The following is a 57,671-nucleotide window of genomic DNA, read 5'->3' as shown; positions in this document are numbered from 1 at the left end:
CGAAATTGAGCGGTGTGAGTATCGTGGCCGCCAGGCTGGACACCGCGGTCATGCTCACCGACACCGCCACATTGGCCCGCGCCAGCCAGGTCATGATGTTGGAAAAGGTGCCCCCCGGACAGGACGCCACCAGAATCATTCCCAACGCCAGCCCCGGTTCCACATCCAGCATCCAGGTAACCACGCAGGTCAAGGCCGGCAACAAAAGGAACTGCGCCAGCAGCCCAGCCGCTGGCGCCTGGGGCATGCGCAGCACACGGCGAAAATCCTCCACGCGCAGGGAAAGAGACACACCGAACATCATCAACGCGAGAATCACGTTGAGCACGATCAGATTGCCGGTGCTGAAATCAATCGGGGAATCAGGGCCCATGAAACGGTCTCCCGGTTATTGCAGCGCCTGGCGCCGTTTGGCCAGCTCGGCCCGATAACTGTCCTTGTGCACGTAATACGCCATGCGCGACAGCTTCAGATAGTGATAACCGCCATCCAGGCTCTGTCCGGCCTGTTCAAGCTTCAGCCGGGCCAGCTCCCGCGCCGCCGGATGGCCCTCCGCACGACGTTTCAAATACAGCGCCACCAGTTCCGCCTGCTCGTTACGTCCTTCCCAACCCAGGCCGGCGGCCTCGATCATGCCCATCATGAACAGGTTGTCGTAGTGCGGATGGAACAGGTTCAGATACAGGCTCGGCGCATCACCACGCCAGTTGAGGAGCGCACGGTCAATGAACGGGTAATCCAGCTTGTAACCGGTGGCCAGCAAAATCAGATCGTATTCAGCCCGGGCTCCGTCGCTGAAAATGACCGTGCGTCCCCGCATGTCGGCGATGTCGGAACGGGGCGAGATATCGCCATGGCCCAGGTGATGCAGTACCAGGGAATTGACCACCGGATGGGACTCGTACATGAGGTAATCCGGATCCGGCAGCCCATAGTCGCTGGGGCGTCCAATGATCATGCGGATCAACCAGGCATCCAGTCGCTGTTTGAGCCGGCGCGGCAACTTGAACTTGCCGCCAATGGCATCGGAGGGACGACCGCCAATGAACTTGGGCAGGAAGTAATAGCCCCGGCGCACCGACAGGTCCACGCTTTTCGCCTGATGCACCGCGTCCACCGCCATGTCACAGGCGGAATTACCGCAACCGACGATCAGCACCCGTTTATCCTTGAACAATACCGGGTCGCGATAATCGCAAGCGTGCAGCAATTCCCCTGCGAACCGCCCGGGCAGCGTGGGCCGGTTAGGCGTATGCAGGGTGCCACTGGCGATCAGGACGCCGTCGAAACAGCGGCTGGTCTGACCGCCGTCTTTCTCCACCGTCACCCGCCAGCGCTCGCCTTCCGGCGTCACGGACACCACCCGTGTATCAAACTGGTAGTGCTGGTAGAGGCCGAAGTGACGGGCATAATCCTGAAAGTAGCGCTTCAATTCGGCATGATGGGGATAGGTGGCCACCCCCTCATCCATGGGGAACTCATGGAATTCGGTCATCCGCTTGGATGAGATCAGATGCGCGGTCATGTACATGGTGCTGTGGGGATTCTCGATATCCCACAAACCGCCCACATCGCTATTCAGTTCATAGCCGACAAAGGGCAAGCCCTGCTTGCCGAGGTTCCTGGCCGTGGCCAGGCCCATCGGTCCGGCACCGATCACTGCGTACATGAATCGTTTTCCTTGTTTTTATCGCGGCGGCTCTCTGGAGCGCCGGCAAAGCGGCGTTGAAAATCATCCCAGACGGTTTGTGGTCACCTTGTTATTGTCTTAAGTTAATTCGGCGGCGACGGTCGGGCATGGCTGATTCGCGACCCGGATCCGGTTAATTCAGGACTTCACTCATGAACCACAGCCCCACGGTGACGGTGCACTTCTCCCAGGCCATCATGCAGGCGGCACAACGCCTGGGCCTGAGCTTGCCCGAAGCGCTGGTGACGGAGATGAGCGCCCGGGATCGGGTGGATCTGGAAAGCCAGAACCGGCTCTGGGAGGCATTTTGCCAGGCCGCCGACGACCCACTGGTGGGCGTGGACCTGGGGCTGGCGCTACAGGTGGGGCACCTGGATACCGCCGGAATGATCCTGATGAGCTGCGAAACCCTGGGCGAGGCGGTGGAGTCGCTGCTCGACTACCACCCCATTGTCGGAGAGGGCGGAACTTTTGACTTCCGGACGATCACCGCCGGCCGCTGCGAGCTCCGCTATCAGCCGCTTTACCATACCTGCCTGACCACCCGGGTGGAGGCGGTGATGGCGAGCATGCTGAGCCTCACTCGCTGGAGCACCGGCGAGGCCTTTCGCCCGAGCCATCTGACGGTATGCCACGCTCCCCGGAGCGACCTCTCACGCTACCAGGACAGGCTGGGAGTGCCGATACGGTTCAATGCCGACCATAATGCTCTGGTATTCGCCCCAGAGCAGCTGAGGTTACCGTTGATTCACGCCAATCCCGCCCTGTGCCGCCATCTGCGTGGACTGGCCGATGACCTGCTGGCCGGCCTGGAGAACCCGTCCCTGGGAGGGCAGGTCAGCACCCTGATCCGTGGCCACCCGCACTGGGGCAAGGAGCGCATCGCCGAGCAATTGGGCATGAGCGGGCGCCATCTGATCCGCAAGCTGGCCGATGAAGGCACCGGCTTCAAGCTGTTGCGTGACACCCTGTTGCGGGAACGGGCGGAACGGGCGCTGGCCGACGGCGAACGCGCCGGCCGGATCGCCGAGGAATTGGGATTCTCCGACGAAAGCGCCTTCGTCAAGGCGTTCAAGCGCTGGACCGGCAGCACGCCGGCCCGATTCCGCGCGGAACGCGGTGACTAAACGGCGTCCAGGGCCTGCTCGATATCGGCGAGAATATCGTCCACGTGCTCGATACCAATGGACAGGCGCACCAGATCGGCGCTCACGCCGGCGGTCTTCAGTTCGTCGTCATTAAGCTGCCGGTGGGTGGTGGTGGCGGGGTGGCAGGCCAGGCTTTTGGCGTCACCGATATTCACCAGACGCTTGATCATTTGCAGCGCATCGATGAAGCGCGCGCCGGCTTCGCGGCCGCCTTTGATACCAAAACTGAGAATCGCCGACGGCAAACCGCCGTCCATGTAACGTTTGGCCAGCTCCGCGTCACGGTCACCTTCCAGCCCGGCATAGTTGACCCACTCCACTTTGTCGTGGGCTTTCAGGCAACGGGCCACCTTGATGGCATTCTCGCAATGACGCTCCATGCGCAGATTCAGCGTCTCGATACCCTGCAGAATCAGGAAGGCGTTCATCGGCGACAGCGCCGCGCCCATGTTACGCAACGGCACCACCCGGGCACGGGCGATGAACGCCGCCGGGCCCATGGCCTCGGTGTAAATCACGCCATGGTAGCTGGGATCCGGCTCATTGAACTGCGGGAAGCGGGCATTGCCCTGCCAGGGGAATTTACCGGAATCGACGATGATGCCGCCGACGGTGGTGCCGTGACCGCCCATGTATTTGGTCAGGGAGTGCACCACGATGTCGGCGCCATGTTCGAACGGCCGGCACAGGGCCGGAGACGCCACCGTGTTGTCGACGATCAGAGGCACGCCGGCATCGTGAGCAACCTTGGCCAACCCGGCCAGGTCAACGATATTACCGGCGGGATTGCCAATCGACTCGCAGAACACGGCCTTGGTGTTGTCATCAATGGCGGCGGCCATGGCCTCCAGATCGCGACCATCCGCCAGACGGACGTCGATACCCATGGTCGGCAGAGTGTGGGCGAACAGATTATAGGTGCCGCCGTACAACTGGCTGACGGAGACGATATTGTCACCGGCACGGGCCAGAGTCTGTACCGCCGCGGTAATGGCGGCCATGCCGGAGGCCATGGCCAGAGCGCCAATACCGCCTTCCAATTGCGCCACGCGCTCTTCGAGAACGCCGTTGGTGGGGTTCATGATGCGCGAGTAAATATTCCCAGGCACTTTCAGGTCGAACAGATCAGCGCCGTGCTGGGTGTTGTCGAAATAATAGCTGGTGGTCTGATAAATCGGCACCGCCACGGAATGGGTTTCCGGGTCGCCGGCGAAGCCACCGTGAATCGCTATGGTTTCTCGTTTCATTGTTCTTGTCCCTAGTCCTTTAAACGGTTGAAAAAGGTAAGCGTCTTCGCGCTTACCGCAAAGGCGGTTCCGGCCAGAAATCGAACTGGGTTGGAACCGAATTCAGGTCGGTGTCGAATACCGGATCGCGTTTTTCCAGGAAGGCCTTGAAACCGTCCTTGCCATCCCAGTATTCACTGGAGCGATAAATCAGCCGCGACTCCACCGCGTGGGCCTGCATCGGGTGCTCGAACACCGGATTGCGCCACAACATCTGCTTGGCCAGCGCCACCGCCACCGGCGAACTCTTCGCGGTGAGCTTGCGGGCCAGCGCCTGGGCCGCCTCCAACACCTGGTCACGGGGGTGAGCGCCGCGGAACAGGCCGGCCTCCACGCCTTCCTCCGCGAGGAAGATATCTCCGCTGTAGACCCATTCGAAGGCCTGCTGCATGCCCACCAGACGAGGCAGGAACCACGAGGAACAGGCTTCCGGGGTGATGCCTCGCTGAGTGAAGACAAAGCCGATCTTGGCACCTTCCGCCACCACCCGGAAGTCCATCGGCAGTGTCATGGTGATGCCGACGCCAACGGCGGCGCCATTAATGGCGGCGATGACCGGCTTGCGGCACTCGAAAATGGCCAGTGACACCTCACCACCGGAATCACGAATGACTTCCAGTGGCGGCTCTTCACTGTCGGCACGGTCATAGCCGAACAGGTTGCCACCGTCCTCCGGCTCCATCTCCATACCCGCGCAGAATACGCGGCCGGCACCCGTGACCACCACCGCGCGCACCCGATTATCCTGGCTGGCGTCGCCAAAGGCGTGCACCAACTCATCCTTCATCCGCAGAGTGAAGGCATTGAGACGGTCGGGACGGTTCAGGGTGACGGTGAGAATGCCGTCGTCCGCCAACGCGGTCTGGATGTGTTGGTACTCCATAAGCTGCTCCTTGTTATTGGGCCGGCGCCAACAGATCGCCGGGACGGCCGAACAAAAGGGGCCGTCAGAAAGAATCCAGGTGCACCACCTGGACCGGAAAGGCCCTAGCATAACGGGAAGGCAGCGCGTCGAACATGGCGCGGAGGGTACGATTGAGGTGGGGTTGATCGTAGAAGCCGGCGGCACCGGCCAATTCAGCGAAGCTCATGCCATCGCGCCATAGCCTCAGCGCGCGCTGGCATTTGAGATGCAGTTGGAAGCGTTTCAGAGACACACCGACCTGCTCCCGGAACAGATGCCGGAAACGGGATTCGGATAGCCCGGCCGCCGATGCCAGACAGGCGCTGTCCAGGTCTTCCCGGCGCAGGGCCCGGCAGGCCGCGGCGACGCGCGGATCCAGCGGCGGCGCGGCGGCCCGCAGGCGCTCACGCAGACCCCGTACCGCCCCGATGTCAGGCCGTGTTGCGAGACCGGCCAATGCCTCCCGAAAACCCGGCAGACGCGACTCCGGCAGAGCGCCGCCCGGCCCCTGTACCGGCAGGCCGCGCCAGGCGCCGTCGTCGGGATCCAGATGCAGTACCGCCACCGGGCCGGGGCTTTCCAGGGCCTGCTCCACATCCGGCGCCACCCAGACCATCGCCGAGCGCACCCAGTGCCCGGCAATCTGCACGCGCAACGGCTCTTCCAACCCCACCAGCAGGGAGGCGGCCACATGGCGATGGGGGCGGTTGCGCAAAGCGGAGGCCAGTATCAGCCAGCCTCCTTGCCAGATGAACAGCGGCGACAGTGGCGTCACGGCACTCGCGCGGCCCGGTCAGGACGGGCGACCATGCCCCGGGGTGCGGCTCAGACCGAGTTTGTGCATCAGTTCCAGGCTGACAAAAATCGGCCCCACCAGCAGAAAGATCAGATCGTCGAAGAACGACGGCTTCTTGCCTTCCACTTTATGCCCCCAGGCCTGACCGGCCCAGGCCAGTACCCACACCAGCAGCGCGGTCCAACCCAATGACAGACCACTGCGATCGATGCCGGTGACCACCGCGATCGACACCGCCAGCCAGCCCAGCATCAGTAGCGACACGCCCATGGACAGGCGCAGGTAGAACGGCATGCACAACACCGCCAGTATCGAACCGCCGTTGACCCAGTAGGCGGCGGCGCCCTCCAGGCCCAGCCAGCGGCCCACCGGGATCAGCCAAAACAGGCCGAGGGTGGAGATAAAAATCAGCGGCACACAGACGATGTGCACCCACTGGTTCACCGGATTACGGTGGCTCTCACCGTAGTCACTCAAAAACGTACTTAAATCACGCATGACTTCCGCCTCCCTGTTGTTGTTATGCCATGGCGATTGTGGCGCCATGGCCAGCACGACTTTATCGATGACAGATTAGCCCGTGCCCGCCTCCGGGAATTGTATGGAATGGCTGCTTAGAGCCTGTTCACGATCTCTACACCACCGCGCCGGAGTTCCCTTCTCTCCTGGTGGAAAGTGTTGTCAGGCCGTGATTCCGATTGTGCGGTGTAGTTAGTCTACATAAACAAGCGTAATCGCGGCCTGGCGACAAAAGGGGCCCGACCCTCCGGGTTGCACTGGAAAAGCCGCCAGACGACGCCCCGGCCTTTGCCTTTGGCGCCACCAGAGCCTGCGGTCCGCGACGCCGTCTGGCGGCTTTTTCAGCGGCAACGCGGTGGTGTAGAGATCATGAACAGGCTCTTAACCGCCGCGACGGCTGTCGCGCAGGGCCCGCAGTACGTGACCACGGGTCAGCAACCCGATCAGCCGGCGTTTCTCATCCACCACCGGGTAGATTTTCGGTTTCTGCTTGAGCATCAGCTCCGCCAGATCCACCAGCGATTCCTCCACGTCCACGGTGAGCGGATCACCGTGCATCACCTGCTCGACACGCACCGCGCCTTCACTGTGATAGCTGGAGACCAGCAGTTGTCGCAGGCAGTCCTGCTCCGACACGAACCCGATAACCCGGTTTTCGTTATCCACCACCGGCAGGCCGGTGATGCGATATTGCAGCAGCGTGTCGACCACCAGGGTGAGGTCCATATCGGCCGGGACGGACATGGGATGCTTGATCATCACGTCTTTCACCAACAGACCCGCCATAACGCTTCTCCCTACATCACGATACTGACTACACCAGATACTGAAAAAGCCTTCACAGGGCCCTTTCCAACGCTTTTCATGATCAAAGAAAGCCGCCCTTGCTTCGACTATAGCACCCCGGTCAGCCGGGGGAAGCGTAAGAGCCTGTTCAGGATTTTACGCCGCCACCACGGCACAAAACCCTGAACAGGCGCTACGGATGACGCCCCTGCCCCAGCTCCCTACAATGGGTCATCGAGGGACAGGGCGGACAGGCAAAGGAGACACTATGGGGCTTCGCTGGTTTATGTCGATGGCCGGCCTGCTACTGGCTTTCGCCAGCCAGGTCAACGCGGCCACCGAGACCACCTGCGCCCGGGAGCAGCGACAGCTGGAGCAATGGGAACAGCAAACCGTCGACATGGATCGGCAGGTGGAGCCCCTGCAGCGTTTGCTTGACGGGACACCGATTGCTCCGAACACCTTGGATCAGGCGCTTGGCGCACCGGCGGACGCCGTCAACCGCCCCCCACCCGGCCCCATCACGCCGCCTTCGCTGAGTTGCGAACAGCTCGAGGAGCGCCTCAATCAGGCGGTCACCGAACGCCGTGGCGTCCGCGCTCTGCTTGATGATCAACGAGACCAATGGTTCTCGCTGTCCCGTCCGGAACGCGCCGCCCTGCTGGGGTTGCTTGAGGAATATCAGTCCCTGACCACTCTGGAAGCCGATCCGCTGGTCACCCCGGGGCCCTTGCGTGACCATCTGAGCGCCCTTATCGCCCTGCTCCCGCCGTTACGCAATCAGCCAGCCAACGCGGCCCGCCAGCTGGATGTTCTGTGGCCGCCACCGGCGCCGGTAATCCAGGCCGATATCCCCGCCCAGCAACGCCTGACGCTCTGGCGTCATCATTATGAAACCCGGCGACTGCAGCTGGCGCTGCGCTCCGGGCTGTGGCAACGCCAGGGAGTATTGCGCTCGTGGTTCAGCTATCGACCCACGGAATGGCTCCCATTGCTCGGCCTTGAGGCGCGCATGACCCTCGATCGTCTCCACCAGGGGCTGATCCAAACGTATCGGGAGTGGACCCTGAACCGGGAGATCCGCCACTACACCCCACTGGTCAGCAACGCCCTGGCGGTGATACTTGGCCTCGCCATCCTGGCTCTGGTGATGAAACTGGGCCGGCGCGGTCGCCGGGGCCTGCTGCGCCTGCATGAGCGCCTGGTCTCCCGGGCCGGCCAGAAACGCTGGCTGTGGAACGCCAGCCGGCTGCTCAGCGGCGTCGCGCCCCTGGTACCCTGGCTGCTTCTGTGGCTGGTGATCCATCTGCTGGCACCGCTGCTCGACTCTCCGTCCACCCAGGTGGTGCGCTGGCTGTTGCCGCTGGCACGCCTGTATGTGCTGTTCGGCCTGCTGTGGCTGTTCGGGGAGTGGCTGATGTTCCGCGTCTGCCAGAGCGCCCACAGCTATCTCAACGATAACCAGATTACCGAGGCCAGCGCTCTGGCCCGCCGCCTGGCGCTGTGGATGATGGTGCCCTGGGCCCTGTGGTTCGCGGTGGATCGGCTGCTTGGCCACTCACTCGCCGGCTTGTTGTGCACGGTGCTGGTGGGGCTGTGTCTTTATATCGCCATCGGCCGGCTGCTGGCGTTCCGCCGGGACGATTATCTGCTGTGTTTGCAGAACGTTTTGCCGTCCTCCCTGGACCCTCTGGCGGAACGCCTGCTCAAGGGCCTGCGTTTTGGCTGGACCGCGCCGGGACTGTTACCGGTGGCGCTGGTGAACTTCCTGTTTCATTACCTGGATACGCTGCTCGGTGAGCTGGACTGGTACCTGCGCCTCAAGGCACGCTGGTTCCGGTTGCGCACCAAGGGGGTCGGCGAGGATGAGGAGCCGGTCCGGGAAGACACCAGCGAGGCCAGCAAGCAATATCAGAAATGGTTCGCCAATCAGTTGCCGGACGACCAGGAAACCCCGTTTATCGACACCGGTCTGCTCAACGCGATGATCAAGGCGGTGGAGCAATGGCATTCCGAAAGCGTGGAAGAAAACGCTCTGCTGGTGACCGGCGAGAAAGGCAGCGGCAAAAGCATGGCGATGCGCAAGCTGGTCCGCAAAATGGAACAGGAACAACCGGATCTGCGTTTGGTGACAGTATCAGTGCCGCCACGCACGGTCACACCGGAAGCGGTGACCTCGATGATCGCCAAGGCGCTAGGCGAATCCCTGGATGAGGGCCCCGCCAGCCTGGTGAAGAACGATGAGCAGCGCCCGCCTACGCTGTTGATCCTGGACGAAACACAGAATTGTTTCCTCGCCCGCATTGGCGGACTGGACGGCTGGCAGGCTCTGCTGACGCTGACCAACGCCCGTCTGGACAATCTGTTCTGGCTGGTCCTGATCAATAACCAGAGCTGGTCCTATCTCTCCAATGTGTTCGGCCGCGACTATCAGTTCCGCCGGGTGATCAAGGTGAAACGCTGGGACCAAAGCGAGATCCGCTCGCTGATCCTGTCGCGTCATCACCTCAGCAAACAGAAGCTGCGCTACGATGACTTGCTGCTGTCCTCCCGTGGGCCGGAAGCCGGCAATATGCGCAATGCGGAACAGCGTTATTTCAGCCTGCTCTGGGACGCTTGTGGCGGCAACCCGATGGTCGCGCTGAAACTGTGGCTGACATCGATCAAGGTTACCCCCCGGCAGGTGCTGGTGGGACTGCCAGCGCAACCGTCGTCATCACTGGCCGCCGGCCAGTCCGGCGATTCGCTGATGTTTGTCTACGCCGCCATCGTCAGCCACGAGAATCTGTCCAGCGACGAAATCGTCGCCGTCACCGATCTCTCCGAGAATGTGGTGCGCTCCGCACTCAAGGCGGGCCAGGACGCCGGGTTCATCTACAAAGGGGAAGACAGCCGCTACCGCGTGGTGCCGATGTGGTATCGCACGGTGATCAATCAACTGAACAGGAAGAATCTGCTCCATGAGTGAGAATGGCGACATTGTCAGCGATCTGGCGGTGGTGATCGACCTGTTCAACGCCTACGCCATACTGCTGCTGATTCTGGGCGGTCTGTGCCTGTGGGCCCTCAACTGGGGGCTGAACCGGCTGGGCCACTCCCTGATGGAACGGTTGCCCAGCCGTCGTTTCCTGATCCTTCAATTCATCACGCTGATCAGTTTTCTGATCTATACACTGGGCACCGGCGCCCTCATCCTTGGTGTTCTGAACCCGCCCAGGGAGTTCATCCTGGCCGCCGCCGGCTCCCTGGCGGTGGCGCTGGGCTTCGCCCTCAAGGACGTGGTGGCCTCCCTGGTGGCGGGCCTGTTGCTGTTATTCGACCGGCCATTCCAGGTCGGCGACCGGGTGCAGTTTGGCGACACTTACGGCGAGATCGTCGCCATTGGCTTGCGCGCGGTGCGGCTGCAAACTCTGGACGATAACCTGGTCACCATCCCCAACTCCCTGTTCATTACCGACGCCGTCGCCTCCGGCAATGCCGGCGCCCTGGACATGATGGTGGTGTCGGACTTTCATGTCGCCCTGGACGCGGATCTGGAGCGGATCGAGGCGCTGATTCGCGAAGTGGTGGTCACCAGCCGCTACGCTTACCTGAAAAAACCGGTGTCCTTCGCCATCGAGGAGGTGCAGGTGGGCAATACCCTGGCGATCCGTTTCCGCACCAAGGCCTATGTGCTGGACGTGCGCTACGAAACCGCCTTCCGCAGCGATGTGGTGACACGGGTCACCACCCTGTTCAGGGAACGCGGGGTTCCCCGTCCGCGGCTCCTGTGTGACTGACGGAGGCGGTTGACGTGAATTGCACTTGCCGCTCACCGGGACACACCGACAATGGAAGCCAGTCTGTTCCCGGAACCCTCCCGACCATGCTCATTGATGCCACCATGTCCCGCCAGAACTTCCATCACGTCGTGGCGGCCCTGGATGCACGTGTGCCCGGCGGGAGACTGGATCAGGCACTCAACGAGTACCATCTGGAACGCAGCACCGAAGCGGAGCGAATCAATCATTGGCGTTGCGCCGACCTGACCGCCCGGCTGGCCGACCAACAGGGCGATCCGGCGCTACTGGCGCGGGGATTCCAGACTCTGGAGCAACAGCGCCAGCTGTTTCCGGGCCTGTCGCCGGTACCCGGCGACATTCTGGACCGGATCAATCAGTACCCGCGCTACCTGTGTCTGCATTCCGAGCTGGGTGACTACCGTCTGCGGATCGGCGCCGAGGAAAGTAGCCTGCAACTGTTCCGGCGCCCCGCTTTCGAGGGGTACAACGGCCAGGCCCTGGCCTTGCTGTACTCCACCTGCCGACTGCTGGAACGCGGCAGCCGCCTGCGCATCCGGCGGGTGACTCTGCGGGTCCGTCAGGGCGAACGCGAGCGACGGGACCTGGAGGCGCTGTTGGGAGTACCGGTGAGCTGCGGGGAAGAACAGGATGGCCTGGTGTTCGATAACACCCACCTGTTGCAACCCTCCGCCACCACCGGGAGCCTCGACACCCTGGGCCAGCGAGAACGGTATCTGCGGCGCATGCGGCCCGGCCTCGGCTGGAGCGACTCGGTACGCGGTCTGCTGCCAACCGTGGTCGGGCTGCCGGGCAAGCCACTGGCTCTGTGTGCCTCCTTACTGGCGGTGAGCGAACGCACCCTGCAACGCCGGGTGGAAGCGGAGGGGCAGGATTTCCGCTCCCTGCTCAGCGACAGCCGCCGGCAACTGGCGTTGACGTTGATGCCCTGGCGTGACCTGACCACCGAGCAACTGGCGGCGCGGCTCGGTTACAGCCAGACGGCGCAGTTTTATCGCGCCTTCCGCGACTGGTTCGGTGAATCGCCGGGCCGCAAGCGCGTGGCCATGTACGGTTGAGTGATCCTGTTATCCCGGGAACCCAATTACAACAACCATCGGGAGCACACCATGCTACAAAGCCTGCGCTACGGCCTGGCGGCCACGGCCCTGTTGATCGCCACCCAGGGCCATACCGAGACTCCGCAACTGCCACCACCGGAGAGCACCACCCTGCCCAAACTGGGGCTGATGCAGGGCTTTCCGCCACCACCGGACAAGCTGGTCACCCGGGCTAATTTCAACCGTTTTCCCAATGGCCGCTGGGCACTGCACCACATGCGCGAACTGCAACCCTCACGCGGCATCGCCCGCGATCCGTTGGCTGATGTGGCGAAGCTGAAAAACAAGGACCGTGACCTGGGCAGCCTCCGTTTCGATGACGGCAGCGGCCAGACCACCACGGTTTCAAAGTGGCTTCTCGATACCTATACCGATGCCTTCATCGTGCTGCACAAAGGCCGGGTGGTCCACGAAACCTACACCGACGGCATGGACGACCAGGACCAGCACATCTTGTGGTCCGTCACCAAGTCGGTTACCGGCCTGCTGGCCGCCGACATGATTCAGCGCGGCGAGCTGGACCCGGACGCCACCGTGGGCCATTACGTGCCGGAACTGAAAGGCAGCGCCTGGGGTGACGCCACCGTGCAGCAGGTGCTGGATATGACCGCCGCGGTGCGTTATCGCGAGGACTACAAGGACTTCACTTCCGACGTTTACCGCTACGCGTTTTCTTCCGGCATTCTGCCGAAGCCGAAAAACTATCAGGGCCCGGCCTCTCTCTATGAGTTCCTCGCCAGCCTGACCGAAAAGAGCGGCGAGCACGGCGAACAGTTCACCTACCAGACGGTGCAATCGGAAGTCGTGGCCTGGATCATCAGCAAGGCTTCCGGGCGGGACTACACCGACCTGCTCTCCGAACGCATCTGGAGCAAGCTGGGCGCCGAGCGGGACGCCTACATTCTGGTTGACGACCACGGCACGCCGTTGGCCGGCGGTGGCATGAACACCACTTTGCGCGACCTCGCCCGCTTCGCCGAAATGGTACGCCGCAACGGACATTACAACGGTGAGCAGATCGTTAGCAAAGCCGCCATAGAGGACCTTTTCAAAGGTGGCGAGCGCTCCAAATTCGAGGGGGGCGGTCTGGATTTCCGTCAGGGGCAGTCCTACCACAATCAGTGGTACCAGACTCACAATGCCCACGGCGCTCTGCAAGCCGCCGGCATCCACGGCCAGATGATTCATATCGACCCGCAAGCGGAACTGGTGGTGGTGAAATTCTCTTCCCACCCGGTGGCCAGCTCCAGCTTCACCTATACCTCCACCACGGCGGCCCTCGACGCCATCACCGAAGCCCTGCAATAACGGCAACGGCCGGCGGGATCAAACCCAGCCGGCCGTGTCGATTCCGTACAGCCTCACCATTCGCGGGCACGGTACGCTTACACGCAACACGCCGGCACGCCAACACTCCCATCGCGGCTGGTGAGCCGCTCCCACTACGGCTCCAGATACCTCTTGGTGTTTTAACCGGCCCCCCGCAGCTCTGGACGATCAAGCATCAACGCCAGTTTTTTCAATGCCTGTTCGCGTAGCGCGCGGCTGTCTTTCTTCTCCGGGTGGAAAGACGGCTTGTAGTACGCCACATAGGATCGCCCGAGGCGCCGGAGCCAGCCCGGCCGGCCGAACAACCAGTTGAGGCCGTTACCCACGGAACGCAGATCCCGCTTGTCATCCATGCCCTGGCGCAACTGGATATAGTGGAAAATGGTGAAGCCAATGAACTCCACCGTGGTCAGCACCATCTCCGACGATCGAATCCAGTAGCTGCCGACCTGGTCCGCGTACACGTCGTAGGCCACCGCTTTGTGTTCGCTTTCCTCCACCGCGTGCCACAGCCACAGCGGTAGCATGCGTTCGTCCATGCCCTCGAGAAACTCCGGATTCTCCAGAATCAGTTCCGCCAGCATGGCGGTGAAGTGCTCCAGAGCGCAGGTTTTGGCCAGCTGCCGCTCAGGAGACAGATTCTGGGCGATCCACTTCATGCCGTTATGCACAAAGTCATGGACCTTGCGGGTCGGCACCCCCTTTTCTTCCATGAAATCGTTGAAGGCCTCGTGCTCCTTGCCGTGGTGCGCCTCCTGGCCGATGAACCCCTTCACCCGCTCACGCAGATCAGGATCCTCGATGCGTTTCTGATAATGGCGCACTGAACGCACGAAAAAGCGCTCGCCCTCTGGAAAAGTACAGGACAAGGCCGTCAGCAGCATGGTTTTGAATTGATCGTCAGCGAACCAGTAGCGCGACATGGACGGATCAAACTCAAAATCCATACGGCGCGGCTGGATGTCGCTGGCATTGGTCCGCATGGCGGTCACTTTGGCGTTCATGCCCGGTCTCCCGATGAACTTCATCAATGACTTTTACTATGCGGCCGTGGCGAGTTGGCACACTAGTGCCGCTCGTGCCATTTTACCCTGCCCCGAATGCCAAAAACGGCCTGGTGAACGCCGGGCGCCAGCCGATCAGGGTCCGTGGGCGGTGGTCATAAAAAAGGTTCCTCGCGGTTTAGCGGGAAGGGTCGCTCTGGCGGGGGCTCCCGTATTCCTCGGTTACCTCGAAGACCTCCATTCAGAGGGGGCTACAGCGCCGCTGCGGGAAGAGGCCCGGGCGGCGCTCCGCTTGGCCGCGAAAGCCCTGGGCCGTTGGCGATTCGCTTGCCAGCAAGCTTCCCACAGCGGCTTCGTGGCGGATCCGTGGGAGACCCGCTTGCTGGCGAATTCCGGCCCTCCGGTGTTGGGATATTCGCTTGCCAGCAAGCTTCCCACAGCGGCTTCGTAGCGGATCCGTGGGAGACCCGCTTGCTGGCGAATTCCGGCCCTCCGGTGTTGGGATATTCGCTTGCCAGCAAGCTTCCCACGGCGGCTTCGTGGCGGATCCGTGGGAGACCCGCTTGCTGGCGAATTCCGGCCCTCCGGTGTTGGTATATTCGCTTGCCAGCAAGCTTCCCGCAGCGGCTTCGTGGCGGATCTGTGGGAGACCTGCTTGCTGGCGAATAGAGCGGTTTGGTAGTCCCTTCCGTTACAGACCCGTGCCCATGATTGAAGCGCCATGGCCCTCCAAACCGCGATGAACCCAAAAAAAGGCCGGCGAGGAGCCGGCCAAGGAAGGGGAAGTTACTTGGGGGAAAACAGTGGGCGCGCGTCCCTGTGCGCCGCTACCCGGTGAGCGCGGGTAAGAGTCAGGAAACAGCGGACGCCAACCACTTTTCCAATTCGTCGGCACCACCAATGCGTTCGCCTTCAATGTAGACCTGCGGGGTAGTGCCAGCGCCGGTGACCGCCGCCAGAGTGCTGTAGCTGAGACCGCGGCTGCTCAGTTCGATCTCCTCGAAGCTGTAACCTGCCTCGCGCAGAGCACTTTTGGCGCGGCCACAGTGCGGGCAGCCGGGCTTGGTGAAGACCGTGACCCGCTTCGGCAAAGCGGCTTCGCCATTGATGTAGCTGAGCATGGTGTCGGCGTCGGACACTTCGAACGGGTCGCCCGGCTTATCCGGTTCGATAAACATTTTGTCGATGACACCATCCTTCACCAGCATCGAGTAACGCCAGCTGCGCGATCCGAAACCGAGCTCCTGCTTGCCCACCAGCATGCCCATCTTCTCGGTGAACTCGGCGTTGCCATCGGGAATGAAGCGAATGTTCTCCGCCGCCTGATCACCCGCCCAGGCATCCATGACAAAGGCATCATTGACGGACAGGCACAGAATGTCGTCCACGCCATTGCTTTTGAACACCGGCGCCAACTCGTTGTAGCGCGGCAGGTGAGTGGATGAGCAGGTCGGAGTGAAAGCACCTGGCAATGCGAATACCACCACCGTTTTGCCCTGGAACAGGTCCGCGGTGGTCAGGTCCCGCCAGTCATTGCCCGCGCGGGTACGGAAGGTGACTTCCGGAACAGGCTGGCCTTCCCGATTGCTCAACATAGACACTCTCCTTATTGGTTCATCCACGGCTCGTTGACAGCGAAAAGAGTAAGCGACCGTCCGAAATTAATAAAAGCAACTAGGCCTATTTCAACCATAGCGCTTTGCTATGGTCCGGCCCGTCGGATTCACGCCAACGCCGCAGGTGGCTGGCAATGGCCGTGGCGATCAAGCCGCCGATAACCGAGACGTGCTCAAGGGCGAAAAACAGGGCCAGCTTGGCGCTCTCCCCTTCGAGGCCCCAGAATCTATGCACGATAACGATGGTGAGAATCAGAAAGACGGACAAAGCGCCGGCGCCCAGCCACACCGCCCGGTCCAAAAGAATCAGCAAGGACGCCGCTAGCAGAGTCATCGCCGTGGCAATATTGAACAGCCAAGCCGGCTCCAGGCCAGCCTGCCGCATGTCCGTCAGGCCACCCTCGAAATCGATCAGCTTCGCCAGGCCGGAGGACACGAACACCACCGCCAGACACACCCTGGCCAGCAACCAGAGCCAGCCACTATCCAACACCGCATCAATGATCCGCTGCATAACCTCGTTTCCTTCTTTTCGCCCGGGTCATCCCCACGTCCCCGACCAACGGCACGGAAACGCGGGAGCCACACCGGCCGGATCACCAGGATCCCAACCGGCGTGGCGGACTATAGAAGTTCAAGTTAACTTAAGGTCAAGCAGAGAATGCGCTGCGATTATTCTCCGGGCTCGGGGCGGGCCATACGTTGAATCACCGGGTCATCCAGGTCCCAGCCGCCACCAATGGCGGCGGCCAGTTCCGCCGCCGCCTGTAATTGCTGGCTAGTGATATCCAGGCGCGAGCGGCGTGCTTCCAGAGTCAGGTTCTGCGCCGTGGCCACCTCCAGGAAAGACACCATGCCGGCGCGGTAGCGGTTGGCGATGACGCTTTCGTTCTGTTCCGCCAAGGCCAGCAGCTCATCCTGTTGTTCCGCTTTCTCGCGGAGAACCTGCATCGTGGCCAGGGCATCTTCCACATCGCGCAGGCTGTCCAGGATAGTCTGTCTGTAATTGGCCACCTGCTCATCGTACTGGGCCACCGCGATGTCGCGAGTGGCGCGGCGGCGGCCGCCATCGAACAGTGTTAGCGCCAGAGAAGGCCCCACCGACCAGATCCGTTGCGGCGCGTCGAACAGGCCGGAGAAGGTGTCGTCCTGCAAAGCGCCATAGGCGCTCAAAGTAAGATCCGGCAACCAGGCGGTCTGGGCCACGCCGATCAGCGCATTGGCCTGCGCCACACCCCGTTCCGCCACCACCACATCCGGGCGGCGCGCGATCAATACCGATGGCAGGGCGGCCGGCAAGGCCGGTAACAGCGGCAGGGCGTTGGTGGCGGCAATGCTGAACGACACCGGCGCCACACCCAGCAAGGCCGCCAGCGCATTTTCTTCCTGGGCGCGTTGTTGTTGCAGATCATAGAGCTGCGTGCGCAGGGATTGGCGCTGGGTTTCCGCCTGGATCACATCGGACCGGGACACAATGCCGGCGTTGTACTGGTTGCGGGTCAATTCCGCCGAGCGATCATATGCCGCCATGGTCAGTTCGAGAATCGCGCGCTGGCGATCCAGCGCGCGGATCCGTACATAGCCTTGAACCACCGCTACCTGGAGGGTCAGCCGGGCGGCGGCGATATCGGCGGCGCTGGCGGCCAGACCGGCACGTTCCGCTTCCACCTGGCGCCGCACCCGGCCCCACAGATCCGGCGCCCAGCTGATATCCAGGCGGCCGCTGAACAGATTGCCGGGATCGGTATCGCTGCCGCCGCTGCGAGTACCGCTAACCGAGGCGTCCAATTGCGGGCTGTATTCCCCCCGGGCCAGACGCCATTGCGCCTCGGCAGCACGAAAACGGGCTTCCGCCTGGGCCAGAGTCTGGCTGGCCTGATCGGCCTGCTCGATCAGGTCGGTCAGCACCGGATCGTCAAAGGCCTCCCACCAGGTGCCCTGGGCCACCCAAGGCTGTTCGGGCATGGTCCGCCAGCCGTCCTGGTATTGAAATCGGGCCGGAATGGCGCTGTCCGGCGTGCGATAGTCCGGTCCCAAGGTACAGCCGGCAAGGGCCAGCGCACACAACAGGCAAGCAGCGGACAAACTCTTCATTACGGGCCTCTTCTCTTTATGCCGATCGCGGTACGGACCTTCATACCGACGCCATGGGATCGCCGCCTGCCCGGCGGCGCAGCGTGCGCTGACGCCATGTTTCCAGGTACAGGTAAATCACCGGCGTGGTGTACAGCGTCAACAACTGGCTGACCGCCAAACCGCCGATGATGGTGATGCCAAGCGGCTGACGCAGCTCGGAACCTTCGCCGAGCCCCAACACCAGCGGCACCGCGCCCAGCAGACCGGCCAGATTGGTCATCAAAATCGGACGCAACCGCAGCAGCGCCGCCCGGCGGATCGCCGCCAGCGGGCTCAGTCCGTCATGGCGCTGCGCGTCCAAGGCGAAGTCGATCATCAGGATCGCATTCTTCATCACGATGCCGATCAGCAGGAACAATCCCAACAGCGCGATCAAGCTGAATGGCGTGTCACTGATACGCAAGGCCAGCAATGCGCCGATGCCGGCGGAGGGCAACGTGGAAAGAATGGTGAGCGGATGCAGGGTGCTCTCATAGAGCATGCCCAACACCATGTACACCGCCAGCAACACGGCAAGAATCAGCAACGGCTGACTGAGATTACCTTCGAAATTGACCCGATCGGAACCGGGCCCCGCATATACACTCGGCGGCAACATAATGTCGTTGAGCGCCGCCTGAATCGCCGCTTCCGCTTCCAGTGGCGTCACCCCCGGCGCCAGCGCATAGCCCACCCCCACCGAAGCGAACTGGGCATCGTGACGGATACGGTCATTGGTCAGGCCATAGGTCCAGGTAGCAAACGTGGACAAAGGCACCCGGGCACCCTCATCAGTCAGCACTTCCAATTGCTGTAGTACCGAGGGCTGTTCGGTATAGCGGGGCAACAGTTCCATCACCACCCGGTATTGGTTCAGTTCATCATAGAGCGTCGCCACCTGCCGCTGAGAGAATGAGTTGTTCAACACCGAAGCGACGGTGGCCATATCGACACCGTGCAGCCGCGCCGCTTCGCGATCGATATCCAGCACCACCTGCTGCGCTTCTTCATCGCCGGCGGAATCCACATCCACCAGTTCCGGCAGTCTCTGCATTGCCTCCGATACTTTACGGGACCAGATATCAAGTAACTCCAGGGAATCAGAGCGCAGCACCAGCTCGTAGTCACTGCGGCTGAACGGCGACGACAGGCGAATGTCCTGATCGACGATCAGAAACAACATACCACCAGGCACGTGCGGCGCCTTGGCACGCAGCCGGTCCACTACCTGTTGCGCGGAGACGCCGCGTTCCGCCAACGGTTTCAGATTAATGGTGAGCTGGGCATTGGTGATGCCACCGTCTCCGCCACTGGTTCCGGTGACGTCCCGAACCGCTGGATCATCCATAATCAACCGCCGGAACACTTCGATTTTCGGCTGCATCAACTGGAACGAAAAACCGTCGTCACCGCGCACGAAACCGCGAATCTGGCCGGTATCCTGGGGTGGCAAGGTGGTTTTCGGAATCGCCACGTACAGCCAGACGTTCACCGCCACCACCGCCAACAAGGTCAGCAGCGTGAACAACCGGTGCCGCAGCGCCCAGTCGAGGCTACCAGCGTAAGCGCTCCGCAACGACTCAAATACCGCCTCGCTGCGGCGGGCCAGTGCCGAGGGTGCCGCGGCGACTTTACGCCGTAACCACAACGCGCACAGGCTGGGGGTCAACGTCAGCGAGACCAGCAGGGAGATCAGCATCGCCGCCGCCAGCGTGATGGAGAACTCGCGGAACAGGCGCTCGATGACGCCCCCCATGAACAGAATCGACACGAACACCACCACCAGCGCCAGATTCATCGCCAGCAACGTGAAACCGACTTCACCGGCCCCCTTGAGCGCGGCCTGGAACGGCGGCAGGCCCTCCTCGATGTGCCTCTCGATGTTCTCCAGCACCACGATGGCGTCGTCCACCACCAGGCCGGCGGCGATGATTAACGCCATCAACGACAGGTTGTTCACCGAGAAACCATAGAAGTACATGACGATGAAACTGCCGATTAGCGATACCGGGATCGCCACCGTCGGGATCAACGCGGTGCGGGCACTGCCGAGAAAGACCCAGACCACCAGCACCACCAGTGCCACCGCGATCAGCAAGGTGGTCTGCGCTTCGCGCAGCGTGGCGCGAATCCCCGGCGAGCGGTCCATGATCACCGCCAGATCGGCGTCGGCGGGCATCAGCGCGCGCAGGCCCGGCAGTTGTTCGCGAATCGCATCGATGGTTTCGACGATATTGGCGCCGGGCTGACGGCTGATCTCCACGATCACCGCCGGATGGTCATTGTGAAAACCGCTGCTGTAGCGGTTTTCCACCGAGTCGGAAACTTCCGCCACGTCACCGAGGCGCACCACCGCGCCCTCCTCATGGCGAATCACCAGATCACGGTATTGACGCGCCTTGCGCAGCGGATCGCTGGTGCGTACCTCCCAGCGGTGTTGCTGGTTTTCCACCAGCCCCAGCGGTTGCAGCGCATTGGCTTCACTGATCGCGTTGCGCACATCATCCAGAGCGATGCCGTATTGCAACAAGGCGCCGGGGTCCAGCTGCACCCGCACCGCCGGCAGCGACGCGCCACTGACGCTGACCTCGCCGACACCACTGATCTGCGACAGTTTCTGCGCCAGAATCGAGGCGGCGGCATCGTACAGTTCGCTGGGTGCCAACGTGGGCGACGACAGCGCCAGCCCCATGACTGGCGCCTGGGACGGATTCACTTTGCGGTATTCCGGATTGCCGGGCATGCCAGAAGGCAATTGACTGCGCGCCGCGTTGATCGCCGCCTGCACGTCCCGGGCCGCCTCATTGAGGTCACGGCCAAGCTCGAATTGCAGCACGATCTGCGTGGCGCCCTGATTGCTCGACGAAGTGATCGAGGTAACCCCGGCAATGCTGCCGAGCGCCCGCTCAAGCGGTGTCGCCACCGTCGCCGCCATACTCTCGGGGCTAGCACCGGGCAGGCTCGCCGACACCGTGATGATCGGAAAATCCACCTGCGGCAACGGTGCCACCGGCAGCAGGCGCCAGGCCAGCAAACCGGACAGCACCACCGCCACCGCCATCAGCATGGCGGCGATTGGCCGCTGGATAAAGGCCCGGGACGGGTTCACGGGCGCGCTCCGCCATCATCGGCCAGCGGCGCCGGGCGCCGGGTCAGGCGATCGAAGAACAAATACACCACCGGCGTGGTGAACAGCGTCAGTACCTGGCTGACCAGCAAGCCGCCCACCATCACCAGGCCCAGCGGCTGGCGCAACTCCGCGCCGGAACCGCTGGCCAGCATCAACGGCACGGCACCGAACAGCGCCGCCAGCGTGGTCATCAGAATCGGCCGGAACCTCAGCATGGCGGCACGATGGATGGCCTGACGCGGCGGCATGCCCTGGTTGCGCTGCGCGTCCAGCGCGAAATCCACCATCATGATGCCGTTCTTCTTCACCAGCCCGATCAGCAGCACCACCCCGATCACCGCGATCAGATCCAGCGCCCGGCCGGTCAGCAGCAGTGCCAGCAACGCCCCCACCGTGGCGGACGGCAGCGTGGACAGAATGGTGATCGGATGAATGGTGCTCTCGTAAAGAATGCCGAGCACGATGTACATGGTCAGGATGGCGGCAAGAATCAGCCACAACGTGTTCGACAACGAGGCGCGGAACGCTTCCGCCGCACCCTGGAAACGGCTCTCGATTTCCGCCGGCAGGCCGGCTTCCCGCTGCACCCGTTCGATCACTTTTACCGCATCCCCCAGGGAGGCATCCGGCCCCAGGTTGAAGGAGATGGTGGCCGCCGGGAACTGCCCCTGGTGGTTGATCAGCAGCGCCGCCGGCCGCTGGGTGACGCGCGCCACGCTGGACAGCGGCACCGGCGTGCCATCGGCGGTGGGCACATAGGTGGTCTGCAGCGCCGCCAGGCCGCGGGCATGCTCCGGATCCACCTCCAGGATCACCCGATACTGGTTGGCCTGGGTGAACAGCGTGGCAATCTGACGCTGGGCAAACGCGTTCTGCAGCGCGGTGGCAATGTCGGACACGTTCAGACCGAGCCGGGAGGCGGCGTCCCGATCGATGTCCACATAGGCCTGCCGGCCATCGTACTGCAGATCCGAGGCCACATCGGCCAGTTCCGGTTGCCGCTGCAAGGCGTCCACCAGTATCGGCACCCATTCATTGAGCGTGGCGCTTTCCGGTGTGGTCAGCGTGAACTGATACTGGGTGCGGCTGACCCGGTCCTCGATACTCAACTCCTGCACCGGTTGGAACCAGGCCGTAATACCGTCCACTCCGGCCGCCCGTTCCCGCAGCCTGTCCATCACTTCGAAGGCGGAGCCGTGCCGCTCGCCGTGGGGCGGCAAATTGATCAACATACGGCCGCTGTTGATGGTGGTGTTGGTGCCATCGACGCCAATGAACGACGACAGGCTGGCGACCCCCGGGTCTTCCAATAGTGCCGCCGCCAGCGCCTGCTGACGCTGCGCCATATGCTCGAAAGAGCTGGTCTGCGGGCTCTCCGTCACCACCTGGATGACACCGCTGTCCTGCACCGGGAAGAAATCCTTTTTCACCATCAGGTACAACACCGCGGTGAGAGCAATGGTCGCCAGCATCACCAGCATCGCCAGGGCCTGCCGCTCCAACACCCAGTCCAGCGCCTCGCCATAACGGCGAATCACCCGGTTCATCAGGCCCGGCGCGCTGTCATCATGGCCCGGCGGCCGCTCCAGCATGCGCGCGCTCATCATCGGTGTCAGCGTCAGCGACACCACCAGCGAAATGATGATGGCCACCGCCAGGGTCACCGCGAATTCATGAAACAGGCGTCCGACCACGTCCCCCATGAACAGCAACGGGATCAATACCGCCACCAGCGAGAGCGTCAACGACACCAGGGTAAAACCGATTTCACCGGCACCCTTGAGCGCCGCGTCCAGCTTCGAGGCGCCTTGCTCACGATGGCGGGCGATGTTCTCCAGCATCACGATGGCGTCATCGACGACGAAACCGGTGGCGATGGTCAACGCCATCAGCGACAGGTTATTGATCGAGAAACCGGCCAGGTACATGAATGAGAACGTGCCGACCAGTGACAACGGCACCGCCACACTGGGAATGATGGTGGCGGGAATATTGCGCAGAAACACGAAGGTCACCAGCACCACCAGGGTAATGGCGAACACCAGTTCCTTCTGCACATCGCGCACCGAGGCGCGAATACTCTGGGTCCGGTCGGTCAGCACCGCCACATCCACCGTCGCCGGCAGAGTATTGACCAGTTGCGGCAACAGCTCACGCACGCTGTCCGCGACGTCGATAACATTGGCGCCGGGTTGCCGCTGAATGTTCAGCAACACCGCCGGCTGGGTATCGGCCCAGGCGGCGAGGAAGCGGTCCTCGGCGCCATCGACGATGGTGGCCACGTCACCGAGCCGCAGCGGCGCGCCACCGATCCAGGTGAGAATCAGTTGGCGATAATCCTCCACCGAGCGGATCTGATCGTTGGCGTCAAGCATGGTGGAGCGCTGCGGGCCGTCGAAGCTGCCTTTCGGCTGATTGGTGTTGGTGGCGGCGATGGCGCTGCGCACGTCTTCCAGGTCGAGGCCGTAGGCGGCCAACGCCATCGGGTTGACCTGTACCCGCAACGCCGGCCGTTGCCCGCCGGCCAGGCTGACCATGCCGACCCCGCCCAGTTGCGCCAGCTTCTGCGCCATGCGCGTATCCACCAGATCGTACACATCCGGCAACGGCAGGGTGTCCGAGGTGATCGCCAGGGTCAGAATCGGCGCGTCGGCGGGGTTTACCTTGCGATATATCGGTGGCGTCGGCAGATCATTGGGCAACAGATTGTCGGCGGTGTTCAGGGCCGCTTGCACTTCCTGTTCGGCCACCCCCAGATCCACTTCGAGGGAAAATTGCAGCGTGATCACCGACGCCCCACCGGAGCTGGTGGAGGACATCTGCTTAAGTCCCGGGATCTGCCCGAGACTGCGCTCCAGCGGCGCGGTGATAGTGCGCGCGGTCACATCCGGCCCGGCCCCCGGCTGGAAGGTAAACACCTGGATGATCGGGTAATCCACCTGCGGCAGCGCCGCCACTGGCAACAGCCGCCAGGCCAGCAACCCGGCGGCCAGCAGCGCCAGCATCAGCAGCGAGGTCGCCACCGGACGCAGGATGAATGGCCGGGACAAACTCATCGGCGGCCGCCCCGGGCACGGTCGGGACCACCACCGTTCTGTTCCCGCACCGGCAGGCTGTCGCCTTCCACCAGGATCACCTCACGGCCGTCGCGCAACCGTTCCATGCCTTCCAGAACCACCAGTTCGCCATCGGCCAGCCCCTCGCTGACGGCTATGCGATCACCGTCCACCGGCCCCAGGGTGATCGGCCGCAGCTGGGCTTTGTCATCCTCCAGCACGAACACATAGGTCCCCTGGGAGCCATACTGCACCGCGTCGGTGGGGATGGTCACCGCCTCCGGCAGCGTTCGCAGTTGCAACCGCACATTGACGAATTGATTGGGAAACAGCTCGTTGTGCTCGTTGGTGAATTCCGCTCGCAGCCGCAGGGTGCCGGTGGCGGTATCGATACGGTTGTCCAGGGTGGTCAGGGTGCCAACAGCGATTTGAGTGGCGCCGTTGCGATCCAGCGCCTGTACCGGCATCGCGTTACCAGTGGCGAAGGCGCTGCGCACCGCGTCCAGTTGCGTTTCCGGTACCGTGAAGACCACCGAGATGGGGCGCATCTGGGTGATGGTCACCAAACCATCGGTATCGCCGCTGCTGACCAGGTTCCCGGCATCCACGTTGCGCAGGCCGAGCCGGCCATCGATGGGTGCCTCGATGCGGGTCCAGGACAACCGCAGGCGGGCATCGTCGATCTGTGCCTGCAACGCCTGCCTTGAACCACGCAGCTGATTGACCAGCGCTTCCTGCTGGGTCAGCTGCTGCCGGGCAATGGAGTCCTGTTGATAAAGCGTGCGGTACAGCGCCAGATCCTGTTCCGCGCCGGCCAGCTCCGCCTCGTTCTGACGGTACTGGCCCTGAGCCTGGGCCAGTTGCACGCGGTACGGGTCCGGATCGATCTCCGCCAGCAGAGTCCCCTTGGTCACCTCGGCGCCTTCCTCGAACAGCACCCGTGACAGTTCGCCGTCCACCCGGCTGCGCACCGTCACCGTGTTCAGGGGGGTGACCGTGCCGATCGCTTTGATCCGCACGCTCAGATCGCCGGCCTCGGCGTCCACCGCCCGCACCGCCACCGGCCCTTCCCAGGCGTTACGTGGCATCGGGCCGGTGGGCGCCGACGTGGAATGGGACAGGAAATACCAGAGACCGCCGAGAACGGCAGCGATCAGCACCACCCAGATCAGGCGGGAACGGGTCAATAAAGAGGAACGCGTTTCGGACATGGAGTCGGCACCGGCACAAGGTCAACCCGCCAGCGACGCCGGCGGCCACGCTCGGGCGAACGCAAACACCAACAACCTTGCCGGGCAGGGCGATCAAATGATAACGACTCGCATTTTAGAGAGCGCCTTCCCTCGGGTGCAACCGCGCCCGAGGGAATCCACATTTAATCCACAGTTTGGTAAGGAGTGTAAGGCAGCCTCACGGCCCAGGAGGCATTGGCGTCTCATGATGCGCTGGCACGCCCGCACGCAACACGCTGACACGCTAAACCCCGGCGTGCCAGCGTACATGCGGGCCTCCCTGCAACGGCAAGACAGCAGAGCCCATTCACCAGCAAGCCGGTACCCGCAGCGCGTTCATAACCCAATCGCGGTCCGAGGACCGCGATTGGTGAACACCGGGCGAATCAGCGACTCAGGCCCAGCGCCTTGGCCACTCCGGCGGCATAGGCCGGGTCGGCTTTCTCGAAGTGATCAAGCTGCCGGCGCACGATCTCTTCCGGTACACCGTCCATGGCACGAGCGACGTTACCGAACAGACGTTCCTGTTGCTCCGCCGTCATCAGCCGGAACAGATCACCGGCCTGGCTGTAATCGTCATTGCCTTCCCGGTGATCATAGCGGTCCGCATCACCACTGATGCTCAGCGGCGGTTCCCGGAACGCCGGATCCTCCACCGGACCACCAAAGCTGTTCGGCTCGTAGTTGACACTGCCGCCACCGTTGCCGTCGAAACGCATCCGCCCATCACGGTGGTAACCGTGCACCGGACAGCGCGGCAGGTTCACCGGCAGGCTCTCGTAGTTGACACCAAGCCGGTAACGGTGGGCGTCGGCGTAGCTGAAGATGCGGAACTGCAGCATCTTGTCGGGGCTGTGACTGATCCCCGGCACCACATTGGCGGGGCTGAAGCTGGCCTGCTCCACCTCGGCGAAGTAGTTTTCCGGATTGCGGTTCAGGGTCAGTTCACCGATTTCGATCAGCGGATAATCACCGTGCGGCCAGACCTTGGTCAGATCAAACGGGTTGTAGGGCGTGGTCTCCGCCTCCGCTTCCGGCATGATCTGCACGCACACACGCCAGGTCGGGAAGTCCTTGTTTTCGATGGCGTTGTACAGATCACGCTGATGGGATTCGCGGTCACCGCCGACGACCTCTCCGGCCTCGGCATCGGTGAGACACTCAATGCCCTGCCTGGTCTTGAAGTGGAACTTCACCCAGAACCGTTCGTTGTTGTCGTTGATGAAACTGTAGGTATGGGAACCATACCCGTTCATGTGCCGGTAGCTTTTCGGCAGGCCTCGGTCGGACATCAGGATGGTGACCTGATGCAGGGATTCCGGGCTCAGCGACCAGAAGTCCCACATGTGCGTCGCCGAGCGCAGGTTACTGCGCGGGTCACGTTTCTGGGTGCGAATAAAGTCGGGAAATTTATAGGGGTCGCGCACGAAGAACACCGGCGTGTTGTTACCGACCAGGTCCCAGTTACCCTGTTCGGTATAGAACTTGAGAGCGAAACCGCGCACATCGCGCTCGGCGTCAGCCGCCCCCCGTTCACCGGCCACGGTGGAAAAGCGCAACAGCACGTCGGTTTCGGTACCAGGCTGAAACACCTTTGCCTTGCTGTACCGGGTAATGTCACCGGTCACCTTGAAAGTGCCGAAGGCCGCCGACCCCTTGGCGTGCACCACCCGTTCGGGAATCCGCTCGCGATTGAAGTGGGCATGCTTTTCGAACAACTGCCAGTCCTGCACCAGCAGCGGCCCGCGGGGGCCCGCCGTCAGGCTGTTCTGGTTGTCCGCCACCGGAATCCCGGCGCTGGTGGTCAGGGTCTGTTTCTTCTTGCTCATGATGCCTCTCCTTGGGTTTAACCTGGGGTGGGAGCCTGTTTAGGATGACCCTTCGAGGTTACGACGAACGGAGTGACAAAACGAACAGCAAGACGGCATGAGACCAATAGCCCGCTTCGATCATTGACCTTTAAGCCATAGCGCTTAAGCATGGACTGCCTTTACAGCCCGCCGGCAATCATCGCATGATGCGTTTTTTCATCCGCTCATGAGATTCCAATCCACATGACCTCGACAACCGTGGCCACGGCCTCCTATTCCCGACTGGAAGAGTCGCTCAACAGTCTTACCCACGGAATCGGGGCCGTTCTCAGTATTGTCGGCACGGTGGTCCTGGTGGTGGCCGCCAGTCTGCTCGGCGACCCCTGGAAGATCGTCGGCTTCAGCATCTTCGGCGCCAGCCTGATTCTGCTCTATACCGCCAGCACCCTTTATCACGGTGCCCGCCGCCCGGCCCTCAAGGCGTTCTACAAAATGCTGGATCACTGCGCCATCTTCGCGCTGATCGCCGGCACCTATACACCGTTTCTGCTGGTCAACATGCGTGGCACCGTGGGTTGGGTGCTGTTCGCGGTGATTTGGTCGCTGGCGCTGGCCGGTATCGCTCTGAAACTGGTGTTCGGCAACCGTTACAAACTGGCCCGCGTGGCGATCTACCTGATCATGGGCTGGCTGGTGCTGTTCGCCTCCGGCGAACTGGTGGGCCGGCTCAACGAGGTTGGCTTCTGGCTGGTACTGGCCGGCGGCCTCACCTATACCGGTGGCGTGGTGTTCTATCTGGCCGACCGGCTGCCCTACAACCACGCCATCTGGCATCTGTTCGTGGTCGGTGGCAGCGTTTGTCATTTCCTCGCGGTGTACCACGGCGTGCTGCCCGTCTGATTCCAAGAGCCTGTTCATGATCCTTACGCCGGCATGGTGGCGTAAGGATCATGAACAGGCTCTAACCCCGGCTGTCTCGAAACAAGTCACAGTGAACACCGGGCCGTTTCATTCCGCGTCACTCTTCTCTCTTTCCCCTCGCGCTTTCCCCTCTCCCCCCCCCGCCCATGGGTACCGGGGAATCAGCACGGAAGTTGCATTGACCCGGGGCGCCGAAACCGGCTAATTCCATAATTCCAATAAGAGGTGCTCATGCGATATCCGGTTCTGCTGTCCCCCATGCTGCTTTTGCCCTGCCTTGCCCAAGGCGCCCACCCCATTCCCCTGGAGACGGTGACCGTGACCGCGCCCCGTCAGAGCCAGGCGTTGCTGGAAACGCCGGCGGCGGTCACGGTGGTGGACAGTCAGGCTCACGGCGAGGGCCGTCCGAACCTGCAACTGGACGAGACTCTCAACCGGGTCCCCGGCCTGTTCTTCCAAAACCGCTACAATTTCGCCCAGAACCTGCGCATCTCCAGCCGCGGCTTCGGCGCCCGCGCGCCTTTCGGGGTGCGCGGTCTGCACCTGCGCGTGGACGGTCTGCCGTACACCCTGCCGGACGGCCAATCCCAGGTGGACGCCATCGATCTGGACCGGCTGCGGCAGGTGGAGGTGCTGCGCGGCCCGGCCTCTTCCCTGTACGGCAACGCCGCCGGCGGCGTGCTGTTGCTGAACAGCGACGACGGCGGCAGCCAGCCTCCCGGGGCGCACTTGCGTGTGGCCGGCGGTAGTGACGACTACCACAAGCTCGGCGCGGCCCTGTATCAGCGCGACGAAAATAACGATTACGCGCTTGGTGTTTCCGCCCTGTCCTTCGATGGCCAGCGGCAACAAAGCCGGGTGGAGAAATATCAGCTCAATGGCAAATGGCGGCACGCCCTCACCAATGGCGGGCGCGTCACGACCGTGCTGGAAGTGCTGGACATTCCCACCGCCGAGGATCCTGGCGGCCTGACCCGGGCCCAGGCGCATCAGGATCGTGACCAGGCCTCCCGCTTCGCCAACCTGCTCGACGCCGGCCAGGTGGTGCGCCAGCAACGGCTGGGCTGGGTCTGGGATCAGCCCACGGAGCAAGGCGCCTGGCAGGGTTATCTGCACTACACCCACCGCGATTTCGAACAGCAGTTACCCTTCCCGGGCAGCAGCGAACTGGGCTATGAGCGGCATTTCTACGGCACCGGCCTGCGCTACGCCGGCCAGGCGGGCCAACTCAACTACGTGATCGGCGCCGAGGTGAACCGGCAGGAAGACGATCGAGACCGTTATCAGGTCGGCGCCAGCGGCGAGCGCCAGGGCCGCACCGCCGATGAACAGCAGAACGCCACCGCCGCCGGATTGTTCGCCCAGGCCACCCTGCCACTGAATGAGCACTGGTCCTGGACCTTCGGCGGACGTCTGGACCGGCTGCAGCTGTCCATCGACGACCGTTTGCTGACGGACGGCAACGACGACGGTCATCGGCGTTTCACCGAACGCAGTTACAGCACCGGGTTGAACTGGCGTCTCCATCCCCGCCATCAATTGTTCGCCAACATTGGCTCGGCGTTCGAGAGCCCCACCTTCACGGAATTCGCCAATCCATCCGGCGGCGGCTTCAACCCGGACCTGGAACCGCAGAAAGCGGTGAATGGCGAAATCGGCGCCCGCGGCGACCTGTCCGGCACCGTGCAATATGAACTGACTCTGTTCACCGTGCGCACCCGCGACGAGATCGTGCCCTTCGAGCAGGACGGCCGCACCTTCTATGAAAACGCCGGCCGTACCCGGCGGGACGGCGTGGAACTGGGACTGAGCTGGTTCCCGGACGACTGGAACCGGATCAGCGCCGCCTGGACCTATGGCAATTACCGGTTCCGCCGCTTTCAGGAAGGCGGGGAATCCCTGCGGGACCATCGCCTGCCGGGACTGCCGGAACATCAACTCTACCTGGAATGGCAGCGGGACTATCGCGGCGGTACCTTCACCAGCCTGGAAACTCTGATGAGCAGCTCGGTCTACGCGGAGAACGGCAACCATACCCGTGTCGGCGGCTACGCTCTGGTCAACGGCCGGGTCGGCCACCGCTGGCGGCTCGCCGGCGGCAATCAACTGACCACCTACCTGGCCGCCCATAACCTGCTGGACCGGGACTACTACGCCAACATCCGCATCAACGCCAACAGCGACCGACCGCTGGCCAGCCGCGGCTACTTCGAACCCGGCCCGGGCCGCACCTGGGTGGCGGGAATAGAAGTAAAGCTTTGAAGATAGTTGACAGTTGATAGTGGACAGTTGACAGCGAAAAGAAAAAGATCGCGAAATGGTCTGACCTTTAGCCGCTGTGGGAAGCTTGCTTGCAAGCGAATGGTGTCGCTCAGGCGCTTAATAATATTCGCTTGCAAGCAAGCTTCCCACAGTGATTCAAGATCACCTGTTTTGTTTTTCCGCTGTCAACTGTCCACTCCTTTTAAGGCCTTCTCAACGTCCGCCGCCAGCGCCTCCGGTTTATCCTTGGGGGCGTAGCGACGTACCACACGGCCGCTTTGGTCGACCAGGAACTTGGTGAAGTTCCATTTGATGCCTTCGCTGCCGAGCAGGCCGGGGGCTTCCGATTTGAGGTGGCGATAAAGGGGATGGGTGTCGCTGCCGTTAACGTCGATCTTGGCGAACATGGGGAAGTCGACGCCGTAGTTCTTTTCGCAGAAAGCGCCGATCTCCACCTCATCGCCGGGCTCCTGACGACCGAACTGGTTACACGGGAAACCCAACACCACCAGGCCGCGATTCTTGTAGCGCTCATACAGTGCCTGCAGCCCTTTGTACTGGGGCGTGAAACCACATTTGCTGGCGGTGTTAACGATCAAAAGCACCTTGCCTTTGAAATCGGCCAGGGAACGCTCCTCGCCGTCCAGAGTGACGGCGCTGTAGTCGTAGATATCCACTTGTCTTACTCCTTGGTTCCCCGGCCGATGCGGCGGGCGCACCCGCCGCCCGGCTTATCGGGACAGTAATCGTTTCAGGACGGCCTCGGCCACCACCGTGCTGGATTGCGGGTTCTGACCGGTGATCAGATTCCCGTCCTCCACCACCCGCGGCTGGAACATCTCACCGTTGCGGATTTCCGCGCCCAGTTCACGCAGCCGGTTCTCCAGCAGGAAGGGCATGACGTCGTCGAGCCCCACTTCGTGTTCTTCCTCGTTACTGAAGCAACTTACCACGCGGCCTTCCACCAGCGGCTTGCCCGCGCCGTCGCGGGCGCCCACCAGGGCCGCCGGACCGTGGCACACGGCACTGACCAGCCCGCCCTGTTCCCAGGTACGGTTAAGCACCCGTGCCACCATGGGATGATCCGGCATATCGAACATGGCGCCATGGCCGCCGGGCACGAAGACGCCGGCGAAACCGTCTTCCCAGATGTCTTCCAACGCCCGGGTTTCCTGCAACGCGGCGATCGCCTCCCGCCAGGCGTCCTTCTCGGCATCATCCGGTACCGAGCGCGGATCCACCGGCACCTTGCCACCGAGCGGGCTGGCCACTCGCAGCGGGATACCGGCCTCACGGAACAGGCCATAAGGCACCGCGAATTCCTCAAGCCACAGGCCGGTTTGTTGCCCTTGTCCCATTTGACCGGCGCTGGTCACCAACATCAGTAGGGGTTTGTCCAGATTCATTACTGCTCCTTACTCTGACGACCCAAAGGATTTATGACTTCGACCCGCCGCCGGGGCGAAAAGAGGCTTGACCCCGGCACCGGGTCCACCAAGATGACATCAACGGTATCGGTGGCCCGCCTCACCGATGTAAACGCAGTTGGGGAGCCCCGCTCCTCTCTTCAATGGCATCCAGACCATGCATTGGGAACACCTGCTCAACAAGGAGCGCCTGGGACACCGTGGCGCCAAGGATGAAACCGGGCGTACCGCTTTCCTGCGCGACCACGACAAAATCATCTTCTCCGGCGCCTTCCGGCGCCTGGCCCGCAAGACCCAGGTGCACCCGCTGGCCACCAACGACCACGTGCACAACCGCCTCACCCATTCCCTGGAAGTGTCGTGCGTGGGCCGGACTCTGGGCATCCAGGTGGGTGAACGCTTGGAACGTCTGAAGCTGTTACCGGCAAGCACCAACGCCACCGATCTCGGTGACATCGTGCAATCCGCGTGCCTGGCCCATGACATCGGCAACCCACCGTTCGGTCATACCGGCGAGCGCGCCATCCGCGCCTGGTTCCAGGAGCGGGGCCAGCGTTATCTGGAACTACTCAGTCCCGCCCAACAATCCGATCTGATCTACTTCGAGGGCAATGCCCAGGGGTTCCGCATCCTCACCAAAAGCGAGTACCACCAATACCAGGATGGCATGCGTCTAACCTACGCCACTCTGGCCACCTTTCTCAAATATCCCTGGCTCTCCGCCCAGGCTGGCGAAAGCGGCATCAAGCCGGGCAAGTACAGCGCCTTCGTCTCCGAAGCCGGGGCATTCCGGGAAGTTTGCCAGGCCACCGGTCTGCGCCCGCTGGACGCGGACCGCTATTGCCGCCACCCCCTGGCCTATCTGATGGAGGCGGCGGACGATTTCTGCTACGCCATCATCGACCTCGAAGACGGCCTGGAGATGGATCTGCTGCACTGGGACGAGGTCTACGCTTTGTTGCAACCGGCACTGCCGGACAGCGCCGAAGTCCGTAACCTGGTGCACTCAGGGCTGCGCGACGGCCGCAAAGCGGCGCTGCTGCGCGGCAAGATCATTGAACGCTTCATCGAGGCCGGCGTCGAGGCCTTCATTGCCAATCATCAGCGCTTGCTGGAAGGACGCATGGACGGGGATCTGCTGCACCATTGTGAGCCGGTGGTGCACGATGTGGTGGAGAACGCCAAGCAGCTGGCTCGCGGCAAGGTGTTCGAGCACCCGCGCAAAATCGAACTGGAAATCGGTGCCTTCGAGGTAATGGGCGCTCTGCTCGACGGCCTGATCGACGCGGCCTTGTCCCACGCCCGTGGCACCGCGCGCAATTATCGCCACGAGCGCATCATCGACCTGATCGGCCGCCACAGTTTCCCTGATGACCTGCCAACCCTGCCGGAACAGGAGCGTATTTATCAGTGCATCATGCGGGCGCTGGATTTCCTCTCCGGGATGACCGACAACTACGCCACCTATCTGGCCAAGCAGTTCTCCGGGATGGCGGAAACCCGCTACTGAACCCGATCCCCCCCAAATCGGGAGGTCTCGGAACGGAGCAGCGGCGGCAAGGCTATGAAAGGCTTTTCAATCGGTGAGTGGAACCGCCTCGAAGCCCCCGCCACCGGAGAAACCAACAGTGCGGTAATGTCCCACGGCCATTTTTGGCTTACTCGTTGCATCTTTTATTTTGTGACATAGTTCACAAACAAGAAGGCATTGAGAGTCGAAATGGAAAGCTCAAGTCGACTTCCCTTTTCGGGACGGCAGTACGATGAACTCCTGGATGTGTTGTACGCAACCCCCATGGACCAGAACTACTGGTCCATGTTTCTGGACAAACTGGTACGCGTGAGCCGCTCTCGTTCGGCCCGTCTACTGGTATTGGACCGAGTCGCGGAACAAGTGCAATCCAGTATGAAGATCAATATCGACGACAGCGCTCACCAGCAGTACGTCGATCACTTCGTCAACGCCTGCCCCTGGCGTCCGGAGCTCAAACAGAAACCACCGGGACAGCTCTATTCCACCTATCTGGACTTCTCCTGCCGGCAAAACCGGTTCTACCAGACCGAGTTTTACAACGACTGGGCCCGGGGGCTGGATATCCACCACGGGGTTTGCGGCACCGTTTATCAGAACCGGGACCATACCGTTCAGTTGTTGGTGCAGCGCACCCGTGATCACGGTCCATACCATCACGTCGATACCACCTGGTTCAACGGGCTGGTGCCGCATATACGCCGCGCCATTCAACTGAATCTTGAAGCCGCCGGGCTTCGCCGCCGCGCCCTTGCCGGCGAGCTGGCGGCGCATCGCCCTTTCATCCTGTTGGGCCCCGCCGGCCGTGTCGACTACCTCTGCCAACGGGCGGAGGCCCTATTGGCCAATGAAAATGCCCTGCTCTACCGGAACGGGCGTTTGATGTTCAGGCACCGCCCACTACAGCAACGCTTCCTGCATTCGGTCAACGGCATTCTGACCAGCGCTGGCCGTGATTGGCGGCATGCCGGGGATCTGCTACTGGCGCCTCGTCTCGGCGATCAGCCACTGGCGTGCCTGCTCAGTCCACTGGCACCGGAAGTCGGCCGGATTCTGTTCCCCGTGGAAGGACGGGCGCTGCTGCATTTCCATCTGCCCGAGGAGACTGTTCATGTGGATGAGGAGCACGTCGCCACTCTGTTTGGGCTCACACCCGCGGAGGCCAAGGTGGCCCGCGCCATAGCCGAAGGCGGAACACTGGCCGATCTCGCCGACCGCCAGGGCATTTCGGTGCAAACGGCACGCAGCCAACTGAAATCCGTGTTCCGCAAAACCGGTACGACCCGGCAAAACGAACTGGCCGCCCGCGTCCTCAAGTCTCCCGCCTTGAGCCCCGCCCCTCCGCCCATCACCCTGCCTTGATCAGCCCATGCCCGGGAAGGCAAGGCGGGCGGGCCAGAAGCACGGAACGCCTCGGTTAGTTGATGCCGATGCCAACCCGAGAGGATCAAGCATGATGCAGATCAAGGCCGCTTCCGCGACCAACCCTACAATCGACTCCGATCCCTATTGGCAGTCCCGTGACGGAGTCTCCGATGAAAGTAACCGCCTTTTCCCTGGCCGCCCTGGCGGCCGCTTCCCTGAGTCCTGGTCTGGCCCTGGCGGCGGACGCCGAGACCCTCTATCAAGCCAAGGCCTGCGTGGCCTGCCACAAGATCGACGGCCCCATGGTCGGCCCGTCCTATCAGGATGTGGCGAAGAAATACGCTGGTCAGGACGGCGCCGCCACCACCTTGGCAAAACACATCAAGGAAGGCAGCCAGGGCATCTGGGGCGCCATTCCAATGCCACCGAACGCGGTGACCGATGAAGAAGCCAAAACCCTGGCCGAGTGGATCCTGCAGCAGAAATAGGACCACCGAAGACGCCGTCCCTCGGTTTGGGGAAGCTCTGGCGCCTGACCACTGAATCCATGGGCATATCCGGTCCATCGATCTTGGAGGCATGAACTTGCCCCGTATTCGCGAGCAAGCTCGCTTCCCACGAAGGGAACTACCGAGCCGCTGTGGGAAGCTGGCTTGCCAGCGAATCAGCCTATAGGCGTGCCCTGATCAATGATGCCCGGCCATGGGCGCCGAGGGGCGCCATAACGCGGGCTCCAGTTCCTTGAATTGATACACCCGGCCGCCGTGTCGTCCGGCCCAGTCCTCGGCCGCCGCTTTCTCGGCGAAGGACGCCACGGTCACCCCCATCGCTCCCGGCAAATCACCGCCAATCACGAACCAGGCTTGGCGCGCGTCGATCAAATGAGCGTCATCAGGCCGGTTCCAGTCTCCACGCGCCATGTCGTGGACATAAAGGTGGGATTCCCCCACCTGATTCTCCGGTTGATGCCACCAGCCGAGCATTTCCGCCACCGAACAGAAACGGCGCACCTGATGCGCCGACACCGCCTCCCCCTTGGGGCCCGGAAAATCCGCTATGATCATGCCACAAACATGGCACTCATCATCGGCATGAAAGGGCACCGGGCCCAGCACCGCCGACGAGGGTTCCTCACAGCCCGCCAACACCAACAACATCAGCAGACCGAACCCGATTCCCGATTTTCCCATGGTGTACCTCATACCCGACGACGAAAAAGAACCCCTGCCAACCCCAACGGCAGCAGCACCCACAACCCCAGAACGCCCCAAAGCCCCCAGACCGGCATGGGCAATTCCCGGCCCAGGGCCAGCACGCCGGTAATCTCCGCGCCGGCGTCGAAGCCGCTCAGGTTGATCAGCCGGTACAGATCGGTGGGGCTGCACAGCAGCACCCAGGGCAAAGACTGCGGACTGAAACGCCCCTCGCTGAGCACCAGCAGCGCCAGCAGCAGCCAGTCGAACACCAGCACAAAGAAGAACCATACGGCCAGGGCCAGTCCGGCGGCGGTGGATTTTTCCCGCACCCGGCAACTGAGCACATAGGCCATGGCCAGGAACACCCAGCCCAGCATCATCGACGACACCGCGAAACGTGCGAAGGCGCCCACCAGCACCGTCGTTGGCACGCCGTCCACCCCGACCAGAATAGCCACCAGGGCGGCACCGAAGCCGGCCACCGTGGCCAGGGCCAGAATCAAGCCATGCCCGACGAACTTGCCGAGCAGCAATTGCTCCCGCCCCAGCGGATAGGACAGCAACAGCAGCAGAGTGCCGGCTTCGTCCTCACCGACGATGGCGTCGTAGGCCAGCATCAGAGCGATCAGGGGGATCAACAGAGTGGCCAGGGTAGAGAGACTGGCCATGGTGGCGGGCACGTTGGTGAATCCCACCGTGCCCGAGGCGGCGGCGCCAAACCAGGCGATCCCCACGGCGAGAACGGCGAAGAGAACGCTGATGGCCAGCAGCCAGCGGTTGCGCAGTGCGTCCCGCAATTCCTTCATGGCAATGGACCACAATACGGTCACACTGTCTCCCTCCGTTGCTCATCAACTCCAGCCTGGAAATGACGATAGAGGTCTTCCAGGGACGGCGCCCGCACTTCCACGTCCACGGTTTCCGGCTGGCTGGCCAGAGCGCGCAACCAGGCCATCTTGTCTTTCGCCGCCACGGTTCGCTCGTATCGGAGCGTGCGCCCCTGAGGGTCCACCCGCAGACTGGTCAAATGCCAACGCAGTCCGGCCTCTCGCTGTAGTTCCGGTAGACTGCCCAGCGCCCGAAGCCGGCCCTGGCACAAGATGGCGGCGCGATCGATATAGCCCTCCACCCCGGCCAACACGTGGGAGCACAACACCACCGCCGTGCCCCGGCGGCGCAGATCATCGATCAGAGCGTACAGTTCCGCGGTGGCGATGGGATCCAGGCCCACCGTGGGCTCATCCAGTAGCAACAGCCGAGGCTCGCCGAGCAACGCCTGGGCCAGGCCCAGACGCTGACGCATGCCCTTGGAGTAGGTACGGACCCGACGATCCGCGGCGTTCGTCAGGCCCACCTGATCAAGCAGCCCCGCGATACCGGACACCGGTGTGCCTTTCAATCGGGCAAAGTAAGCCAGAGTCTCCCGCCCACTGAGTTGCGGATAGAAGCTGACGCTTTCGGGCAGATAGCCAAGCTCGCGGCGGGCCCGCGCTTCGCCCGCCGGCACGCCCAGCACCCGCACCTCACCGGCATCCGGCCGCAATACACCGAGAATCAGTTTCATGGTGGTGGTCTTGCCAGCGCCGTTATGACCGAACAGACCGAGCACTTCCCCTTCCCCCACCGTCAGGCTCAGGTCGTGCAATACCGTGGTCCGACCATAGCCGTGCCGCACCGAGCACATCTCAATGGCTGTCATGACAGAGCTCCGCGGCGGTCTCATCCGCCGTCATCAAGGGGTGGCTGTCGCGCACGCCCGGTGAGCGTGTTACCGGGAACGCACTCTGCGCCCAGCGCAGCAGGCTCACGGATGGGCTGCTCATCAACAAGCGAGCCTGGGGGTATAACCACAGCAGCCGGTCCAGATCATCGTTGGGCTGATACGGCACGTCGCCGATACCGTCACCGTCACGGTCCCAGCCCAGGTAGTCGCTCCAGTAATTGCCCCTGCCGTGTCGCGACCACTCCTGGGTACGGGTAGCCACGTACTTCACCTGTTGTTGATTGACGATGAACCGGTTGCCACTGAGCTGGTTGTCCTCGGAGCCGGCGGTCAGATGGATCCCCAGGGTGCTCTGTTCAAAGCGGTTATCGGTGATGTCGTTGTACAGTGAGTTGTAAACGAACAACGCCTTGCCCTCGGCGCCGCGGATCATGGCGTCGCCGGTGGCTCCCCGGCGCACGCCGCGGATGTGGTTGCCGCGCAATGTGGAATAAGTGATGTAGTTCATCAAAATGCCGTAGTTCTGGTCATTCTCGGAGCAGTTGCCTTCCACCCACAGCGCACGGCTTTGCATCAGGGCATACCCTGTTCGGGTGCGCCGGGTGACGTTCCCAACCACCTTGTTGTCATGGGAAAACATGTAGTGAACGCCATAGCGCAGGTCCTCCAGCACATTGCCTTCCAACCGGTTGCCGTTGGAGGTGTCGATGTAGATGCCATCGCGGGTTTCACGCACGTAATTGCGGGACACCACAGCACCGCGTACGGCGTACAAATGAATGCCATTGCCACGATCCTGGGAGCGTAACGCGGGCTCCCCTTGAATATGGTTGCCGGTCACGGTCACATCGGCGGTGCCGTCCACCCAGATGCCGAAGCCCGGACCGGTGAGCCGGTTGTTACGCAGAGTGGCTCCGGAGGCCTGCTTCTCGATAAACACCCCGGCGTCCATGGCGGTGAGATCCTTCCCCCAGTTACGCAATGCGCAGCCGCTGACCGCCACATTGGCGGCGGCGATGGTCAGGCCATTACCCTGGCCTTCGGCGTCCAGCACCGCGCCGGGATCGCAAACCACCTCGGTGCCTTCCTCATCGATGCGAAAACGCCCCCGGTGAATCCCCGCCGGCACACGCCAGCGGTTCTCCTCCGGGGCCGCCGTCGCCGCGGCGATAAGGTCGCGGGATGACATCCCGGCCTGGGCCGCCATGCCGGACACGCCCCACAGTGCCAGGCAACACAACCCGATTCGGCTCAGTTCCCCCATCACCACACCCGCACCGCCGCGCTCCCTTCCCCTTGCAATCAGGCTTTCTCCACCAGCATCCGCCCGACCATCTCCATATGCAGGGCATGACAGAACCAACTGCAGTAGTACCAATGCACGCCGGGTTTATCGGCGACAAAGGTTATGGAGGACGTTTGTTGCGGACTGATTTCCATGCTGACACCATGGTTGGTCATCACGAAGCCGTGGGAAACGTCCTCGATGCGATCGAGGTTGGTGATGGTCACCGTGACCTCATCCCCCTGTTTCACCTTGAATTCGGTCAACCCGTAGGCCGGCGCTATGGAGGTCATATAGACCCGCACCTTGTTGCCCTCACGAATCACCTTGTTGTCCTGTTCCAGGGTGATGCCGTCTTTCTTCGCCCGGGCCACGGTGGTGGCGAAAAACGGATCGTTCCGTTCCCAGATTTTTTTCGTCTTGATCTGGTCACGGCGCACCAGAATGCAGTCGTGGGGCTCGGCGAAGGTGGGGCCATCGTGCACCAGTTTCATTTCCTCGCCGGAGATGTCGATCAATTGATCGTTTTCCGGGTGCAACGGACCGGTGGGCAGGAAACGGTCCTTGGAGAACTTGCTCAACACCACCAGCCACTTGCCGTCCGCGTCCCGGCTTTCGGTCAGCGAGGCGTGGTTATGGCCCGGCTGATAGTGCACATCCAGTTTTTGCTTGATGTAGTTGGTCTTTTCCCCTTTATAGGCACGGATCGCCTCTTCGATATTCCACTTCGCCACCTGGCTGTCGATGAACAAGGTGGTATAGGCGTTACCGCGACCATCGAAGGTGGTATGCAGCGGCCCCAAACCCAGCTCCGGCTCGCCCACGACCACCTCCCTGGGCTCCTTGAGCTTGCCGCCAAACAGCTGATCCAGCCGGGCGATCTCAATGATGGTGCAGGTGGGCGAGAGCTTGCCGTTGGCGATGAAGTACCTGCCATCCGGAGACGTATTCAAACCGTGCGGATTTTTCGGTACCGGGATGTAGCGGGTCAGATCCGATCCGTGCCGGCCATCCACCACCGGCACTTTGCTGTCCCCCAGAGTGGTGAACTTGCCGGCCTTGATGGCGGCCTCGATGCGCGGAATATTGAACACCACCACCCAATCGCGCTCATTGCGCATCATGCCGCCCAGGTCCGTGGCCTTCTCCGAGTTGTAACAGGTGGACGCGGCGTACTTGCCGGTATAGTCGGCATCGGTGTTATCCAGGTTACCGTCGACGATAACCTGGAACGCCATTTCCATCCGCTCCGCGTCGATGGCGTTGAACATGGTGTAACTGCCATCGTCCTGGATATCGAAGGACGAACCGTCATTGGGATGCGGGATGATGAATTCCGCGTTGGCGAACACGTATTTGGTGTGCGGCACTTTCTGCAGGCGTAGACCGTGGATCGCCTGCACGTTGGGCACCGTCAGTATGCGGTCGCACTTCATGATATCCAGACGGACGCGCGCCACCCGACTGTTGGCCTTGTCATTGATGAACAGGTATTTGCCGTCATAACGGCCATCCGTCATGGAGATATGCGGGTGGTGACTGTCGCCGTTGAGGTAACGGGCACTGTCGCCGAGCACCTGTTTGCTTTCATTGGTCAGTCCCCAACCAGTGGCGGAATCCACGTTGAACACCGGAATCCGCAGCAGCTCACGCATGGAGGGTACCCCCAGTACCCGCACCTCGCCGGAGTGGCCACCACTCCAAAAGCCGTAATACTCATCCAGTTCACCCGGCCCCACATGGGTCCTGGCCATGGCCTCCTTTACCGAGGCGGCCCAGGTTTCCCGTGTCATCACCACGCCACCCAGCGTCGCGGCACCGGCCAGGGCGGCGCCACCGAGGGTTCCGGCACCGAGGAATCCGCGCCGGGTCAGCCCTCCGCCCGGGGCGCTCCCGTTGTCGTCATTGAACTGATCGTGTGTCATTGTCGTTTCTCCGTTGTGTGCGGCCGGTGCGCCGGCCTTCAACCTTCTTCCAGTTGCAAGGCGGGAATACGTTCCACCTCGGGGATGCTCCGCCTTCGTCCGCCGGCCCGTTTTTTCTTCAGGATCAGCGGCGGGCATTTTTCTTCGTTGTGGTAGGTCATCTGGCAATCCAGGCAGTAGTGGCACTCGTTGACGTTGATACGCCCATCCGGATGAATGGCCTGGATCTCGCATTCCTTTGCGCACAGCTGACACGGGTTGCCGCATTCCTTGCGCCGCTTGAGCCAGTCGAACAGTCTGAGTTTGCTGGGCACCGCCAGCGCCGCGCCCAGAGGACACAGGTAGCGGCAATACACCTTGCGGGTGAACAGGTTCATGACCAGCAGGGCCACCGCGTACAGCACGAACCACCATTGGCGGTCGAAGTGCAGAGTGAAGGCGGTTTTGAACGGTTCGATCTCAGCGAAGCGCTCCGCCGTGGCCATGGACTCCAGCGAGAGACCGAACAGGGCCAGCAGGATCAGATACTTCACCGCCCACAGCCGTTCGTGCAGAGCAAACGGCAACTCGTACTGAGGAACGCGGAGCTTGCGGGCGGCTTCGTTGAGCAGTTCCTGGAGAGCGCCGAACGGACACAGCCAGCCGCAGAACACCCCCCGCCCCCACAGCAACACGCTGGCCGCGGTGAAAGCCCACAACACGAAAATCACCGGATCGCTGAGGAACAACCCCCAGTGGAAATCCTCCATCACCGCGTGGGCAAAGGTCAGCACATTGACCACGGACAGCTGGCCCAGGGCGTACCAGCCGATGAAAACCACGGTGAACAGCAGGTAGGCCCGCCGCAGCCAGTGCAACTGACGCGGGTGCCGGGCCAGCCGGTCCTGCAGAAACAGGATCACCAATAGCAGTCCCAGAGCAGCCGCGATGACCGCCACTTGAAACTGCTTCTGGTACCAGATCCTCACCCACACCGGAGCCTCCTCCGGGGCCGCCAGCGGCTCCGGCCGCTCCAGGTAGGCTTCCGGCGTGGAGTAGGGCAGCTCGAAGCTGGTGAAGATGCCGCTGACCGGACCGGTCTGCCGGCGCACCAGCAGTTCCAGGGTCCAGGGGCTACCCGGGTCGAAACGGTGCTCCGGGCGGATAATAAAGATCGCCATTTCCGGGAAATCCGGCATGCCGGCGGCATAGACATCGGATAACCGCTGATAGTCCAGATCCCGGAAGCTGATGATGGCGCCGTTCTGGCGCAGTTGGACCCGGTCGAAGATGCCGCCGCGCACATAACCGGAGCCCTTGAACGAGTAGCGTCCGTCGGCCAGCACAGCGATCGCGTACTCGCCCTCCCCCAGTTCCCCCATCAAGGCCTCGTAGCCGGGTTCGCCCAGCAGGCTGACGCCCACCTCCGGCGGGTTCAGCAAGCCGGTATACAGTTCGATGAAGACGTCGTCGCGCTGGTCAGGAGCGGTCCGCGCCATTCCTTCCGCCTCGGTGCCACGAAAGGCCTCATCCACCTGCCCCCGGGTCAGATACAGCCGGCGCAGAGCCCCCTTCCCAGCCAGTTGCTCCCAGCCCGCCACCGTGGCCTTGCCTGCGCGGATGCGCGCCGGCTGGCGCCGGGCGGACGGCGCCTCGATCAATCCCAGCGACACCGCCACCTTGCGCGCCGCGCCCATGATGGTTTCGTTGACCACCATGACGGTCACCGTGGCCCCACTCACCGCGTCGATGGCCACGGTCCCGGCATCCCGGGACCTCCCTACCACCACCCGCTGGCCGGCGCCGACACCGGCATAGTGCGCGCTGAAATCGTGAAGTTTCTGTTCCGGGATCCCGACCAGAAGGATCGGTTCGTGATGCTCCACCACATGGGCGTCGAGAATGACGCTCTCAGGGTCCATCACGATTTGCACGTTGATGGGCTTGCCGGAATAGGCGGGGATATTGACCACATCCTGGCTGTAAAACAGATAACCAAGAAGGCCGCCATTTCGGGACAAGGTACGGACCTGGAAGTCCCCTTCCGGCTCGGACCAATCAGCACCGGGAAACAGTGCTTCCACCCGCTGCCGATCCAGATCCGCCAGGGCGGGCGAACACAGCCAGGTGCCGACCAGACACAGTAAGGTCAGCCATCCCCCCTTCCAGCGGGAAAATAACGACATTGCACGCCCCATGACATGTATTTCGGGAGCATGTTAAATGTCGTGCCGCCAGCAGGACTGACATGTATCAACTTGAAGAAGGAAAATCAGAATGCCGCTATCGGCGCCGGACCTGATGCAGAAGTGGCTACGGAGCCGCTGTGGGAAGCGGCCCGGGCGGCGCTCCGCTTGGCCGCGAATGCCCCCGGGCCATTGGCCATTCGCTTGCCAGCAAGCTTCCCACAGCGGCTTGGTAGCATGATCTGGGAGCCAGCCTGCTGGCGAATCGGCGTATCAGTGAGCTTGCAGGGCACCATAGAAGCTCTCACAGCGGCTTCGTTGAAGAGGCTCTTCCGGGACATCACTCGATCAGCGGCAGCCGATGCTCCAGACTGGCCGCGCGCACCGCATCGGGAATACGGATTTCCGTGGCCAGGGGAAGGTGGTCCGAGAGCAGACAATCCTCCAACACACGACTGTGCCGCACCTGCAGTTCCGGTGTGGCCAGGATATGGTCGATATGGCGATCCGGCGCCCAGCTGGGATAGGTCTGCAAATCGCCTTCCACCAGTTCCAGACCCAGATCGGTCAACGGCGAGGCAATGAGATGCTCCGGCCGGCAGTTGAAGTCGCCCATGATCAGACTGTAACGGTAGGGCTGCAGCAGACCGGCCAGATAAGACAACTGGGTATTACGTATCTTCTCGCCCAGTGCCAGGTGGCACACCGCCACCACCAGCGGTTCCACCGGATGGCCGAATTTGATCACGATGGCGCCCCGGCCGGGCAGACCGGGAAGAATGTGGTCTTCCACCGCGTAAGGCGGCATGCGGCTGAGTAACCCATTGCTGAACTGCCCCAGGCGCCCCAGATTACGGTTCAACTGCTGATGCCAGAACGGGAAATCCGCCAGGCTCGCCAGATGCACCAATTGGTTGAGGTTGCGCGAGCGCAAGCTGCCACCATCCACTTCCTGCAGGCCCACCACATCGAAATGACGCACCACGTCGGCGATCTGCTCGATGATCTCCACGCTGCGCGGGTGCGCCACCAGATGCTTCCAACTGCCTGTCACATAATCCCGGAACCGACTGGTGCCAATACCCGCCTGAATGTTGAAGCTGAGAATCTTGAGGGTGTCGTTGGGTACTGACACCTCACGTACCCGCCGGGTGCGGCGGTGCCCCTCCCGGGCCAGGGAAAAACCCGACGGTCGGATTTTCCAGTTCTGATAGGCGTTACGGGCACGTTCCAGCAGCATGGCGTTGCTTACTTCTCACTTTCCTTTTTGATCAGGAAGTCCACCACATCGAACATCTCGGCGTTGTTCTTGAGGTTATCCCGCATCACCGCGTACTTGCCAGCCACCACCAGGGACGGCACGCCACGAATCTGATACTCACGGGTCAGTGCATCCGCCTCACGAACCTTGGTGGATACCGCGAAGGAGCCATACAGGCTGTTGAACTTGTCGCGCTCCACACCGTACTTCTCAAAGAAGCCGGCCAGGGCGTCCGCGTCGAACAGGCGCTCACGATGCATATGAATGGCATCGAACAATGGCCGGTGAATCTCTCCGGTCAGCCCCTGGGACTCCTCAATGAAATAGGCCCGGGCCAGCGGCTCGGCGTGTTGCATGAACAGTACCGGGGTGCGCACATAGGCGGCCGCTTCCGGCTTGTTCTTCAGCCAGCTGTCCACGGTGGGTTCCAGGGAATAGCAGTGCGGACACATGTAGGAGAAGAACTCCCGCACTTCCACCTTGCCGGAGGGGACACTGGTGGTGCCGGGGTTGTCCAGCACCCGGTAATGCACCCCTTCCTTGTATTGAGGCTGCCCTTCCTGAGCCATCACGGTGGCGGACATCATCAGCCCCAGGGACATCAGCAGGGCGCTAACCATACGCAGCATGAAATTCTCCTTGTTGTCACAGCTTTAGCGAGAACCGAAACCAATAAGAGTCACGAACTCCCCCCTTGGTTCCCGTTTCAATGATAGAGGGTCTTTTTGTATCACAGTAGTGAAGGCTTGGCGCGCGTCAGTGGCAATCCGAGGAGGGGTTACCATGGGCGACGAACCATGAAAAAGGTTCCTCGCGGTTTAGCGGGAAGGGTCGCTCCGGTGGGGGCTCCCGTATTGCCCGCTTACCTCGAAGACCTCCATTCAGAGGTGGCTACAGCGCCGCTGTGGGAAGAAGCCCGGGCGGCGCTCCGCTTAGCCGCGAAGGCCCTGGGCCGATGGCGATTCGCTTGCCAGCAAGCTTCCCACAGCGGCTTCGTGGCAGATCCGTGGGAGACCCGCTTGCTGGCGAATTCCGGCCCTCTGGTGTTGGGATATTCGCTTGCCAGCAAGCTTCCCACGGCGGCTTCGTGGCATGACCCGTGGGAGCCCAGCTTGCTGGCGAATAGAGCGGCTTGGTAGCCCCTTCCGGTTACAGACCCGTGCCCATGATTGAAGCGCCGTGGCCCACTAAACCGCGATGAACCATAAAAAAGGCAGCCGAAGCTGCCTTTCTTCTCGCGCGGGAGCGGGATCACTCTCCGGTGGACAACCCATTGAGGAAGCTGGCTACCGCTTTGATTTCCGCGTCGCTCATCTTGGCGGCCACGGTACGCATCATTTCCTGCGGGTCATTGGTGCGCTTGACCACATTGTCCCCCAGATCACCCCGGCCGGCGGCACGGAACGCCTTCAGCTGGATTTCCAGATACTGGGCGTGCTGACCGGCCAGGGACGGGAAGCCGGCGGCGTCGACACCTTCACCGGCGGGGCCGTGACAGCCGGAACAAGCCGGGATGCCATCAGCGATCACGCCACCACGATAGATCCGCTCGCCTTCTTCCACCAACTCCGGATCGGCCTGCCCCACCTTGATGGTCTGGGCGGAGAAGTACGCCGCCAGGTCGGCCATGTCCTGTTCGCTGAGGTTGGCCACCATCGGCGCCATCAGCGCGTTCTGCCGGTCGCCGGCCTTGAACGCCTGAATCTGCTCGACAAGGTATTTTTCGCCCTGTCCGGCGAGGCTGGGCCATTCACCGGAAGGGGAGTTGCCGTCAGGGCCATGACAGGCCGCGCAGGGCTGGGATTTTTCCTTGCCGGCATCAACATCACCGGCTGCCATGGCATGGGAAACCGCCGTAGCGGCTAGCAGCACGAACAGCTTAAGACACTTCATGGCCCTTCCTTTAAAGCAGCGTGTTATTTTGTCATATGCTCGATCAGAGCGCGGTATTCTTCGTCGGAGCAGTCACTGCACATGCCGCCCGGCGGCATCGCCTTGAACCCCTCTTTGACGTGCTTCACCAGCGTATCCATGCCCTTCTCCATACGCGATTCCCAGGCGGCCTGATCCCCGGTCTTGGGCGCGCCGGCGGCCCCGGTGCTATGGCAGTAAGTGCAGCTCTGATCGTAACGCTCCTGCACCGTGGCGGCGCTGGCGCCCACGGCCATGAACATCAGGGCGAACCCCGCGAGCAAACCCTTCATGCAATACCTCCCAATGGGCTGGCGTCATGCTGGCGACAGGCGCGTCTCTAAATTTGCCTTTAAAGACAAACACCTGTAGAAATCCCGCCACGCGCCACACGCGTGACGGCGCGCATTATATACTACGGGCTCGCCTCCGTCATATCCCTCGTTTATGCATGGGTATTCGCGGAGACAGGGCGATGCCCTTCATTGATGCTCGTGACCGGACCGCCATGCCATTGCATCCCGCTCAACGTCTTTTGCACCAGGCCGCTTTCCTGAAAAGCGCGCAAATCGTCGACCAGTGCCCCCCCGACGAGGGCCTGGAGGTGGCGTTCGCCGGGCGTTCCAACGCCGGCAAGTCCAGTGCCATCAACCGCCTTACCGGCCAACGCAGTCTCGCTCGCACCTCCAAAACACCGGGCCGGACCCAGTTGCTGAACTTTTTCACCCTGGACGAGCAACGCCGGCTGGTGGATCTCCCCGGCTATGGCTACGCCAAGGTGGACAAAGCCGTGCGCATGCAATGGCAGGAGCATCTGGACGACTACCTGGCGCGCCGTGAATGCCTCGCCGGTCTGGTGCTGCTGATGGACATCCGCCATCCGCTCCGGGAATTCGACCAGTTGATGCTGGAATGGTCCGCCCGCTCCGGAATGCCCCTGCTGATCCTGCTGACCAAAGCGGACAAATTAAAGTTCGGCGCCGCCAAAAGCGCCTTGATGCAGGTCACCAAGACCCTCAAGGACCATCGCGCGCCCCTGCGGGTGCAGTTGTTTTCCGCTACCTCCGGGCAGGGTTGCGAGCAGGCCTGGGACCAACTGGCCGAGTGGCTGCGAATCGAGGACGACGCCTCTTCCGGAATCTGACCGAAACTGCCCATTTGTGTCACCCGGTGCCCAATTTTGTCGGCCTCTCGACCCAGAGCATTTCCGGTCACGCCCCGGCAGTGAGCACCAACTCTTTGATTTAAAGGCATTTTTCTCGGCCCCACGAAACTGGCACAGCCCTTGCTCCTTATCTGGGTGCAATACCGGCCCGGACCGGGGCATCGAAACGGGTACCGCCAACACATCGCTGGGGGGCGATTCAGGGCGGTGCCCCCGCCAAGGTCCAGGGAAGGGTGTGACCGCCGGAGACGGGGGTCATAAAAGAAGGGGGGAAGTCCGGAACCTGGATTTCGGGCAAAAAATCGCCGGGAGCAATTTTTGACGTTGCGTCAGCAACGGCCCGGCAGGGTGACCGCCATGGAAGGCGGGCTACAAAAAAAAATCCCTGGCAGCAATTGGGGGGGAAGGGAACGACTTCGCTGCCAGGGAGGCTTGCCGCCCCAGCCTCCTGGGGAAGAGGCTGGGGTGTCCAGAAGCTACGAACCGGCGAGGGTACTGGGGGATCGGGGGTTACCAGTCCGTAGCTGTAAATTAAGACGGTTCCATCTCAACGAAAGTTCCTGCCGGTTCCATCTTTTACAAATTTCATGATGGGGATCACAGGCTGGCCCGAGGGCTCCCGCACGAAGGCCGCTGTGTCCCCTTTTTTTGCATAAATTCCGAGGCCACTACGGAGCCGCGGTGGGAAGCGCCCCGGGCGGCGCTCCGCTTGGCCGCGAATGTCTCTGAGCCGTTGCCCATTCGCTTGCAAGCAAGCTTTCCACAGCGGCTCCGTAGCAATACCGTAGCGATGAACAACGGCCTCTAGGCCGCTACTGCTTCCAGGGCTTGCCGCGGGTGTCCTCGCGGTACTTGAGCTCCCGGTGCATGGCCGCCTTGGCCAGCATGTGCGCCGACACCGGTGCCGAAATAAACAGAAACAGAGTAATCAGAATCTCATGGAGGTGCAGGGTGTGTTCACTCCAGGAGAAGTACACCAGGGACGCCATGATGGTGCCACCCACGCCCAGCGTGGTGGCCTTGGTCGGACCATGCAGACGCAGGAAGAAATCCGGCAACCGCACCAGTCCCAGGGAACCGATCAGCGCGAACACCCCGCCAATCAGCAGGAAGATCGCGGTGATGTATTCGATCACGATATCCATTCAAGCTCCTTCGCGGCTTATTCGATGATGTCGCCACGGGTCATGTACTTGGCCACGGCCACGGTGCTGACAAACCCGATCAGGGCAATCAGCATGGCCGCCTCGAAATACAGCTTGCTGCCACTGGACAAACCATAGAGCACGATCAGCGCGATGCTGTTCACGTACATGGTGTCCAGCGCCAGCACCCGATCCGGCAGGCTCGGCCCCCGCAGCAGACGGTAGAGATTCAACAACTGGGCCACCACGAACAGTCCGAACGCGATGGCGATGACCGTTTCTAACATTCGAAGATCTCCTTGAGACGCCGCTCGTAGCGCTGTTTGATCTGGCTCACCAGTACCGCCTCGTCTTCAACATGCAGGGCGTGCACCAGCATACGGCTGGCATCGGCGCTGATGTCCGCGCTGACCGTGCCCGGCGTCAACGACACCGTACTGGTGAGCAGGGTGATGGCGAAGTCGTCCTTGATGTCCAGCGGCACCTCGACGAACGCCGGGCGCAAATTCTTCGGCGACCCCAGAATGCGCCGGGCCACCGACAGATTGGCGACGACGATGTCCCAGTGCACCATCAACACGAACAGCACCAGTTTGTGAAAATTGCGCAGCCTCGGCACATTGGGCCAGAACGGCAGGGTACCCAGCGGCAGCACCGTCGCCAGCACCATGCCAAGCACCAGGTGGCCGGCACTGAAGCCGCTGAGCAGCAGCCACATCAGCAGCAGAAACACACTCAGAGTCGGGAACGGGTAAAGTTTGCGGATCATTGTGCACCTCCCGGATAGCCCAGGACCGCGTGGATATACAGATCCGGCTGCGCCCACTGGGCCGCGACCGATTCCGTGACCGCCGACAACGGCCCACCCAGCAGCACCATCGCCGGTGCCATGGCCAGTAAAACGATCACCGCGGCCAACCGCCCCTTGTTCAGCACCACATTCGCCGTCGGCTCTCCGGCGCGCCAGAACAAAGTGGAGCCGGCGCGGCTGAGGCCGACCACCGCCAGCAGGCCACCCGCCAACAGCAGCAGCCAGTACAAGGGCGCGGGCACCGCCTGCAACAGCATCACTTTGCCGAGAAAACCGGACAACGGCGGTAACCCCGCCACCGCCACGGCACCGATGAAGAACAGCGCCCCCAGCAGGCCCGCCGCCGGCGGACGCGGCCCCGCCATCAGGGCGTCGCCAACCTCTCCCCGCCCCCGCGAAACCAGATCGGCGAGCAGAAACAGGCCGGCACAGATCAAGGTGGAATGGAGCAAGTAAAACAGCGCGCCGCTGATCGCCTCTTCAGTACCCCAGGCCAGGGCCGCCACCAGCGTCCCCACCGACATTACCACCAGGTAAGCCACCAGTTCCCCCAGTCGGCGGGCGCCAAACACCCCCACCATGGCCAGTCCCAAGGTCAACAAGGACACCACCCACAGCGCCATGTCCCCCAGGCCCGCCAGGGCACCGTCACTGAACGCCAGGCCATGCACCCTCAGCAACGCATAGATGCCCACCTTGGTCATCACCGCGAACAACGCGGCGACGCCAGCGGTGGCGCTGGCGTAGGTGGCCGGCAACCAGAAGTAAAGCGGAAACAGCGCCGCCTTCAGACCGAACACCACACACAGCAGCAAACCGGCCACTTTCACCAGGGTCAATGCCGGGCCTTCCAGTTCGGCGGCCCGCGCGGCGAAATCCGCCATGTTGAGGGTACCGGTGGCACCGTAGATCAGTGACAGCGCCAGCAAGAACACCGCGGAACCGATCAGATTGAGCACCACATAGTGCAACCCGGCGCGCACCCGTGCCGGCCCGCGCCCATGCAGCGCCAATCCATAAGAAGCAATCAGCAGGACCTCGAAAAACACGAACAGATTGAACAAATCGCCGGTAAGAAAGGCCCCATTGATGCCCATCAACTGCATCTGGAACAGCGAGTGGAAGTTGGGGCCCAGGCGATCGTCGCCATGGCTGGCGTAGAGCAGTGCCGGCACCGCCAGCACCGAGGTCAGCAGCACCATCAGCGCACTCAGCTGATCCAGAACCAGCACGATGCCGAACGGCGCCGGCCAGTCCCCCAGCGAATACACCTGAATATCGCCGGTGGCGGCTTGCCGGAACAGCAGGATGCTCACCGGCACCAGCGCCAGCGTCGCGGCCAGCCCGGTAACCCGGCGCAGCCAGTGGCGTTCACGCACCTCGAGCAGCAGCATCATCGCCGCCAGGGCGGGAATCAGAATCGGAGCCATGATCCAGTTCGACATCAGCGGGACTCCTCTTGCCGTTGCTCATCCAGGTGCTCGCCGGACAGCTCATCGCGCTGGCCGTCGACGTGATCCGACCCCAATTCCCCCTGCGCGCGCAGCGCCAGCACCACCAGAAAGGCGGTCATGGCGAAGCCAATGACGATGGCGGTCAGCACCAAAGCCTGAGGCAAGGGGTCGGTGGGATCGGCGCTCTGCCCCACCACCGCCACCTGATCCAGCTTGAGCCGGCCGGAAATGAACACAAACAGATTGGCGCCATAGCTGAGCAGGGTCAGTCCCAGAATCACCGGGAAGGTTCTCGCCCGCAGCACCAGGTACACACCACTCCCCACCAGGACAGCGATGATGATCGCGACCAATGCTTCCATTAGCGAACCCCTCCCTTGTCGTCCAGCAACGACAATTTGCCCAGGTTGGCGAGAATCAGCAGGGTGGCGCCCACCACGGTCAGGAACACCCCGGTATCAAACAGCATGGCGGTGGCCACCTCGAACTCGCCCACCACCGGCCAATGCACATGCCAGAACGCGCTGGTCAGGAACGGATGGCCGAAGTACCAGGCGCCGACGCCGGTGAACCCGGCCAGCAACACGCCCAGCGCGACCACCGGGTGATAATCACCGGGGATGCGGCGATGCATCCACGCCACCCCGGACGCCACGTACTGCAGCACCAGCGCCACCGAGGTAATCAGACCGGCGATGAAACCGCCGCCGGGCAGATTGTGCCCGCGCAAAAAGATATACACCGAGATCATCAACGCCAGCGGCAGCAGCGGCCGCGAAATGGTGACCAGAATGAGCGGGTGGGCGTCCTTGGCCCAGGGCCGCCCGAGCGAGTCGGTCCGTGGTGAGTACAGTTCAAGATCCTTGAGCAGGGCATAAATGCCCATGCCAGCGATCCCCAGCACGATGATCTCGCCGAAGGTATCGAAACCGCGGAAGTCCACCAGAATGACGTTGACCACATTGGTGCCACCGCCGCCGGGCTTGGCGTTTTCCAGGAAGAACGGGCTGATCGAATCGACCCCGGAAGTCATCATCATGAAAGCGAGAATGCCGACACCGCCGCCCACCAGCACCGACAACACCACGTCCCGGCCGATACGCGGCATGGAGGATTCCCGACGGGTGCGCACCGGCAGGAAGTACATCGCCAGCATCAGCAGCAGGATGGTGACCACTTCCACCGACAACTGAGTCAGTGCCAGGTCCGGCGCGGAGAAGCGCACGAACATCAGCGACACCACCAGCCCCACCACGCTCAGGCACATGATCGCGGTCATCCGGTGGCGATGCAGCGCGGTGGTGAGAATCGCGGCGACGATCAACATGCCACCGCACAGCAACGCCACGCCATCCAGCGGCAGCATCTCGCGGCCGCCACCGGCCAGCAACTCCCGCGTCACCGACGTCACCAGCACCAACGCCACCACCGCCAGCAACCAGGCGGTATAGCTCTGCAGGGAACCGTTGCGCAGGGTGTTGCTGACGGTGGCCGCCCACCTGGCCAGGGACTGAATGCAGGCTTCGAACACCAGTTTGGCGTCGAGACGGGGCAGGCGGTCATTCAGCGCGAACAGCCTATGCCGCTGGCTGTACACCAGCACGCCGCCCACCAGGGCCACAATGCTCATCATCAGCGGCACGTTGAAACCGTGCCAGATGGACAGATGATAGTCCGGCAAGGTGCCGCCGAGGGTGGCACGGGCGGCCACTTCCAGCAGCGCCGCCACCGTCAGCGAGGGAAGGACCCCCACCGCCAGGCACAAGGTCACCAGCACTTCCACTGGCACCTTCATGTAGCGCGGCGGCTCATGGGGCGGGTATTTGGGCAGATCGATGGGTTCGCCGTTGAAGAACACGTCATGAATGAAGCGGGCGGAATAGGCCACCGAGAACACCCCGCCGAGTACCGCGCCCAGCGGCAGAATCCAGCTCAGACTTCCCAACTGGCCGGAATCCAGGGTCTCGGCGAAGAACATCTCCTTGGACAGGAAGCCGTTCAACAACGGCACCCCGGCCATGGCCGCCGATGCCACCATCGCCAGTACCGCCGTGTACGGCATGTACTTCCACAGGCCGTTGATACGCCGCATGTCGCGCGTACCGGTCTCGTGGTCGATGATCCCCGCCGCCATGAACAGCGATGCCTTGAAGGTGGCGTGATTGATGATATGGAACACCCCCGCCACCGCCGCCAGTTGCGCATTGAGGCCGAACAGCATGGTGATCAGGCCCAGATGGCTGATGGTGGAATAGGCCAACAGCCCCTTGAGGTCATGCTGAAACAGCGCCCAGATGGCCCCCCACAGCAACGTGGCCAGACCGGCGCCGGTGACCAGGAAGAACCAAAGGTCGGTGCCGGACAGCGCCGGGTACAAACGCGCCAGCAGGAACACCCCGGCTTTCACCATGGTGGCGGAGTGCAGGTAGGCGCTGACCGGCGTCGGCGCCGACATGGCGTGAGGCAACCAGAAATGGAACGGGAATTGAGCGCTCTTGGTGAACACCCCCAACAGCACCAAACACAGAATCAGCGGGTAAAGCGCGTGGCCACGGATCAGGTCACCATTGGCCAGAACGTCGTCCAGGGAGTAGGACCCCACCACCTGACCGATCAGGATTGCGCCGGCGAGCAGGGCCAGCCCTCCCATGCCGGTGACCGCCAGCGCCATGCGCGCGCCTTTACGGGCATCGGTCTGGTGATACCAGAACCCGATCAGCAGAAAGGAGCTGAGGCTGGTCAGTTCCCAGAACACCACCAACAGCAGCAGATTGTTGCTGGTCACCACCCCCATCATGGCGCCCATGAACAACAGCAAGAAAGAGTAGAAACGCCCCGCCTTCTCGTTGGCGGAAAGATAGTAACGGGCGTAAAGAATGATCAGCAGGCCGATGCCCAGCACCAACAGCGAAAACAGCAGCGTCAGGCCGTCCAGGCGAAACGCCAGATTCAGGCCGAGATCCGGCATCCAGGGTACTAACTGACGTACCGTCTCACCGGAGAACACCCGGCGGCCATGGAACCACAGCAGCCCCAGCGCCACCAAAGGCAGCAAGGCCGCCGCCCAGGCCAGCGCCGGGCGTGAAAAACGCCACCGCTCGGCCAGCGGCGGCAGCACCGCCCCAAGAAAGGGCAGCAAAACCAGAAACCCAAGATTCATAGACTATCCGTCGATTTGTCGTTTCGGGCGTGGAACACCCAAGAGTACGGGAGAACCGTCTATAACGGGAGATTAAGCGAAAACGACCGGCGGATCGGGGAAATAGGGCCGACGGCCGCGGCGGGGACAATCCACCGGGCTGTGGGTGTGAGCGGAATCAGGCAGACAGCAATTCATCGCTTCGGTCGTGACTCAGTGAGTCCGCAGTATGCCATGAAATCGTTACTTGAAAATACGGCGCCTCCAATCAGCCATTGTCGCCATCGCCATATCTCGTACTACACTATCGGTTCGGTGGCGCCCGCTGGCGACCACCGAATTACCGGCGACCGATTCATGGGCTGACGCCGGGCCCGTTTGTATGTAGCTGTTTGAAGCAAGGAGAATCACATGCACCGCATTCTGTTCGTCACGGTCGCGGCCGCCCTGTTCACCACCGGTTGCGCCAGCACCCCCTCCGCGAATCTGCCCGAAGGTGCCACCGCCTGTCCGGATCCGCGCCCCACCGTCTGCACCATGGATTACAATCCGGTGAACGGTTTCAACGCCGCGGGCGAGGACCAGGGTGAATTCGGCAACGCTTGCGGCGCCTGCGGTCAGGACGACATCAGCTACACCATTCCGGTAAGACGGTGATCCTGCTGCTCGATACATCACGGTAACCCCGGAACGGACGCCTACCTTGCCCTACTCCCCTTTGCGCCTGCTGCTGGACTTCGATGATCAATACCAGCGGGATCAGCGCCAGAGCCCGGACTTTCTTCATCGCCGGGATCGCCAACTGGCGCTGCAGGCGCGACAGCGGGACGGCGCCACGCCACTCCCCGAGGATTGGTTACGCACCCTGGGCGCCGACCGTGCCAGCGGCGGCCACGATCCCCGTCTGCGCAGCTGGCGGCGGGCCCGCGTGCTGTTCGTTCTCGGCGGCGCGGTACTCGGCGTGCTTACCATGCTCGGGCTGCTTTATTACGATGGCAGCCAGCGCATCAACGTCACCCTGCTGCTCGGCTTCGCGGCCCTGCAACTGGCGCTGGCGGTCCTGACCACGGTGCAGGCGGGAATCGGCTGGCGCCCCTGGGGGCGGCTGCTGGACCAGGCCGGCGCCACACCTTCCGCCCTGCATGATCTGCAACCGCCGCTGGCGGCCCGGGTCGCGCACAGCGGTGGGCTCGCGTTCGCGATCGCCGCACTGCTGACTCTGCTGGTGCAGGTGGTGGTGCGCGACCTGGCGTTCGGCTGGAGCACCACCTTGCAAACCTCCGCCCCGGGCTACCACGAACTCACCCACGCCCTGGCCTGGCCATGGCGGCAATGGCTGCCAGTGGCGGTACCATCGCTGGAACTGGTGGAGCAATCCCGGTTCTTCCGGATCAGCGATCAGACACCCGCCGACCCGGCCCGGCTCGGCGCCTGGTGGGCGTTCCTGGCCATGGTCTGGCTGGTCTACGTGGTGCTGCCCCGATTGGTGTTTCTGGCCCTGGGCCGTGCCCAGTTGCGTTGGCGGGCAAAGCGTCTGCTGGCCCGGCACCCCGGCATGGCGGCCCTGCGTCAACGCTTTGAACAACCCTGGGTGGATACCGGCGCCAGCAATGCCACCCCGGCGCCGGCACTGGACCAGGGCAAGGCGGCCGATGGCGTGCTGCCGGAGAGCGGCACGGTGATCCACTGGGCTGGCGCCGGCCTCGCCGATGACGCGCTGTTCGGTGCGCTCGTCGGCGGGGAGCGCGCCCCATTGCGGCTGGAAGCAGGCGGCAGCGCCAGCCTGGATCATGATCGGGCGGTGCTGGAGCAGGCCGGCCAGAGGCGCGAACCGGTACTGGTCCTGACCCAGGGCTGGGAACCACCCACCGGCGAACTGGCGGATTTTCTCGATGACGCCCGCCAACAGTGGGGCGAGGACACCGTGATCGCGCTGGTTCCCCTGACCACCGATCCGGGCGGTACTTTATCCGACACCACCCTGGCCCAATGGCGCCGGTTCGTGGACCGGCGGCAACATCCCCATTTGCGTCTGTGCCGCGTCCCGGAGGTGCCCTCATGACCACCGCACCCCGCTTCGCCGTGGTCGGCCACCCCAACAAGGGCAAGTCGAGCATCGTCGCCACGCTTTCACAGAACGACGCCGTCGCCATCGCCCTGGAGCCGGGCACCACCCGTGACAGCGAGCGCTACCCGCTGAGCGTGGACGGCCACCTGCTCTACGAACTGATCGATACCCCCGGGTTCCAACGCCCCCGCCGGGTGCTGGCCTGGTTACAGGCGCACAGCCACTCCGCCTCGGACCGGCCCGACACGGTACGCGCCTTCGTCAATCAGCACCGCGACGATCCGCGCTTTCACGACGAGTGCGAACTGCTGACACCGATTCTCGACGGCGCCGGCATCATCTATGTGGTGGACGGTTCAGTGCCCTATCATCAGGAGCACGAGGCGGAGATGGAAATTCTGCGCTGGACCGGCCAGCCCAGTCTGGCGTTGATCAACCGCATCGGCGATGACGACCACGGCGAGCAATGGCGTACCGCCCTGGGGCAGTACTTCCGCATCGTCCGCGACTTCAACCCGGTCACCGCGCCGTTCGAAACCCACCTGCGTCTGCTGCGCAGTTTCGGACAGCTGGCACCGCAGTGGGAAACCGCTCTGGACCAGGCCGTCGAACATCTTCGGGACCAACGCCGGCACCGCCGGAAGCGGGCCTGGGCGCTGATCGCCGATGCCCTCGGCGATATGCTCGGCCATGCCGAAAGCGCCCGCCTCGGCGAAGACGCCAGCCGCTCCGTCCTGGAGGTCCGGTTACGGCAAAGCTGGCAAGACTGGCAACGCAAACGGGAGCTGCGGCTGCGGCGTGAGGTGGAACAGCTTTATCAGCACCACCATCTGCAACGGCAGGAACAGCACCTGGAATGGGAGCCCGGGCATGACCTGTTCAGCGAACGGGAGCGCCGGGCCTGGGGCGTCAGCCGGGCCTATCTGGCCACCGCCGGGTTCGGCGCCGGCGCTCTGGGTGGCGCCGGCGTGGACGCCCTCACCGCCGGCCACACGCTGGGTGCCGGCGCGTTGATCGGCGGCGTGCTCGGTGCCGCCGGCAGTCTCTACTATTCCAGCAAACTGGACCGCCTGAATTTGGGTCCGCTGTCCTCCGGCGGCCGCGAGGCGCGCTTCGGACCACTGCGTGACCCGCAGTTCGGCTACGTGGTGCTCGGCCGCGCCCTGCAACACTGGTACCTGATCACCGATCGCAATCACGCCGGCCGCGACCCGCTGGCCCTGGACAACGCCGACAGTCACTGGCTCGATACCCTGCCCCGCGGCCAACGCCACGCACTACAGAAAGCCTTGCAGCAAAGCACTCGCCATCAGGATGAGAAACGCCGGCAGGCGCTGCGCGAGGCGGTGGCTCAGGCAGGAGATGCGTTTCTGCAGTGGCGGCGTAAGTGACATGGCGGTCCGTGGCCCATTAGTACCGCCGATTCGCTGGCAAGCCAGCTTCCCACAGACAGAACCACGAAGCCGCTGTGGGAGATTCTATGTTGGAGATCAAGCGATTTGGCCCTCCGATTGATAGAGGGTTTTGTGCTTCATCAGGGCAAAGGCGATACGAGCGAGTTTGCGGGCGAGTATGACCAAGGCCTGGGTTTTCTT

General features: G+C 62.6%; 47 protein-coding genes (1 of these 47 running past the window's edge). 14 read left to right on the top strand and 33 right to left on the bottom strand.

Features of this window, described 5'->3' with window-relative positions; translation table 11 throughout:
• Nucleotides 1-373, bottom strand: partial view of a bile acid:sodium symporter family protein gene (locus E0L37_RS00240; protein WP_133489827.1) — the beginning only. It extends 545 nt beyond the left edge of the window; the window shows 373 of its 918 coding nt (coding positions 1-373); its start codon is at nucleotides 371-373; the stop codon falls past the left edge of the window.
• Nucleotides 374-388: 15 nt separating this feature from the next.
• Nucleotides 389-1,669, bottom strand: coding sequence for an NAD(P)/FAD-dependent oxidoreductase (locus tag E0L37_RS00235; RefSeq protein ID WP_133489826.1), 1,281 nt, complete (start codon nucleotides 1,667-1,669; stop codon nucleotides 389-391).
• 173 nt (nucleotides 1,670-1,842) lie between these two features.
• Here E0L37_RS00235 and E0L37_RS00230 point away from each other — a divergent pair, with 173 nt between their 5' ends.
• The gene (locus E0L37_RS00230) at nucleotides 1,843-2,817 is read left to right on the top strand and encodes an AraC family transcriptional regulator (protein ID WP_133489825.1); all 975 of its coding nucleotides are present in this window, start codon (nucleotides 1,843-1,845) and stop codon (nucleotides 2,815-2,817) included.
• Here E0L37_RS00230 and E0L37_RS00225 read toward each other — a convergent pair.
• The 5 genes from E0L37_RS00225 to E0L37_RS00205 form a co-directional block, all read right to left on the bottom strand.
• A complete protein-coding gene (locus E0L37_RS00225; RefSeq protein ID WP_133489824.1) occupies nucleotides 2,814-4,085 on the bottom strand; it encodes an O-acetylhomoserine aminocarboxypropyltransferase/cysteine synthase family protein in 1,272 nt (423 codons plus the stop codon). The two genes, E0L37_RS00230 and E0L37_RS00225, sit on opposite strands and share 4 nt — an antisense overlap.
• Nucleotides 4,086-4,137: 52 nt before the next feature.
• A complete protein-coding gene (locus tag E0L37_RS00220; RefSeq protein ID WP_133489823.1) occupies nucleotides 4,138-5,007 on the bottom strand; it encodes a crotonase/enoyl-CoA hydratase family protein in 870 nt (289 codons plus the stop codon).
• A gap of 64 nt (nucleotides 5,008-5,071) precedes the next feature.
• A complete protein-coding gene (locus E0L37_RS00215; RefSeq protein ID WP_240687402.1) occupies nucleotides 5,072-5,803 on the bottom strand; it encodes an AraC family transcriptional regulator in 732 nt (243 codons plus the stop codon).
• 18 nt (nucleotides 5,804-5,821) lie between these two features.
• Nucleotides 5,822-6,322, bottom strand: a complete 501-nt coding sequence (locus tag E0L37_RS00210; protein WP_133489822.1) for a DUF962 domain-containing protein — start codon at nucleotides 6,320-6,322, stop codon at nucleotides 5,822-5,824.
• Nucleotides 6,323-6,724: 402 nt separating this feature from the next.
• Nucleotides 6,725-7,129, bottom strand: coding sequence for a CBS domain-containing protein (locus tag E0L37_RS00205; protein ID WP_133489821.1), 405 nt, complete (start codon nucleotides 7,127-7,129; stop codon nucleotides 6,725-6,727).
• 268 nt (nucleotides 7,130-7,397) lie between these two features.
• On the opposite strand from E0L37_RS00205, the gene E0L37_RS00200 reads away from it, so the two are divergent.
• From E0L37_RS00200 to E0L37_RS00185, 4 genes are all read left to right on the top strand, one after another.
• A complete protein-coding gene (locus E0L37_RS00200; protein WP_133489820.1) occupies nucleotides 7,398-10,097 on the top strand; it encodes an AAA family ATPase in 2,700 nt (899 codons plus the stop codon).
• Nucleotides 10,090-10,908 (top strand): mechanosensitive ion channel family protein, encoded by an 819-nt coding sequence (locus tag E0L37_RS00195; RefSeq protein WP_133489819.1) that lies wholly within the window; start codon nucleotides 10,090-10,092, stop codon nucleotides 10,906-10,908. Before E0L37_RS00200 ends, E0L37_RS00195 begins: the two co-directional genes overlap by 8 nt.
• Before the next feature lie 86 nt (nucleotides 10,909-10,994).
• The gene (locus tag E0L37_RS00190) at nucleotides 10,995-11,987 is read left to right on the top strand and encodes a helix-turn-helix domain-containing protein (RefSeq protein WP_133489818.1); all 993 of its coding nucleotides are present in this window, start codon (nucleotides 10,995-10,997) and stop codon (nucleotides 11,985-11,987) included.
• A gap of 51 nt (nucleotides 11,988-12,038) precedes the next feature.
• Entirely contained in the window at nucleotides 12,039-13,337 is a 1,299-nt protein-coding gene (locus E0L37_RS00185) for a serine hydrolase (protein ID WP_236564182.1), read from the top strand.
• A 161-nt stretch (nucleotides 13,338-13,498) separates the two neighbouring features.
• Here the strand turns inward: E0L37_RS00185 and E0L37_RS00180 are convergent, their stop codons facing one another.
• From E0L37_RS00180 to E0L37_RS00145, 8 genes are all read right to left on the bottom strand, one after another.
• Nucleotides 13,499-14,362, bottom strand: a complete 864-nt coding sequence (locus E0L37_RS00180; protein WP_133489816.1) for a metal-dependent hydrolase — start codon at nucleotides 14,360-14,362, stop codon at nucleotides 13,499-13,501.
• A gap of 851 nt (nucleotides 14,363-15,213) precedes the next feature.
• The gene (locus E0L37_RS00175) at nucleotides 15,214-15,957 is read right to left on the bottom strand and encodes a glutathione peroxidase (RefSeq protein ID WP_133489815.1); all 744 of its coding nucleotides are present in this window, start codon (nucleotides 15,955-15,957) and stop codon (nucleotides 15,214-15,216) included.
• Between the two features lie 85 nt (nucleotides 15,958-16,042).
• The gene (locus E0L37_RS00170; protein WP_133489814.1) at nucleotides 16,043-16,492 is read right to left on the bottom strand and encodes a DoxX family protein; all 450 of its coding nucleotides are present in this window, start codon (nucleotides 16,490-16,492) and stop codon (nucleotides 16,043-16,045) included.
• A 158-nt stretch (nucleotides 16,493-16,650) separates the two neighbouring features.
• Nucleotides 16,651-18,072 carry an efflux transporter outer membrane subunit gene (locus E0L37_RS00165; protein WP_133489813.1) on the bottom strand — a complete coding sequence of 474 codons (1,422 nt, stop codon included), beginning with the start codon at nucleotides 18,070-18,072 and terminating at the stop codon, nucleotides 16,651-16,653.
• A 40-nt stretch (nucleotides 18,073-18,112) separates the two neighbouring features.
• The gene (locus tag E0L37_RS00160) at nucleotides 18,113-21,202 is read right to left on the bottom strand and encodes an efflux RND transporter permease subunit (protein ID WP_133489812.1); all 3,090 of its coding nucleotides are present in this window, start codon (nucleotides 21,200-21,202) and stop codon (nucleotides 18,113-18,115) included.
• Nucleotides 21,199-24,279 (bottom strand): multidrug efflux RND transporter permease subunit, encoded by a 3,081-nt coding sequence (locus E0L37_RS00155; RefSeq protein ID WP_133489811.1) that lies wholly within the window; start codon nucleotides 24,277-24,279, stop codon nucleotides 21,199-21,201. Before E0L37_RS00155 ends, E0L37_RS00160 begins: the two co-directional genes overlap by 4 nt.
• Entirely contained in the window at nucleotides 24,276-25,490 is a 1,215-nt protein-coding gene (locus E0L37_RS00150; RefSeq protein WP_133489810.1) for an efflux RND transporter periplasmic adaptor subunit, read from the bottom strand. Before E0L37_RS00150 ends, E0L37_RS00155 begins: the two co-directional genes overlap by 4 nt.
• A gap of 407 nt (nucleotides 25,491-25,897) precedes the next feature.
• Nucleotides 25,898-27,340: a catalase gene (locus E0L37_RS00145; RefSeq protein ID WP_133489809.1), complete on the bottom strand. Its 1,443-nt coding sequence runs from the start codon at nucleotides 27,338-27,340 to the stop codon at nucleotides 25,898-25,900.
• 225 nt (nucleotides 27,341-27,565) lie between these two features.
• On the opposite strand from E0L37_RS00145, the gene E0L37_RS00140 reads away from it, so the two are divergent.
• A complete protein-coding gene (locus E0L37_RS00140; protein ID WP_133489808.1) occupies nucleotides 27,566-28,222 on the top strand; it encodes a hemolysin III family protein in 657 nt (218 codons plus the stop codon).
• A gap of 252 nt (nucleotides 28,223-28,474) precedes the next feature.
• Nucleotides 28,475-30,505: a TonB-dependent receptor gene (locus E0L37_RS00135; RefSeq protein ID WP_133489807.1), complete on the top strand. Its 2,031-nt coding sequence runs from the start codon at nucleotides 28,475-28,477 to the stop codon at nucleotides 30,503-30,505.
• Nucleotides 30,506-30,690: 185 nt separating this feature from the next.
• On the opposite strand, the gene E0L37_RS00130 is transcribed toward E0L37_RS00135, so the two are convergent.
• Nucleotides 30,691-31,182 (bottom strand): glutathione peroxidase, encoded by a 492-nt coding sequence (locus E0L37_RS00130; RefSeq protein WP_133489806.1) that lies wholly within the window; start codon nucleotides 31,180-31,182, stop codon nucleotides 30,691-30,693.
• Nucleotides 31,183-31,236: 54 nt separating this feature from the next.
• Complete coding sequence (locus E0L37_RS00125) at nucleotides 31,237-31,911, bottom strand: type 1 glutamine amidotransferase domain-containing protein (protein ID WP_133489805.1); 675 nt, start codon at nucleotides 31,909-31,911, stop codon at nucleotides 31,237-31,239.
• Between the two features lie 178 nt (nucleotides 31,912-32,089).
• Here E0L37_RS00125 and E0L37_RS00120 point away from each other — a divergent pair, with 178 nt between their 5' ends.
• The 3 genes from E0L37_RS00120 to E0L37_RS00110 all read left to right on the top strand — a co-directional run bounded on the left by E0L37_RS00120 (nucleotide 32,090) and on the right by E0L37_RS00110 (nucleotide 35,316).
• Nucleotides 32,090-33,442, top strand: a complete 1,353-nt coding sequence (locus tag E0L37_RS00120) for a deoxyguanosinetriphosphate triphosphohydrolase (RefSeq protein ID WP_133489804.1) — start codon at nucleotides 32,090-32,092, stop codon at nucleotides 33,440-33,442.
• 267 nt (nucleotides 33,443-33,709) lie between these two features.
• The gene (locus E0L37_RS00115) at nucleotides 33,710-34,825 is read left to right on the top strand and encodes a helix-turn-helix transcriptional regulator (protein ID WP_133489803.1); all 1,116 of its coding nucleotides are present in this window, start codon (nucleotides 33,710-33,712) and stop codon (nucleotides 34,823-34,825) included.
• A gap of 173 nt (nucleotides 34,826-34,998) precedes the next feature.
• Complete coding sequence (locus E0L37_RS00110) at nucleotides 34,999-35,316, top strand: c-type cytochrome (RefSeq protein WP_133489802.1); 318 nt, start codon at nucleotides 34,999-35,001, stop codon at nucleotides 35,314-35,316.
• A gap of 198 nt (nucleotides 35,317-35,514) precedes the next feature.
• On the opposite strand, the gene E0L37_RS00105 is transcribed toward E0L37_RS00110, so the two are convergent.
• The 10 genes from E0L37_RS00105 to E0L37_RS00060 form a co-directional block, all read right to left on the bottom strand.
• Nucleotides 35,515-36,018, bottom strand: coding sequence for a nitrous oxide reductase accessory protein NosL (locus E0L37_RS00105; RefSeq protein WP_133489801.1), 504 nt, complete (start codon nucleotides 36,016-36,018; stop codon nucleotides 35,515-35,517).
• Between the two features lie 8 nt (nucleotides 36,019-36,026).
• Nucleotides 36,027-36,854, bottom strand: coding sequence for an ABC transporter permease (locus E0L37_RS00100; protein WP_133489800.1), 828 nt, complete (start codon nucleotides 36,852-36,854; stop codon nucleotides 36,027-36,029).
• Nucleotides 36,851-37,723, bottom strand: a complete 873-nt coding sequence (locus E0L37_RS00095; protein WP_133489799.1) for an ABC transporter ATP-binding protein — start codon at nucleotides 37,721-37,723, stop codon at nucleotides 36,851-36,853. Before E0L37_RS00095 ends, E0L37_RS00100 begins: the two co-directional genes overlap by 4 nt.
• On the bottom strand, nucleotides 37,710-39,011 hold the full coding sequence (locus E0L37_RS00090; protein ID WP_133489798.1) for a nitrous oxide reductase family maturation protein NosD: 1,302 nt from the start codon (nucleotides 39,009-39,011) through the stop codon (nucleotides 37,710-37,712). Before E0L37_RS00090 ends, E0L37_RS00095 begins: the two co-directional genes overlap by 14 nt.
• A 38-nt stretch (nucleotides 39,012-39,049) precedes the next feature.
• Nucleotides 39,050-40,957, bottom strand: coding sequence for a TAT-dependent nitrous-oxide reductase (nosZ, locus tag E0L37_RS00085; RefSeq protein WP_133489797.1), 1,908 nt, complete (start codon nucleotides 40,955-40,957; stop codon nucleotides 39,050-39,052).
• Between the two features lie 38 nt (nucleotides 40,958-40,995).
• A complete protein-coding gene (gene nosR / locus E0L37_RS00080) occupies nucleotides 40,996-43,122 on the bottom strand; it encodes a transcriptional regulator NosR (RefSeq protein WP_133489796.1) in 2,127 nt (708 codons plus the stop codon).
• A gap of 340 nt (nucleotides 43,123-43,462) precedes the next feature.
• A complete protein-coding gene (locus E0L37_RS00075; RefSeq protein ID WP_133489795.1) occupies nucleotides 43,463-44,362 on the bottom strand; it encodes an endonuclease/exonuclease/phosphatase family protein in 900 nt (299 codons plus the stop codon).
• An 8-nt stretch (nucleotides 44,363-44,370) separates the two neighbouring features.
• Nucleotides 44,371-45,012: a thiol:disulfide interchange protein DsbA/DsbL gene (locus tag E0L37_RS00070; protein WP_133489794.1), complete on the bottom strand. Its 642-nt coding sequence runs from the start codon at nucleotides 45,010-45,012 to the stop codon at nucleotides 44,371-44,373.
• 622 nt (nucleotides 45,013-45,634) lie between these two features.
• Nucleotides 45,635-46,276, bottom strand: a complete 642-nt coding sequence (locus E0L37_RS00065) for a cytochrome c4 (protein ID WP_133489793.1) — start codon at nucleotides 46,274-46,276, stop codon at nucleotides 45,635-45,637.
• Between the two features lie 23 nt (nucleotides 46,277-46,299).
• On the bottom strand, nucleotides 46,300-46,587 hold the full coding sequence (locus E0L37_RS00060) for a cytochrome c5 family protein (RefSeq protein WP_133489792.1): 288 nt from the start codon (nucleotides 46,585-46,587) through the stop codon (nucleotides 46,300-46,302).
• Nucleotides 46,588-46,802: 215 nt separating this feature from the next.
• Here E0L37_RS00060 and yihA point away from each other — a divergent pair, with 215 nt between their 5' ends.
• Entirely contained in the window at nucleotides 46,803-47,438 is a 636-nt protein-coding gene (yihA, locus tag E0L37_RS00055) for a ribosome biogenesis GTP-binding protein YihA/YsxC (RefSeq protein ID WP_133490218.1), read from the top strand.
• An 833-nt stretch (nucleotides 47,439-48,271) separates the two neighbouring features.
• On the opposite strand, the gene E0L37_RS00050 is transcribed toward yihA, so the two are convergent.
• Genes E0L37_RS00050 through E0L37_RS00025 form a run of 6 tightly spaced genes read right to left on the bottom strand, consistent with a single transcriptional unit; the run spans nucleotide 48,272 to nucleotide 54,029 of the window.
• Nucleotides 48,272-48,604 carry a Na+/H+ antiporter subunit G gene (locus E0L37_RS00050; RefSeq protein WP_014996601.1) on the bottom strand — a complete coding sequence of 111 codons (333 nt, stop codon included), beginning with the start codon at nucleotides 48,602-48,604 and terminating at the stop codon, nucleotides 48,272-48,274.
• Between the two features lie 17 nt (nucleotides 48,605-48,621).
• Nucleotides 48,622-48,891 (bottom strand): K+/H+ antiporter subunit F, encoded by a 270-nt coding sequence (locus E0L37_RS00045; RefSeq protein ID WP_133489791.1) that lies wholly within the window; start codon nucleotides 48,889-48,891, stop codon nucleotides 48,622-48,624.
• Nucleotides 48,885-49,373, bottom strand: coding sequence for a Na+/H+ antiporter subunit E (locus tag E0L37_RS00040; protein WP_133489790.1), 489 nt, complete (start codon nucleotides 49,371-49,373; stop codon nucleotides 48,885-48,887). The genes E0L37_RS00045 and E0L37_RS00040 overlap by 7 nt, the downstream gene beginning before the upstream one ends.
• A complete protein-coding gene (locus E0L37_RS00035) occupies nucleotides 49,370-50,860 on the bottom strand; it encodes a monovalent cation/H+ antiporter subunit D (protein WP_133489789.1) in 1,491 nt (496 codons plus the stop codon). Before E0L37_RS00035 ends, E0L37_RS00040 begins: the two co-directional genes overlap by 4 nt.
• On the bottom strand, nucleotides 50,860-51,231 hold the full coding sequence (locus E0L37_RS00030) for a Na+/H+ antiporter subunit C (protein ID WP_133489788.1): 372 nt from the start codon (nucleotides 51,229-51,231) through the stop codon (nucleotides 50,860-50,862). Before E0L37_RS00030 ends, E0L37_RS00035 begins: the two co-directional genes overlap by 1 nt.
• Nucleotides 51,231-54,029, bottom strand: a complete 2,799-nt coding sequence (locus E0L37_RS00025; protein ID WP_133489787.1) for a monovalent cation/H+ antiporter subunit A — start codon at nucleotides 54,027-54,029, stop codon at nucleotides 51,231-51,233. The genes E0L37_RS00030 and E0L37_RS00025 overlap by 1 nt, the downstream gene beginning before the upstream one ends.
• Nucleotides 54,030-54,419: 390 nt before the next feature.
• Between E0L37_RS00025 and E0L37_RS00020 the strand changes: the two genes are divergently transcribed.
• From E0L37_RS00020 to E0L37_RS00010, 3 genes are read left to right on the top strand one after another with little or no spacing between them, the layout of a single operon-like run.
• The gene (locus E0L37_RS00020) at nucleotides 54,420-54,665 is read left to right on the top strand and encodes a hypothetical protein (RefSeq protein WP_133489786.1); all 246 of its coding nucleotides are present in this window, start codon (nucleotides 54,420-54,422) and stop codon (nucleotides 54,663-54,665) included.
• A gap of 46 nt (nucleotides 54,666-54,711) precedes the next feature.
• The gene (locus tag E0L37_RS00015; protein WP_133489785.1) at nucleotides 54,712-56,070 is read left to right on the top strand and encodes a DUF2868 domain-containing protein; all 1,359 of its coding nucleotides are present in this window, start codon (nucleotides 54,712-54,714) and stop codon (nucleotides 56,068-56,070) included.
• The gene (locus tag E0L37_RS00010) at nucleotides 56,067-57,467 is read left to right on the top strand and encodes a GTPase/DUF3482 domain-containing protein (protein WP_133489784.1); all 1,401 of its coding nucleotides are present in this window, start codon (nucleotides 56,067-56,069) and stop codon (nucleotides 57,465-57,467) included. The genes E0L37_RS00015 and E0L37_RS00010 overlap by 4 nt, the downstream gene beginning before the upstream one ends.
• The last annotated feature ends 204 nt before the right edge of the window (nucleotides 57,468-57,671 follow it).

Origin of the sequence: Alcanivorax sp. 24 (assembly GCF_004360225.1) — a bacterium.
Taxonomy (GTDB): domain Bacteria; phylum Pseudomonadota; class Gammaproteobacteria; order Pseudomonadales; family Alcanivoracaceae; genus Alloalcanivorax; species Alloalcanivorax xiamenensis.
The sequence above is the reverse complement of the archived record's forward strand: the minus strand, read 5'-3'. Positions and strand labels throughout refer to the sequence as shown.

What these genes read in the sequence shown, in the direction of transcription:
- E0L37_RS00220 (WP_133489823.1), bottom strand. Translation starts at nt 5,007, where the DNA reads ATGGAGTACCAACACATCCAGACCGCGTTGGCGGACGACGGCATTCTC.
- E0L37_RS00070 (WP_133489794.1), bottom strand. Translation starts at nt 45,012, where the DNA reads ATGCTGCGTATGGTTAGCGCCCTGCTGATGTCCCTGGGGCTGATGATG.
- E0L37_RS00230 (WP_133489825.1), top strand. Translation starts at nt 1,843, where the DNA reads ATGAACCACAGCCCCACGGTGACGGTGCACTTCTCCCAGGCCATCATG.
- E0L37_RS00075 (WP_133489795.1), bottom strand. Translation starts at nt 44,362, where the DNA reads ATGCTGCTGGAACGTGCCCGTAACGCCTATCAGAACTGGAAAATCCGA.
- E0L37_RS00180 (WP_133489816.1), bottom strand. Translation starts at nt 14,362, where the DNA reads ATGAACGCCAAAGTGACCGCCATGCGGACCAATGCCAGCGACATCCAG.
- E0L37_RS00035 (WP_133489789.1), bottom strand. Translation starts at nt 50,860, where the DNA reads ATGTCGAACTGGATCATGGCTCCGATTCTGATTCCCGCCCTGGCGGCG.
- E0L37_RS00235 (WP_133489826.1), bottom strand. Translation starts at nt 1,669, where the DNA reads ATGTACGCAGTGATCGGTGCCGGACCGATGGGCCTGGCCACGGCCAGG.
- E0L37_RS00010 (WP_133489784.1), top strand. Translation starts at nt 56,067, where the DNA reads ATGACCACCGCACCCCGCTTCGCCGTGGTCGGCCACCCCAACAAGGGC.
- E0L37_RS00210 (WP_133489822.1), bottom strand. Translation starts at nt 6,322, where the DNA reads ATGCGTGATTTAAGTACGTTTTTGAGTGACTACGGTGAGAGCCACCGT.
- E0L37_RS00065 (WP_133489793.1), bottom strand. Translation starts at nt 46,276, where the DNA reads ATGAAGTGTCTTAAGCTGTTCGTGCTGCTAGCCGCTACGGCGGTTTCC.
- E0L37_RS00155 (WP_133489811.1), bottom strand. Translation starts at nt 24,279, where the DNA reads ATGAGTTTGTCCCGGCCATTCATCCTGCGTCCGGTGGCGACCTCGCTG.
- E0L37_RS00150 (WP_133489810.1), bottom strand. Translation starts at nt 25,490, where the DNA reads ATGTCCGAAACGCGTTCCTCTTTATTGACCCGTTCCCGCCTGATCTGG.
- E0L37_RS00045 (WP_133489791.1), bottom strand. Translation starts at nt 48,891, where the DNA reads ATGTTAGAAACGGTCATCGCCATCGCGTTCGGACTGTTCGTGGTGGCC.
- E0L37_RS00205 (WP_133489821.1), bottom strand. Translation starts at nt 7,129, where the DNA reads ATGGCGGGTCTGTTGGTGAAAGACGTGATGATCAAGCATCCCATGTCC.
- nosZ (WP_133489797.1), bottom strand. Translation starts at nt 40,957, where the DNA reads ATGACACACGATCAGTTCAATGACGACAACGGGAGCGCCCCGGGCGGA.
- E0L37_RS00165 (WP_133489813.1), bottom strand. Translation starts at nt 18,072, where the DNA reads ATGAAGAGTTTGTCCGCTGCTTGCCTGTTGTGTGCGCTGGCCCTTGCC.
- E0L37_RS00195 (WP_133489819.1), top strand. Translation starts at nt 10,090, where the DNA reads ATGAGTGAGAATGGCGACATTGTCAGCGATCTGGCGGTGGTGATCGAC.
- E0L37_RS00135 (WP_133489807.1), top strand. Translation starts at nt 28,475, where the DNA reads ATGCGATATCCGGTTCTGCTGTCCCCCATGCTGCTTTTGCCCTGCCTT.
- E0L37_RS00090 (WP_133489798.1), bottom strand. Translation starts at nt 39,011, where the DNA reads ATGGGGGAACTGAGCCGAATCGGGTTGTGTTGCCTGGCACTGTGGGGC.
- E0L37_RS00120 (WP_133489804.1), top strand. Translation starts at nt 32,090, where the DNA reads ATGCATTGGGAACACCTGCTCAACAAGGAGCGCCTGGGACACCGTGGC.
- E0L37_RS00040 (WP_133489790.1), bottom strand. Translation starts at nt 49,373, where the DNA reads ATGATCCGCAAACTTTACCCGTTCCCGACTCTGAGTGTGTTTCTGCTG.
- E0L37_RS00030 (WP_133489788.1), bottom strand. Translation starts at nt 51,231, where the DNA reads ATGGAAGCATTGGTCGCGATCATCATCGCTGTCCTGGTGGGGAGTGGT.
- E0L37_RS00105 (WP_133489801.1), bottom strand. Translation starts at nt 36,018, where the DNA reads ATGGGAAAATCGGGAATCGGGTTCGGTCTGCTGATGTTGTTGGTGTTG.
- yihA (WP_133490218.1), top strand. Translation starts at nt 46,803, where the DNA reads ATGCCATTGCATCCCGCTCAACGTCTTTTGCACCAGGCCGCTTTCCTG.
- E0L37_RS00095 (WP_133489799.1), bottom strand. Translation starts at nt 37,723, where the DNA reads ATGACAGCCATTGAGATGTGCTCGGTGCGGCACGGCTATGGTCGGACC.
- E0L37_RS00020 (WP_133489786.1), top strand. Translation starts at nt 54,420, where the DNA reads ATGCACCGCATTCTGTTCGTCACGGTCGCGGCCGCCCTGTTCACCACC.
- E0L37_RS00050 (WP_014996601.1), bottom strand. Translation starts at nt 48,604, where the DNA reads ATGGATATCGTGATCGAATACATCACCGCGATCTTCCTGCTGATTGGC.
- E0L37_RS00170 (WP_133489814.1), bottom strand. Translation starts at nt 16,492, where the DNA reads ATGCAGCGGATCATTGATGCGGTGTTGGATAGTGGCTGGCTCTGGTTG.
- E0L37_RS00145 (WP_133489809.1), bottom strand. Translation starts at nt 27,340, where the DNA reads ATGAGCAAGAAGAAACAGACCCTGACCACCAGCGCCGGGATTCCGGTG.
- E0L37_RS00110 (WP_133489802.1), top strand. Translation starts at nt 34,999, where the DNA reads ATGAAAGTAACCGCCTTTTCCCTGGCCGCCCTGGCGGCCGCTTCCCTG.
- E0L37_RS00225 (WP_133489824.1), bottom strand. Translation starts at nt 4,085, where the DNA reads ATGAAACGAGAAACCATAGCGATTCACGGTGGCTTCGCCGGCGACCCG.
- E0L37_RS00125 (WP_133489805.1), bottom strand. Translation starts at nt 31,911, where the DNA reads ATGAATCTGGACAAACCCCTACTGATGTTGGTGACCAGCGCCGGTCAA.
- nosR (WP_133489796.1), bottom strand. Translation starts at nt 43,122, where the DNA reads ATGTCGTTATTTTCCCGCTGGAAGGGGGGATGGCTGACCTTACTGTGT.
- E0L37_RS00140 (WP_133489808.1), top strand. Translation starts at nt 27,566, where the DNA reads ATGACCTCGACAACCGTGGCCACGGCCTCCTATTCCCGACTGGAAGAG.
- E0L37_RS00175 (WP_133489815.1), bottom strand. Translation starts at nt 15,957, where the DNA reads ATGTTGAGCAATCGGGAAGGCCAGCCTGTTCCGGAAGTCACCTTCCGT.
- E0L37_RS00190 (WP_133489818.1), top strand. Translation starts at nt 10,995, where the DNA reads ATGCTCATTGATGCCACCATGTCCCGCCAGAACTTCCATCACGTCGTG.
- E0L37_RS00025 (WP_133489787.1), bottom strand. Translation starts at nt 54,029, where the DNA reads ATGAATCTTGGGTTTCTGGTTTTGCTGCCCTTTCTTGGGGCGGTGCTG.
- E0L37_RS00200 (WP_133489820.1), top strand. Translation starts at nt 7,398, where the DNA reads ATGGGGCTTCGCTGGTTTATGTCGATGGCCGGCCTGCTACTGGCTTTC.
- E0L37_RS00060 (WP_133489792.1), bottom strand. Translation starts at nt 46,587, where the DNA reads ATGAAGGGTTTGCTCGCGGGGTTCGCCCTGATGTTCATGGCCGTGGGC.
- E0L37_RS00185 (WP_236564182.1), top strand. Translation starts at nt 12,039, where the DNA reads ATGCTACAAAGCCTGCGCTACGGCCTGGCGGCCACGGCCCTGTTGATC.